The organism is Pseudomonas sp. SWRI68 (assembly GCF_014269165.1).
Lineage (GTDB): Bacteria > Pseudomonadota > Gammaproteobacteria > Pseudomonadales > Pseudomonadaceae > Aquipseudomonas > Aquipseudomonas capeferrum.
Genome location: NZ_JABWRU010000015.1, coordinates 1 through 57671 on the forward strand (window position 1 = coordinate 1; position 57671 = coordinate 57671).

51 protein-coding genes, 2 pseudogenes and 1 riboswitch (1 of these 54 running past the window's edge) are annotated in these 57671 nt (G+C 63.1%); of the genes and pseudogenes, 35 read left to right on the forward strand and 18 right to left on the reverse strand.

What is annotated here, in order from left to right:
* Nucleotides 1-259 precede the first annotated feature (259 nt).
* Nucleotides 260-721, forward strand: coding sequence for a hypothetical protein (locus tag HU770_RS19385; protein ID WP_047583050.1), 462 nt, complete (start codon nucleotides 260-262; stop codon nucleotides 719-721).
* A 16-nt stretch (nucleotides 722-737) separates the two neighbouring features.
* Here the strand turns inward: HU770_RS19385 and HU770_RS19390 are convergent, their stop codons facing one another.
* Nucleotides 738-923, reverse strand: coding sequence for a hypothetical protein (locus tag HU770_RS19390; RefSeq protein ID WP_047583049.1), 186 nt, complete (start codon nucleotides 921-923; stop codon nucleotides 738-740).
* 72 nt (nucleotides 924-995) lie between these two features.
* Between HU770_RS19390 and HU770_RS19395 the strand changes: the two genes are divergently transcribed.
* The 5 genes and pseudogenes from HU770_RS19395 to HU770_RS19415 all read left to right on the forward strand — a co-directional run bounded on the left by HU770_RS19395 (nucleotide 996) and on the right by HU770_RS19415 (nucleotide 6865).
* Complete coding sequence (locus tag HU770_RS19395; RefSeq protein ID WP_238347518.1) at nucleotides 996-1916, forward strand: DHHA1 domain-containing protein; 921 nt, start codon at nucleotides 996-998, stop codon at nucleotides 1914-1916.
* A 54-nt stretch (nucleotides 1917-1970) separates the two neighbouring features.
* Nucleotides 1971-2468, forward strand: a complete 498-nt coding sequence (locus tag HU770_RS19400) for a hypothetical protein (protein ID WP_186654802.1) — start codon at nucleotides 1971-1973, stop codon at nucleotides 2466-2468.
* Between the two features lie 211 nt (nucleotides 2469-2679).
* Nucleotides 2680-3872 (forward strand): annotated as a pseudogene (locus HU770_RS19405) (tyrosine-type recombinase/integrase).
* A 20-nt stretch (nucleotides 3873-3892) separates the two neighbouring features.
* A complete protein-coding gene (locus HU770_RS19410; RefSeq protein WP_047583047.1) occupies nucleotides 3893-5479 on the forward strand; it encodes an ABC-F family ATPase in 1587 nt (528 codons plus the stop codon).
* A gap of 192 nt (nucleotides 5480-5671) precedes the next feature.
* The gene (locus tag HU770_RS19415; protein ID WP_186655668.1) at nucleotides 5672-6865 is read left to right on the forward strand and encodes an MFS transporter; all 1194 of its coding nucleotides are present in this window, start codon (nucleotides 5672-5674) and stop codon (nucleotides 6863-6865) included.
* On the opposite strand, the gene HU770_RS19420 is transcribed toward HU770_RS19415, so the two are convergent.
* Nucleotides 6827-7873, reverse strand: a complete 1047-nt coding sequence (locus HU770_RS19420; RefSeq protein WP_186665037.1) for a dienelactone hydrolase — start codon at nucleotides 7871-7873, stop codon at nucleotides 6827-6829. The two genes, HU770_RS19415 and HU770_RS19420, sit on opposite strands and share 39 nt — an antisense overlap.
* A gap of 199 nt (nucleotides 7874-8072) precedes the next feature.
* Between HU770_RS19420 and yghU the strand changes: the two genes are divergently transcribed.
* From yghU to HU770_RS19460, 8 genes are all read left to right on the forward strand, one after another.
* Entirely contained in the window at nucleotides 8073-8912 is an 840-nt protein-coding gene (gene yghU, locus HU770_RS19425; RefSeq protein WP_186665039.1) for a glutathione-dependent disulfide-bond oxidoreductase, read from the forward strand.
* A 137-nt stretch (nucleotides 8913-9049) separates the two neighbouring features.
* On the forward strand, nucleotides 9050-10756 hold the full coding sequence (locus tag HU770_RS19430; protein ID WP_186665041.1) for an amidase: 1707 nt from the start codon (nucleotides 9050-9052) through the stop codon (nucleotides 10754-10756).
* A 72-nt stretch (nucleotides 10757-10828) separates the two neighbouring features.
* On the forward strand, nucleotides 10829-11530 hold the full coding sequence (locus HU770_RS19435; protein ID WP_186665043.1) for a PAS domain-containing protein: 702 nt from the start codon (nucleotides 10829-10831) through the stop codon (nucleotides 11528-11530).
* Nucleotides 11531-11545: 15 nt separating this feature from the next.
* Complete coding sequence (locus HU770_RS19440) at nucleotides 11546-12463, forward strand: pyridoxal-phosphate dependent enzyme (protein ID WP_186665045.1); 918 nt, start codon at nucleotides 11546-11548, stop codon at nucleotides 12461-12463.
* 211 nt (nucleotides 12464-12674) lie between these two features.
* A complete protein-coding gene (nspC, locus tag HU770_RS19445) occupies nucleotides 12675-13772 on the forward strand; it encodes a carboxynorspermidine decarboxylase (RefSeq protein WP_186665047.1) in 1098 nt (365 codons plus the stop codon).
* Between the two features lie 31 nt (nucleotides 13773-13803).
* Entirely contained in the window at nucleotides 13804-15048 is a 1245-nt protein-coding gene (locus HU770_RS19450; protein ID WP_033698250.1) for a saccharopine dehydrogenase family protein, read from the forward strand.
* Between the two features lie 129 nt (nucleotides 15049-15177).
* Nucleotides 15178-15558: a RidA family protein gene (locus HU770_RS19455; RefSeq protein ID WP_033698252.1), complete on the forward strand. Its 381-nt coding sequence runs from the start codon at nucleotides 15178-15180 to the stop codon at nucleotides 15556-15558.
* A gap of 146 nt (nucleotides 15559-15704) precedes the next feature.
* A complete protein-coding gene (locus HU770_RS19460; protein WP_156310045.1) occupies nucleotides 15705-17705 on the forward strand; it encodes a U32 family peptidase in 2001 nt (666 codons plus the stop codon).
* A gap of 83 nt (nucleotides 17706-17788) precedes the next feature.
* Here the strand turns inward: HU770_RS19460 and HU770_RS19465 are convergent, their stop codons facing one another.
* Nucleotides 17789-19111 (reverse strand): sigma-54 dependent transcriptional regulator, encoded by a 1323-nt coding sequence (locus tag HU770_RS19465; RefSeq protein ID WP_033698255.1) that lies wholly within the window; start codon nucleotides 19109-19111, stop codon nucleotides 17789-17791.
* Between the two features lie 342 nt (nucleotides 19112-19453).
* On the opposite strand from HU770_RS19465, the gene HU770_RS19470 reads away from it, so the two are divergent.
* Entirely contained in the window at nucleotides 19454-19720 is a 267-nt protein-coding gene (locus tag HU770_RS19470; protein ID WP_013972506.1) for a hypothetical protein, read from the forward strand.
* A 116-nt stretch (nucleotides 19721-19836) separates the two neighbouring features.
* Here HU770_RS19470 and HU770_RS19475 read toward each other — a convergent pair whose 3' ends face one another.
* From HU770_RS19475 to cobW, 4 genes are all read right to left on the reverse strand, one after another.
* Complete coding sequence (locus HU770_RS19475; RefSeq protein ID WP_186665120.1) at nucleotides 19837-20427, reverse strand: VWA domain-containing protein; 591 nt, start codon at nucleotides 20425-20427, stop codon at nucleotides 19837-19839.
* A gap of 77 nt (nucleotides 20428-20504) precedes the next feature.
* Entirely contained in the window at nucleotides 20505-21509 is a 1005-nt protein-coding gene (locus HU770_RS19480; RefSeq protein ID WP_033698257.1) for an AAA family ATPase, read from the reverse strand.
* A gap of 1 nt (nucleotide 21510) precedes the next feature.
* On the reverse strand, nucleotides 21511-25272 hold the full coding sequence (gene cobN / locus HU770_RS19485; RefSeq protein WP_186665049.1) for a cobaltochelatase subunit CobN: 3762 nt from the start codon (nucleotides 25270-25272) through the stop codon (nucleotides 21511-21513).
* 3 nt (nucleotides 25273-25275) lie between these two features.
* A complete protein-coding gene (cobW, locus tag HU770_RS19490) occupies nucleotides 25276-26343 on the reverse strand; it encodes a cobalamin biosynthesis protein CobW (protein ID WP_186655698.1) in 1068 nt (355 codons plus the stop codon).
* Between the two features lie 98 nt (nucleotides 26344-26441).
* Nucleotides 26442-26656, reverse strand: a riboswitch (cobalamin riboswitch).
* A 111-nt stretch (nucleotides 26657-26767) separates the two neighbouring features.
* Here cobW and HU770_RS19495 point away from each other — a divergent pair.
* The 6 genes from HU770_RS19495 (at nucleotide 26768) to HU770_RS19520 (ending at nucleotide 32612) form a co-directional block, all read left to right on the forward strand.
* Nucleotides 26768-27145, forward strand: coding sequence for a glyoxalase superfamily protein (locus tag HU770_RS19495; RefSeq protein ID WP_033698262.1), 378 nt, complete (start codon nucleotides 26768-26770; stop codon nucleotides 27143-27145).
* On the forward strand, nucleotides 27142-27501 hold the full coding sequence (locus tag HU770_RS19500; protein ID WP_186665051.1) for a hypothetical protein: 360 nt from the start codon (nucleotides 27142-27144) through the stop codon (nucleotides 27499-27501). Before HU770_RS19495 ends, HU770_RS19500 begins: the two co-directional genes overlap by 4 nt.
* A 169-nt stretch (nucleotides 27502-27670) precedes the next feature.
* On the forward strand, nucleotides 27671-29248 hold the full coding sequence (locus HU770_RS19505) for an ABC-F family ATP-binding cassette domain-containing protein (protein WP_186665053.1): 1578 nt from the start codon (nucleotides 27671-27673) through the stop codon (nucleotides 29246-29248).
* 136 nt (nucleotides 29249-29384) lie between these two features.
* Entirely contained in the window at nucleotides 29385-30404 is a 1020-nt protein-coding gene (locus HU770_RS19510) for a branched-chain amino acid aminotransferase (protein WP_047583041.1), read from the forward strand.
* A 158-nt stretch (nucleotides 30405-30562) separates the two neighbouring features.
* A complete protein-coding gene (locus tag HU770_RS19515; RefSeq protein ID WP_033698266.1) occupies nucleotides 30563-31243 on the forward strand; it encodes a response regulator transcription factor in 681 nt (226 codons plus the stop codon).
* Nucleotides 31221-32612 carry a HAMP domain-containing sensor histidine kinase gene (locus HU770_RS19520; protein ID WP_186655707.1) on the forward strand — a complete coding sequence of 464 codons (1392 nt, stop codon included), beginning with the start codon at nucleotides 31221-31223 and terminating at the stop codon, nucleotides 32610-32612. Before HU770_RS19515 ends, HU770_RS19520 begins: the two co-directional genes overlap by 23 nt.
* On the opposite strand, the pseudogene HU770_RS19525 reads toward HU770_RS19520, so the two are convergent.
* Nucleotides 32603-33370 (reverse strand): annotated as a pseudogene (locus HU770_RS19525) (helix-turn-helix transcriptional regulator); the annotation flags it as partial. The gene HU770_RS19520 and the pseudogene HU770_RS19525 overlap by 10 nt on opposite strands.
* 112 nt (nucleotides 33371-33482) lie before the next feature.
* Between HU770_RS19525 and HU770_RS19530 the strand changes: the two are divergent.
* Nucleotides 33483-34373, forward strand: a complete 891-nt coding sequence (locus tag HU770_RS19530; RefSeq protein ID WP_186655712.1) for an EamA family transporter — start codon at nucleotides 33483-33485, stop codon at nucleotides 34371-34373.
* A 71-nt stretch (nucleotides 34374-34444) separates the two neighbouring features.
* Here the strand turns inward: HU770_RS19530 and cysS are convergent, their stop codons facing one another.
* Nucleotides 34445-35827 carry a cysteine--tRNA ligase gene (gene cysS / locus HU770_RS19535; RefSeq protein WP_186655715.1) on the reverse strand — a complete coding sequence of 461 codons (1383 nt, stop codon included), beginning with the start codon at nucleotides 35825-35827 and terminating at the stop codon, nucleotides 34445-34447.
* Between the two features lie 9 nt (nucleotides 35828-35836).
* Complete coding sequence (locus HU770_RS19540; RefSeq protein ID WP_033698273.1) at nucleotides 35837-37540, reverse strand: glutamine--tRNA ligase/YqeY domain fusion protein; 1704 nt, start codon at nucleotides 37538-37540, stop codon at nucleotides 35837-35839.
* 247 nt (nucleotides 37541-37787) lie between these two features.
* On the opposite strand from HU770_RS19540, the gene HU770_RS19545 reads away from it, so the two are divergent.
* Complete coding sequence (locus HU770_RS19545) at nucleotides 37788-38288, forward strand: peptidylprolyl isomerase (protein ID WP_186655717.1); 501 nt, start codon at nucleotides 37788-37790, stop codon at nucleotides 38286-38288.
* Nucleotides 38289-39020 carry a UDP-2,3-diacylglucosamine diphosphatase gene (locus HU770_RS19550; RefSeq protein ID WP_186665055.1) on the forward strand — a complete coding sequence of 244 codons (732 nt, stop codon included), beginning with the start codon at nucleotides 38289-38291 and terminating at the stop codon, nucleotides 39018-39020.
* 61 nt (nucleotides 39021-39081) lie between these two features.
* On the opposite strand, the gene HU770_RS19555 is transcribed toward HU770_RS19550, so the two are convergent.
* Nucleotides 39082-41391 (reverse strand): penicillin acylase family protein, encoded by a 2310-nt coding sequence (locus HU770_RS19555; RefSeq protein WP_186655721.1) that lies wholly within the window; start codon nucleotides 41389-41391, stop codon nucleotides 39082-39084.
* Nucleotides 41392-41587: 196 nt separating this feature from the next.
* On the opposite strand from HU770_RS19555, the gene HU770_RS19560 reads away from it, so the two are divergent.
* On the forward strand, nucleotides 41588-41962 hold the full coding sequence (locus tag HU770_RS19560; protein ID WP_186655724.1) for a fe2+ zn2+ uptake regulation protein: 375 nt from the start codon (nucleotides 41588-41590) through the stop codon (nucleotides 41960-41962).
* 36 nt (nucleotides 41963-41998) lie between these two features.
* Here the strand turns inward: HU770_RS19560 and HU770_RS19565 are convergent, their stop codons facing one another.
* Nucleotides 41999-42187, reverse strand: coding sequence for a hypothetical protein (locus tag HU770_RS19565; protein WP_033698281.1), 189 nt, complete (start codon nucleotides 42185-42187; stop codon nucleotides 41999-42001).
* 149 nt (nucleotides 42188-42336) lie between these two features.
* Here HU770_RS19565 and HU770_RS19570 point away from each other — a divergent pair, with 149 nt between their 5' ends.
* From HU770_RS19570 to HU770_RS19585, 4 genes are all read left to right on the forward strand, one after another.
* Complete coding sequence (locus HU770_RS19570) at nucleotides 42337-42795, forward strand: hypothetical protein (protein WP_186655726.1); 459 nt, start codon at nucleotides 42337-42339, stop codon at nucleotides 42793-42795.
* A 252-nt stretch (nucleotides 42796-43047) separates the two neighbouring features.
* Entirely contained in the window at nucleotides 43048-43428 is a 381-nt protein-coding gene (locus HU770_RS19575) for a Mor transcription activator family protein (protein WP_033698285.1), read from the forward strand.
* 64 nt (nucleotides 43429-43492) lie between these two features.
* Entirely contained in the window at nucleotides 43493-44179 is a 687-nt protein-coding gene (locus HU770_RS19580; RefSeq protein ID WP_238347520.1) for a DUF2589 domain-containing protein, read from the forward strand.
* A 59-nt stretch (nucleotides 44180-44238) separates the two neighbouring features.
* A complete protein-coding gene (locus HU770_RS19585) occupies nucleotides 44239-44802 on the forward strand; it encodes a DUF2589 domain-containing protein (protein ID WP_186665057.1) in 564 nt (187 codons plus the stop codon).
* A gap of 9 nt (nucleotides 44803-44811) precedes the next feature.
* On the opposite strand, the gene HU770_RS19590 is transcribed toward HU770_RS19585, so the two are convergent.
* The 3 genes from HU770_RS19590 to HU770_RS19600 are packed head-to-tail and all read right to left on the reverse strand — an operon-like array spanning nucleotide 44812 to nucleotide 50927.
* Nucleotides 44812-48486 (reverse strand): translocation/assembly module TamB domain-containing protein, encoded by a 3675-nt coding sequence (locus HU770_RS19590; RefSeq protein WP_186665059.1) that lies wholly within the window; start codon nucleotides 48484-48486, stop codon nucleotides 44812-44814.
* Complete coding sequence (locus HU770_RS19595) at nucleotides 48483-50225, reverse strand: autotransporter assembly complex family protein (RefSeq protein WP_186665061.1); 1743 nt, start codon at nucleotides 50223-50225, stop codon at nucleotides 48483-48485. Before HU770_RS19595 ends, HU770_RS19590 begins: the two co-directional genes overlap by 4 nt.
* Nucleotides 50226-50276: 51 nt before the next feature.
* A complete protein-coding gene (locus tag HU770_RS19600) occupies nucleotides 50277-50927 on the reverse strand; it encodes a GNAT family N-acetyltransferase (protein WP_186665063.1) in 651 nt (216 codons plus the stop codon).
* A gap of 162 nt (nucleotides 50928-51089) precedes the next feature.
* Here HU770_RS19600 and xthA point away from each other — a divergent pair, with 162 nt between their 5' ends.
* On the forward strand, nucleotides 51090-51902 hold the full coding sequence (xthA, locus tag HU770_RS19605) for an exodeoxyribonuclease III (RefSeq protein ID WP_186655742.1): 813 nt from the start codon (nucleotides 51090-51092) through the stop codon (nucleotides 51900-51902).
* A 109-nt stretch (nucleotides 51903-52011) separates the two neighbouring features.
* On the opposite strand, the gene HU770_RS19610 is transcribed toward xthA, so the two are convergent.
* Nucleotides 52012-52764 carry an anti-sigma factor gene (locus tag HU770_RS19610; protein WP_186655745.1) on the reverse strand — a complete coding sequence of 251 codons (753 nt, stop codon included), beginning with the start codon at nucleotides 52762-52764 and terminating at the stop codon, nucleotides 52012-52014.
* Complete coding sequence (locus tag HU770_RS19615) at nucleotides 52761-53282, reverse strand: sigma-70 family RNA polymerase sigma factor (protein ID WP_033698297.1); 522 nt, start codon at nucleotides 53280-53282, stop codon at nucleotides 52761-52763. The genes HU770_RS19610 and HU770_RS19615 overlap by 4 nt, the downstream gene beginning before the upstream one ends.
* Before the next feature lie 131 nt (nucleotides 53283-53413).
* On the opposite strand from HU770_RS19615, the gene HU770_RS19620 reads away from it, so the two are divergent.
* From HU770_RS19620 to HU770_RS19640, 5 genes are all read left to right on the forward strand, one after another.
* A complete protein-coding gene (locus HU770_RS19620; RefSeq protein ID WP_186665065.1) occupies nucleotides 53414-54460 on the forward strand; it encodes a catalase family peroxidase in 1047 nt (348 codons plus the stop codon).
* The gene (locus HU770_RS19625) at nucleotides 54457-54990 is read left to right on the forward strand and encodes a cytochrome b (RefSeq protein WP_186665068.1); all 534 of its coding nucleotides are present in this window, start codon (nucleotides 54457-54459) and stop codon (nucleotides 54988-54990) included. The genes HU770_RS19620 and HU770_RS19625 overlap by 4 nt, the downstream gene beginning before the upstream one ends.
* A gap of 85 nt (nucleotides 54991-55075) precedes the next feature.
* Nucleotides 55076-56281, forward strand: a complete 1206-nt coding sequence (locus HU770_RS19630; protein WP_186665070.1) for an MFS transporter — start codon at nucleotides 55076-55078, stop codon at nucleotides 56279-56281.
* Nucleotides 56282-56360: 79 nt separating this feature from the next.
* The gene (locus HU770_RS19635) at nucleotides 56361-56906 is read left to right on the forward strand and encodes a cupin domain-containing protein (protein ID WP_027594799.1); all 546 of its coding nucleotides are present in this window, start codon (nucleotides 56361-56363) and stop codon (nucleotides 56904-56906) included.
* A 2-nt stretch (nucleotides 56907-56908) separates the two neighbouring features.
* Nucleotides 56909-57208: a hypothetical protein gene (locus tag HU770_RS19640; RefSeq protein WP_033698306.1), complete on the forward strand. Its 300-nt coding sequence runs from the start codon at nucleotides 56909-56911 to the stop codon at nucleotides 57206-57208.
* On the opposite strand, the gene HU770_RS19645 is transcribed toward HU770_RS19640, so the two are convergent.
* A protein-coding gene (locus tag HU770_RS19645) for a 2-hydroxychromene-2-carboxylate isomerase (protein WP_186655757.1) crosses the window boundary here: on the reverse strand, nucleotides 57181-57671 show its 3' portion. It continues 124 nt past the right edge of the window; only the last 491 of its 615 coding nucleotides appear in the window; the start codon falls outside the window, past its right edge; it ends in the stop codon at nucleotides 57181-57183. The two genes, HU770_RS19640 and HU770_RS19645, sit on opposite strands and share 28 nt — an antisense overlap.

The window sequence follows — 57671 nt, forward strand, 5'->3', positions numbered from 1 at the left end:
AGTGATAGCCCGTCCGGCGTGGTGCCGTTCCAGGCGGGTTTGGCTCGGCCAAAAGCCGGGCTGAGGTGATCCCTAACGCATTATATGCGTTGCCATCACCATCGAGCTGGGCACCGCAACATTTCAACCGCAATCAAGGCCCCGATCAGAGCGCGCGATCAGCTTCGGCAAGATCGAGACGCCCTGCTGGATGCCGGAGGACACCTTCTATGACCCTACCCCTGATGTACATGGCCTACCTGATCTATAGGGGGCCGCGATGAGCGACGCACCAATCGAACCGCAGGATTACATCTACGGCGTGAATGTCGTCCAGATTGAGGACCTGCGAGTTGCACGAGGGCTCACTCGTCGACCTGCCTGCGCCTGCCGACACAAGAAGCTGGTCTACGACGACAAGGAGCGGCGCGTCTGGTGCAGCGACTGCGAAGCAGAAGTCGAGCCATTCGACGCCTTCCTCGGCCTGGTGGAAGTGTTCAGCGCCGGAACAAACAGGATCAATCGGCGCGCGGCCGAACTGGCCGAGGCCGAGAAATTCCAGATCCGCAGCCGCGCCGCGAAGGTTATGGATGAAGCCTGGCGCAGCACGAAGATGGCTCCGCTTTGCCCTCACTGCAATAACGCGCTCCTGCCCGAGGACGTGGTGGGCGGCCTCGCCAGCATGTCGAAAGAGTTCGTCATGGCCGATCGCAAGCGTAAAGCCAGTCCCAAGCCGAAGTAACCCCTCCCCCTACTACTCAAGCCCGCCGACGGGTCGTCCAGAAGTGCGTCGCGGCTAGCAACACCCCAGGTATAGCCATGCCCAGGCCGCTGTAGATGAATGCAGGCTGATCTGACAGCAGCCCTCCCATAACGAACCCGATGCCCGTCGGTATGAGCGTGACCGCTACGTAGCCAAACGGCTTCCTGGCTTCCTTTGCCATTTCAATGCTCCTTGTTTTGGGGGCACTATTTAAACATGCGTGCCCGCCCCTGTGTGCGGGCGAGGAACCTCTATGTCTGAACGCAAAACGATGTGCATCTACCATGGCAACTGCGCTGACGGCTTCGGCGGCGCCTGGGTCGTCCGCAAGGCCTTGGGCGACCAGGTTGAGTTCGTTGCCGGCGTGCACGGCCAGGAACCGCCTGACGTTGAAGGCAAGGACGTCATCATCGTGGACTTCAGCTACAAGTACGAAGTCATGGCCAGACTGAGCTGGAAGGCTCACAGCATCATCATTCTGGATCATCACAAGTCGGCGGCCGAGGACCTGGGTAAGTTCCCGCCCTTCCACGCTGGCGTTCGGCACGATGGCCGGCACGCCGACGGCACGGTCGCGCTGGGCTGGGAAAGCGCGCACATCTTCATGAATTCGCAGAACTCCCCGGCTATCGCCTGCTGCTTCGACATGAACCGCAGCGGCGCCATGCTGGCCTGGGACCACTTCTTCCCCGGGCAGGAGCCGCCAATGCTACTGCGCCACATCGAGGACAGGGACCTGTGGCTGTTCCAGTTGGATGGAACCCGCGAGATTCAGGCCAACCTATTTAGCTATCCCTACGACTTCGAAGTCTGGGACACGCTCATGGCGACTGATGTGCAGACCCTCCGCGCGGACGGCGCCGCGATTGAGCGAAAGCACCAGAAGGACGTTGCCGAGCTGGTGGCTGTGACCAAGCGCCGCCTGGTCATCGCCGGTCACGATGTGCCTGTGGCCAGCCTGCCCTACACGCTCACCAGCGACGCCGGCCACCTGATGTCGCAAGGCGAGCCGTTCGCAGCCTGCTACTGGGATACACCGGAAGGCCGAGTCTTCAGCCTGCGCAGCAATGATGATGGCCTAGACGTCTCGGAAATCGCTAAGCAGTACGGCGGTGGTGGCCACCGCAATGCCTCAGGTTTCCGAGTGCAATTTGGCCACGAACTGACCAAGTAACTCCCCCTCCTTCAACAAAGCCCGGCGGCAACGGCTGCCGGGCGAGGATGACCTATGTCTGCAATAAACCGATTCCACGAAGTCGCCAACGATGCACTGGTAAAAATCAGCAATCACCTGACGGCCGAAGCCAAGCTGTCACTAGTGATCTACACCCCGGGCGAGCCAGAGCAAGACATCCTCCTCAAGGGACCCGGCGTCGATACAGACGAGGTCTTGAACACCATACGCCGGCGGGGCGGCCTTAGCCTTGATGGTGACAACGCCTACAAGCGCGGGATATGCGATGTAGCCGTAGGCGCCATGGCTGCCGGGAAACAGAGCATCAACCAGCCGCCCGAGGGGCATTGGGGTCAGCGGTTCTGGGATATCGGCCGGGCTGAGAGGGCACTGCAGGAAGAGCTGATTCAGGCGCTCCGACTGGTCCGCAAAGAACTGGACGCCTGCCAGCGGGTGATTCACTACGCCGGTGGCTTCGATCCGGCTTACGTCGATGACGCCCAGGTCGCTCTCAAGGCTACTGACGCAGTTTTGGCCAAAGCCCCTCTCTGACCACCGACCTGCTGCCAACGGCGGCGTGGAGACCATCCATGGAAACCGAAACTACCGGTGACGTCGACAAAGTCACCGAACAGCGAATGGCCGAACTGATCGGCTGCACTAAACGCTCACTGGAGCATCGGCGCTTGGATGGGAAGATCCCCGCAGGCGTCTGGATGAAGCACGGCGGCCGGATCATCTACAGCAAAAAGAGGTATAACGAATGGCTGGAAAGCCAATGGGTTTACCCCGTGGGGTCGAAATCTTCCGCAACTCCCTCCGCATTCGTTTCACATGGGACGGTATCCGTCGATGCGAAACGCTCCCCTATCCCCCGACACAAAAAGGGATCAAGGCTGCATCCAACCTTCGCGATCAGGTAACCAGTCTCAACAAACTCGGCCTCCTTGACCAGGACAAGTACGCAGAGCTGTTCCCGAGTTCACAGGCTGCGGTCGGCGGTAAGCCGACCTTCGGCGAGTATGCACAGCTCTGGCTCGACAGTCGGGAAATCACCCGGGGCACGCACAACAACTATAAAAGCGCCCTGAACCTCTACTGGGTACCACGACTGGCCATGGTCCGTGTCGACCTGATCACGACCAACCTCCTCCGCCGCGTCATCATTGAAACCGAGTGGACCTCGGCAAACGTGAAGCGCAATGCGATCACCCGATTGTCGACGATCCTTGCGGCAGCGACCCGGGAGGGCCTGCTAGTCAAGAACCCCGCCGAGCTAATCGAACTGCCGAAGCGGTCGAAGAAGGAGATTGACCCATTCAGCCTGGCGGAAGCCAATACCATCATCGACAAGTTTTACCAGCACAAGCACTGGCCCAGCCTCATCTACGCCGCCCTGTTTGAATTCATGTTTTTCACCGGGCTCCGCCTGTCTGAGGCCCTGGCCGTGCGCTGGGACGTGATCGACATGGAGAGAAGGACAGTACACGTCAAGAGAACCGTCGCTCTGGGCGAGGTTGAAGAAAGGACGAAAACTGGCAGGGACCGGTTCGTGCTGCTGAACGATCGGGCCTTGCGTGCGATTCAGTTTGCCCGGCAGTACGCGGATCGCCGGAGGGATGGCAAGGGAGCGGTGACCGAAACACCGTTCCTGTTCCCGCCGTCGAAGAACGCCGAGTACGTGAACAGACCTCCGACCTCCACAAACAGTGGGTGCCTGTACTGAATGAATTGGGGATCAGACGTCGCCCCCCATACAACTGCCGTCACACCTATGCGACAATATGCTTAATGTCCGGCCTCAACCCCGCATTTATCGCCCAACAGCTGGGTCACAGCGTTCAGATGCTGCTGTCGACGTATGCCCGTTGGCTTAACTCAAGCTCCGACTGGAGCGAGCTGGAAAAACTCAAGATTGGTATCAAATCGGTATCAGCTGAAAGCCCAGCGTCGTAAGTTACTGATAGGTAAGCCCTTTGATCTCCACCGCTAACATCACCATGCAGTTCGGCTCCAAGCCGCTGTTTGAAAACGTTTCCGTCAAATTCAACAACGGCAACCGCTACGGCCTGATCGGCGCCAACGGTTGCGGCAAGTCGACCTTCATGAAAATCCTCGGCGGCGACCTCGAGCCGTCCGGTGGCCAGGTCATGCTCGAGCCGAACACCCGCCTAGGCAAGCTGCGCCAGGACCAGTTCGCCTACGAGCAATTCACCGTGATCGACACCGTGATCATGGGCCACGGCCAGCTGTGGAAGGTCAAGGCCGAGCGCGATCGCATCTACTCGCTGCCGGAAATGACCGAGGAAGACGGCATGGCCGTCGCCGAGCTGGAAACCGAATTCGCCGAGATGGACGGCTACACCGCCGAATCCCGCGCCGGTGAACTGCTGCTGGGCCTGGGTATTCCACTGGAACAGCACTTCGGCCCGATGAGCGAAGTGGCGCCGGGCTGGAAGCTGCGTGTGCTGCTGGCCCAGGCACTGTTCTCGGACCCGGACGTGCTGCTGCTCGACGAACCGACCAACCACTTGGACATCAACACCATCCGCTGGCTGGAAACGATCCTCACGGCGCGTAACAGCACCATGATCATCATTTCCCACGACCGGCACTTCCTGAACAGCGTCTGCACCCACATGGCCGACCTGGACTACGGTGAACTGCGCCTGTTCCCAGGCAACTACGACGAGTACATGACCGCAGCGACCCAGTCGCGCGAGCAACTGCTGTCGGACAACGCCAAGAAGAAAGCGCAGATTGCCGAGCTGCAGACCTTCGTCAGCCGCTTCTCGGCCAACGCCTCCAAGGCCAAGCAGGCCACCTCGCGGGCCAAGCAGATCGACAAGATCCAGCTGGCCGAGGTCAAGCCGTCGAGCCGGGTCAGCCCGTTCATTCGCTTCGAGCAGACCAAGAAGCTGCACCGCCAGGCCGTCGTGGTCGAGAAGATGGCCAAGGCCTTCGACGACAAAGTGCTGTTCAAGAACTTCGACATCACCGTCGAAGCCGGCGAACGCGTTGCGATCATCGGCCCCAACGGTATCGGCAAAACCACCCTGCTGCGCACCCTGGTAGGCGAGATGACGCCGGACGCAGGCTCGGTGAAGTGGACCGACAGCGCCGAAGTGGGCTACTACGCCCAAGACCACGCCCACGACTTCGAGGACGACCTGAGCCTGTTCGACTGGATGGGCCAGTGGACCTCCGGTGAGCAGGTGATCCGCGGCACCCTCGGGCGCATGCTGTTCTCCAACGACGAGATCCTCAAGTCGGTGAAGGTGATTTCCGGTGGTGAGCAAGGCCGCATGCTGTTCGGCAAGCTGATCCTGCAAAAGCCCAACGTGCTGGTGATGGACGAACCGACCAACCACCTGGACATGGAGTCGATCGAGGCGCTGAACCTGGCGCTGGAAAACTACCCAGGCACGCTGCTGTTCGTCAGCCACGACCGTGAGTTCGTGTCGTCGCTGGCCACCCGCATCATCGAGCTGTCGCCGGACGGTGTCGTCGACTTCAGCGGCACCTATGACGACTACCTGCGTAGCCAGGGCGTCGTGGTCTGAGGTAGCTGAAATGGCCTGGCCCTTTTGAGCTGGCCAGGCCGGTCTCTTCGCGGGTGAACCCGCTGCCACGATGTGGAAGCGGGTTTCCCAGCGCTCGATACACTCAACGAATAATTCGTTAGCCTGCTTTCATTTCCTTCGCGCAGCGGCCATGATGAAACAACGCCCCACCGCCTGCCCGCGAACGAGCCCATGACCGCGCAACAACCCGCCCCCGCCAGCAACACCTTCAACATCACCCTGCAGATCCTGTCGATCGTCTTCTATACGTTCATTGCCTTCCTCTGCATCGGCCTGCCGATCGCGGTGCTGCCCAGCTATGTGCACGACCAGCTCGGCTTTGGCGCGGTGATCGCGGGGGTGACGATTGGCCTGCAATACCTGGCCACCCTGCTCAGCCGCCCGTTCGCCGGGCGGGTGGCGGATACCCTTGGCGGCAAGCAGGCGATCCGTTTCGGCTTGCTGGGCATCGCCAGTTGCGGGGTGCTGACCCTGCTATCGGCATGGACGCTGACGATGCCGCTGCTGAGCCTGGCGCTGTTGCTGGGCGGTCGCTTGCTGTTGGGCATCGCCCAGGGGCTGATCGGTGTGGCCACCTTGAGCTGGGGCATCAGCCAGGTCGGCCCGGAACACACGGCCCGAGTGATCTCGTGGAACGGTATCGCGTCATATGGCGCCATTGCCATTGGCGCGCCGGTGGGTGTGCTGGCCGTGGATGGCCTGGACTTCAGCGTGCTGGGGCCGACCTTGCTGGTGCTGGCGCTATTTGCCCTGCTGGTGCTGCGCAAACGGCCAGACGTGGTGGTGGTGCGTGGCGAGCGGCTGGCGTTCTGGTCGGCATTCAGCCGGGTTGCGCCCTGCGGCCTGGGCCTCACCCTGGCGTCGATCGGCTACGGCACACTGACCACGTTCGTCACCCTTTATTACCTGGAGCGCGGTTGGGCCGGTGCGGCTTGGTGCCTGAGTGCCTTTGGGGTGTGCTTCATCATTTCGCGGCTGATGTTCGTCAACGCGGTCAACCGGTTTGGCGGCTACAACGTGGCGGTGGTGTGCATGGCCACCGAGGTGGTCGGCTTGGGCCTGCTGTGGCTGGCGCCCTCGCCGCCTTGGGCACTGGCAGGCGCCGGGCTCACGGGCTTCGGCCTGTCGCTGGTGTACCCCGCGCTGGGCGTCGAGGCCATCAAGCAGGTGCCCAGCAGCAGCCGCGGCGCAGGGCTGGGTGCCTATGCGGTGTTTTTCGACATGGCCTTGGCCATCGCTGGCCCGGTGATGGGCGCGGTGGCCGTGCACCTGGGCTATGCCTCGATCTTCTGCGTCGCAGCCCTGCTTGCGCTGGTAGGCGTCGGCTTAACGCTGCTGTTGGCGCGGCGCAGCCGACGCGGCTGAGCGCTGGTTCGGCGCTGGCGCGCCCAAGGTCTGGCTGAAGAAGGCAGCGGTGTCGCGTTGCAGCGAGTGGTGAATATGCCGGCGGTCGACGCCGTCCGCGTCCTTGCACAGTGCCGGCATGCGCGCACGCTGTTCATCGTCACAGCGCGCCATGAACACAAAATGACCGGCGCCGGCCAGCAGGCGGTAATCCGGTGTGATGGGCAGCTTGCGGGCCAAGGCTTCGGCGTTGCGGTCCACAGCCACCAACTGGTCACTGTCACCGCTGTAGATCAATGCCGGAATATGCACCCCGGCCAGCGCATGACGGCCGAACAGCAGGCTCAGGGGCGCCATCAGCATCACCGCCCCCACCCGTGAGTCGGCCTCGGGCGCCAGCTCGCTGCGGTCGGCAATCAGCACGCCATGGGTCTTGCAGGCGTCGGCATCGCCGGGGCGCTCCAGGCAGTACTGGCGCAAACGGTCCAGGTCGGGTTGCGCCCCCGACACGATCAGCGCCGTTTCGCCCCCCGCCGAATAACCGATCACACCGACCTTGCCATCGTTCAGGTAGGGCCCCAGCAGCGCATCGTCACGGGCCGCCGTGATCGCGGCGCTGACCTGCAGCGGCCGGCCATACAGGTTGCTGAGGGTACCCAGCCGGCTGTGATCGCGCGCGTTGTCACCCGGGTGCACGACCGCCACCACCACGAACCCCTGGCGCGCCAGGGCGGTGGCCAGGTAATGCAAGGCCAGCGGGCTGCCGGTATTGCCGTGGGAGAGCACCAGCAAAGGGAACTGCCCCAGCGCTACCGGGGCTTCTTCGGCGACATCGACCGGGTAGCCGTCGATACGGCTGCTGCGGGTGGCGCCAATGGCAGGGTAAAACGCCAGCGCCTGCATGGGCCGGTCATCGACGGGGTCGGTCAGGGTCATGTGGTGCAGGCCGGCGACCCACGGCGCGGCTTCGGCCTGGGCCAACAGGCCGCCGAGCAGGACCAGCGCCAGCAAGCAGCGAGGGATGTTCATCGGCCGGCTGTTCCGTGCAGGGCGAAGGGATAGCGCCAGCATAAGGCTGCTGCCGGCAATGACAGATGAAAACTGGATGAAAAACGCGCCATGCTGCCAGCACCAGCGCCCTATGCAATTGCGCTTTTCCACGAACCCGTGGCATAGATGCAGGTCAACGTCTTTAGCTGACCCTTTCGCGGCATTCAAGGAGCACCCCATGAGCAAGCCCCCTTACGCCCCACCCAAGGTCTGGCGCAATGACGCGGCCTCCGGTGGCCAATTCGCCAGCATCAACCGCCCGGTTGCAGGGCCAACCCACGACAAGGCGCTGCCAGTGGGCAAGCACCCTCTGCAGCTGTACTCCCTGGCCACGCCCAATGGCGTGAAGGTCAACATAGCCCTTGAAGAGCTGCTCGCCCTGGGCCACAGCGGCGCCGAATATGACGCTTGGCTGATCCGCATCGGCGAGGGCGACCAGTTCTCCAGCGGCTTCGTCGAGGTAAACCCCAACTCGAAGATCCCCGCCCTGCTCGACCGCAGCGTCGAGCCACCGGTGCGGGTGTTCGAGTCGGGGGCGATCCTGCTGTACCTGGCAGAAAAGTTCGGCGAACTGTTGCCCAAGGCCGCAGCTGCACGTACCGAAAGCCTGAACTGGCTGTTCTGGCAGATGGGCGCTGCGCCGTACCTGGGTGGCGGCTTTGGCCACTTCTATGTCTACGCACCGGAAAAGTTCGAGTACGCCATCAACCGCTTCACCATGGAAGCGAAGCGCCAACTGGACGTACTCGACCGCCGCCTGGCCGAAAGCCGCTACCTGGGCGGTGATGAGTACAGCATCGCTGATATCGCCGTGTGGCCGTGGTACGGCGAACTGGTGCGCGGCAAACTTTACGGCGCGGCGGAGTTTCTAGCGGTGCACGAGTACCCCCATGTGCAACGCTGGGCCGAAGCGATCGCCCAACGCCCCGCAGTGCAACGCGGGACACGGGTCAATCGCACCTGGGGTGACGAGGCCAGCCAGGTGCCTGAGCGGCACTCGGCGGCAGACCTGAATTGACTGCCCGGGGCCGCCGTGCGGCCCCGACAATGCCCGCCTGCATAAAACCATTTGCCCCTGCGCAAACCTGCGTACACCAATGCCTTCTTGTACACTCCTCGCACTAGCCCCCACCTGCAAAAATTTTTGGTGAAAGCATGATCGAGGTAACCGAGGTTTCCATTGCCGAGCTGCGCGACGCGCTCGAGTCGGGCCGCACCACAGCGGTCGAGCTGGTCAAGGCCTACCAGGCGCGTATCGACGCCTACGATGGCGCCAATACGCCGACCGCGCTCAACGCTGTGGTGGTACGCAACCCAGACGCACTCAAGGAGGCCGAAGCCTCCGATGCCCGCCGCGCCAATGGCCAGCCGCTGAGCCCGCTGGACGGCATCCCCTACACCGCCAAGGACAGCTACCTGGTCAAAGGCCTCACCGCCGCCTCCGGCAGCCCCGCCTTCAAGGACCTGGTAGCCCAGCGCGACGCCTTCACCATCGAGCGCCTGCGGGCCGCCGGTGCCGTGTGCCTGGGCAAGACCAACATGCCGCCCATGGCCAACGGGGGCATGCAGCGGGGGGTGTATGGTCGGGCCGAGAGCCCGTACAATGCCAACTACCTGACCGCCCCCTTCGCCTCGGGCTCGTCCAACGGTGCCGGTACTGCCACCGCCGCCAGCTTCAGCGCCTTCGGCCTGGCCGAAGAGACCTGGTCGAGCGGCCGCGGCCCTGCGTCCAACAACGGCCTGTGCGCCTATACCCCTTCGCGCGGGGTGATTTCGGTACGTGGCAACTGGCCACTGACGCCGACCATGGACGTGGTGGTGCCGTATGCCCGTACCATGGCCGACCTGCTGGAAATCCTCGAGGTCGTGGTGGCCGATGACGCCGACAAGCGCGGCGACCTGTGGCGCCTGCAGCCGTGGGTTGCGATCCCGGCCGCTTCTTCCGTGCGCCCGGCCTCGTACCTGGACCTGGCAGTGGATGCCAGCGCCCTCAAGGGCAAGCGCTTCGGCGTGCCGCGCATGTACATCAATGCCGACCCCGAAGCCGGCACCTCCGAGAAGCCAGGTATCGGCGGCCCGACCGGCCAGCGCATCAACACCCGCGACAGCGTCATCGAGCTGTGGCAACAGGCCCGCCAATCCTTGGAAGCGGCAGGCGCCGAAGTGCTCGAAGTGGACTTCCCGCTGGTCTCCAACTGCGAAGGCGATCGCCCTGGCGCCCCAACCGTGTACAACCGCGGCATCGTCAGCAAAGCGTTCCTGCATGACGAATTATGGGAACTGTCGGGCTGGGCCTTAGATGACTTCCTGCGCGCCAACGACGACCCCAAGCTCAACCGCCTGGCCGATGTCGAAGGGCTGAAGATCTTCCCCCACGACCCAGGCACCCTGCCCAACCGTGAGGACGACCTGGCCGCCGGCATGGACGAATACGTCAACATGGCCAAGCGCGGCCTGAAGACCTGGGACCAGATCGAGACCTTGCCCGATGGCCTGCGCGGGCTGGAGAAAACCCGCAAGCTGGACCTGGAAGACTGGATGGACGAGCTGGGCCTGGACGCGGTGCTGTTCCCGACCGTGGCCGACGTGGGGCCGGCAGATGCCGACGTCAACCCGGCTTCGGCGGACATTGCCTGGAGCAACGGCATCTGGGTGGCCAACGGCAACCTTGCTATCCGCCATCTGGGTGTACCGACAGTGACCGTGCCGATGGGCGTGATGGCCGATATCGGCATGCCAGTGGGGCTGACCTTCGCTGGCCGTGCCTATAGCGACAACAACCTGCTGAGCTTTGGCGCGGCGTTCGAGGCAACCGGCTCGCGCCGTATGATCCCGCCGCGTACGCCAGCACTGGGCGCGTAAATTCGCACCTGCATCGCCAATTTCAACTTTGTGTGTAAAAATGCACAAACCGTTGAAATTGGTGATGCTTTCATGCCGCTTTCCCCGCCCGAAGAACGCCAGCTAACCCTCACCATCCTCAAGGCCGCCATCCAGGCCCTGGGCAGTGTTGCCGCCCGCAACATGGAAATCCTCCTGCACGACCTCGACCACCCGGAGCACTCCGTCGTGGCGATCGTCAACGGCCACCTTTCCGGCCGCGTCGTCGGCAGCCCAATTCTCGCCGCACCCGAACAGGATCAAGGCTTCAAGGCACTGATGCAAGCCAGCGCCGAACGGCACGGCTGCGACCCTGTGGTGCTGCCCGACTATCCCACCACGCTCAAGGGCCGCACCCTGCGCAGCGCCACGGCCATCTTCCGCGACAGCAGCGGCCACCCCTTTGCCAGCCTGTGCATCAACACCGATGTCACTGGCCTCGACACCGCCTTGAGCTTCTTGCAGCAGTTGCAGCCAGTGGGCGCTTCGCCTGCATCGACCACCCCCCAGGAACCTGCAGACATGGAACTGTTGATGAGCGAGATCATCCAGAACTCGCTGTTGCGCAGTGGCCAGGGCCGGATGAACAAGCAAGCCAAGGTCGAGGCCGTGCGGGTGATGCAGGAGCGCGGCCTGTTCATCGTCAAGGGCGGCGTGGAAAAGGCCGCCAACGCCCTCGGCGTGACCCGTTACACCGTTTACAACTACCTGGAGCAACTGCGCGGCGAGAGCCCTTCGGTTGCCCGTGAAGACTGACCTGTGGAGCACGCCATGACCTTGCATATCCAGACCCCCCTGATCGAATCCCGCCCCCTGTCGCTGGCCGCTGGCCGTACGGTCTGGCTCAAGCTGGACGCCCTGCAGCCTTGCGGCTCGTTCAAGCTGCGCGGCGTGGGCCATGCCTGCGAAGTTCACCATGCCCGGGGCGCACGCCATTTCGTCTCGTCGTCCGGCGGTAACGCCGGGCTGGCGGTGGCCTATGCCGGCCGCAAACTGGGGGTGCCGGTGACGGTGGTGGTGCCCGAGACCACCACCGAGCGCGCCAAGGAACTGATGCGCCTGGAAGACGCCAATGTGGTGGTGCACGGCAGCTCCTGGCAGGAGGCCAACGAGCTGGCGCAGACCTTGCTCGGCACCGGCGATGCCTTTATTCACCCCTTCGACGACCCCCTGCTGTGGGCCGGGCATGCCAGCCTGATCGACGAAGTGGCCGCCAGCAGGGTCAAGCCCGATGCGGTGGTGTTATCGGTCGGTGGCGGCGGCTTGCTCAGTGGCGTGGTCGAGGGCCTCAAGCGCAACGGCTGGGATGATGTGCCGGTGCTAGCGGTGGAAACCACGGGCGCTGCCTCGCTGCATGCAGCTGTACAGGCAGGCCATCCGGTTGAACTCGAGCGCCTCGCATCGGTGGCGACGTCCCTGGGCGCCAAGCGCGTAGCCGACCAGGCATTGGAATGCGTGCGTAGCCACCCGGTGCACAGCCACCTGGTGAGCGACCGTGCGGCACTTGAAGCCTGTGAACGCTTCTTGCTCGACCACCGGGTACTGGTAGAGCCCGCTTGTGGCGCTGCGCTGGCACTGGCTTATGAGGCCGATACCCTGGCCCGCTACAGCAACGTACTGGTGGTGGTCTGTGGCGGTGCGACCGCAACGCTGGAGCAGATCCACACCTGGTTGCAACAGGCCGATTAAGCCCTGCCTGTCCCCCCTGGCCGTGACCGTTTTGTACGGGCAATGATTACGACGGTCACATGAGCCTGATCTACTGAGCCTGCCGCAACCGGAAAAAACCCCGCGCAACGTCTGCAACAGTGACGAAATGCATGTCTCACCCTTTCGGTCTGCGGCAAGTGAAGGCACAATGCGTGTCCTTTTTTTGGCCGGCCTTGCCGGGGGCCTTTAAATGATCAAGACGCCGTACTACCTCATCGATAAAACCAAGCTGCTGAGCAACATGGAGAAGATCGCCTACGTGCGTGAACACTCCGGTGCCAAGGCGCTGCTCGCCCTCAAATGTTTTGCCACCTGGTCGGTGTTCGACCTGATGCAGCAATACATGGACGGCACCACCTCTTCGTCGCTTTTCGAACTCAAGCTCGGCCGCCAGAAGTTTGCCGGCGAGACCCACGCCTACAGCGTGGCCTGGGCCGACGACGAGGTCGAGGAAATGCTCGAAAACTGCGACAAGATCATCTTCAACTCGATCGGCCAGCTGCAGCGCTTTGCCGAACAGTCCGAAGGCAAGGTCCGTGGCCTGCGCGTCAACCCGCAAGTCAGCAGCTCCGACTACCTGCTGGCCGACCCGGCCCGCCCGTTCAGCCGCCTCGGTGAGTGGGACCCGGAGAAGATCGAGAAGGTCATCGAGCAAATCTCCGGCTTCATGTTCCACAACAACTGTGAGAACGGTGACTTCGGCCTGTTCGACAAGATGCTCAGCCACATCGAAGAGCGCTTCGGCAACCTGTTGCACAAGGTGCAGTGGGTCAGCCTCGGTGGCGGCATCCACTTCACCGGTGAAGACTATGCGGTCGATGCGTTCTGCGCGCGCCTCAAAGCCTTCTCGGAAAAATACGGCGTGCAGGTTTACCTGGAGCCGGGCGAAGCCGCCATCACCAACAGCGCCTCGCTGGAAGTGACCGTGCTCGACACCCTGTACAACGGCAAGCACCTGGCCGTGGTCGACAGCTCGATCGAAGCGCACCTGCTCGACCTGCTGATCTACCGCCTCAACGCCAAGATGGCCCCCAACGATGGCGAGCACACCTACATGGTCTGCGGTAAATCGTGCCTGGCCGGTGACATCTTCGGCGAGTACCAATTCGATCGTCCATTGGCCATCGGCGATCGCCTGTCGTTCATCGACACGGCGGGTTACACCATGGTCAAGAAAAACTGGTTCAACGGTCTGAAAATGCCCTCCATCGCGGTCAAGCAGCTCGACGGTAGCGTCGAAGTGGTGCGCGAGTTCGGTTTTGAAGACTACGTTTCCAGCCTGTCGTAAGACCGGCATTCAGTAAGGAGCAAGGGATAAATTGAAGAAGAACGTTCTTATCATTGGTGCAGGAGGTGTCGCCAAGGTGGTGGCCCACAAGTGCGCGCAGCATAACGACGAACTCGGTCGTATTGCTATTGCGTCACGGAACATCTCCAAATGCCAGGCCATCATCGACAGCGTCAAGGCCAAGGGTAGCCTCAAGGTACCCGCCGACATCCAGGCCTTCTCGCTCAACGCCCTCGATGTCGAGGCGACCAAGGCACTGATCCGCGAGACCGAATCGCAGATCGTGATCAACGTGGGCTCTGCCTTCCTCAACATGTCGGTGCTGCGTGCCTGCATCGATACCGGTGTCGCCTACCTGGACACCGCGATTCACGAAGAACCAGGCAAGATCTGCGAAACACCGCCCTGGTACGGCAACTACGAGTGGAAACACCTCGAAGAGTGCCAAGAAAAGAACATTACCGCCATTCTCGGCGTCGGTTTCGACCCGGGTGTGGTGAACAGCTACGCAAAACTTGCGCAGCAGCAATACTTCGACCGCATTGATTCGATCGACATCCTCGACGTCAATGCTGGTTCGCATGGCAAATACTTCGCCACCAACTTCGACCCGGAAATCAACTTCCGCGAGTTCACCGGGCAAGTGTGGAGCTGGCAGAACAGCCAGTGGACCAGCAACACCATGTTCGAGGTCAAGCGTACCGACGACCTGCCGGTCGTAGGTTCGCAAAACCTGTACCTGACCGGCCACGATGAAGTGCATTCGATTTCGAAGAACCTCAACGTGCCGAACGTGCGCTTCTGGATGAGCTTCGGCGAGCACTACATCAATGTGTTCACCGTGCTGAAAAACCTGGGCCTGCTCTCCGAGCAACCGGTCAAGACTGCCGAAGGCCTGGAAGTGGTCCCGCTGAAAGTGGTCAAGGCCGTACTGCCTGACCCGGCCTCCCTGGCCCCGGGCTACACCGGCAAGACCTGCATCGGTGACCTGGTCAAGGGCACCAAGGACGGCCAGCCACGCGAAGTGTTCATCTACAACGTGGCGGATCACGAAGAAGCCTACGCCGAGACCGACAGCCAGGGTATTTCCTACACCGCCGGTGTACCGCCAGTGGCTGCCGCCCTGCTGGTCGCCCGTGGCGAATGGGATGCCAAGCGCATGGTCAACGTCGAAGAACTGCCAGCCGAGCCGTTCCTCAAGGCGCTGGACGTGATGGGCCTGCCGACCCGCGTCAAAGATGAGAAAGGCGATCGTCCGTGGGACGCTGAAGCCTAAGCAACACCAGGAAGGGCGCCAACAGGCGCCCTTCTTTTTATCCTGCATTCGCCACTGCCCATGGCTCGACCCCTGCCGCTTGCTCGCGTAGGCTTGCCGTTTTCCTTCCGTCGCAAGGCAAACGTTCCCATGGCAAATACAGACATCACCTACACCCCCGACCCGGATGCCGATTCCATTTCGTCCGACGTCGCCGAGTACAACGGCGTATTGGTCACCACCCAGATCCCAACCCACGCCGATGGCAGTCTTGAGCTGGGCGATATCGTTGCGCAAAGCGAATGCACCCTGCAGGCGCTGAAAGTGGCCCTGGAGAAAGCAGGCAGCGGCATGGACCGCGTGCTACACCTGACCATCTACCTCACCGACATGGCCGACCGCGCTGCGTTCAACGAGGTGTACCAGCGCTTCTTCAGCAACCCGTGGCCGGTACGCGCCGCCGTTGGCGTGGCGTCGCTGGCGTTCGACGGCATGCGCGTGGAAGTGACCGCGATGGCGGCCAAGCGCTGATCCCTTTGTGAACGGCCTTGCCGAGGCGCCGGCCAGGCCGCTCACACACCGGTTGCGCAAGCAGGGTATGCAGCGCAGGGATGCCACCAACCCGTTTCACCGCTACAATGCCCGCCTAAACCGTGACCGCCCGAAAATATAACGACATGTCCCTTCCAAAGAATCACCTGGAACTGCTCAGCCCTGCCCGTGACGTGGCCATCGCTCGCGAAGCGATCCTGCACGGCGCTGACGCCATCTATATCGGCGGCCCGAGCTTCGGCGCGCGCCATAACGCCTGCAACGAAGTCAGCGAAATTGCCGAACTGGTCGAGTTTGCCCGTCGCTACCATGCACGCGTGTTCACCACCATCAACACCATCCTCCACGACAACGAGCTGGAGCCCGCGCGCAAGCTGATCCATCAGCTTTACGACGCCGGCGTCGATGCCCTGATCGTGCAGGACCTGGGGGTGATGGAGCTGGATATCCCGCCGATCGAGCTGCACGCCAGCACCCAGACCGACATCCGCACCCTGGAACGGGCCAAGTTCCTCGACCAGGCGGGTTTCTCGCAGTTGGTACTGGCCCGCGAGCTGAACCTGCAGCAGATTCGCGCCATTGCCGCCGAAACCGATGCGGCCATCGAATTCTTCATCCATGGCGCGCTGTGCGTGGCCTTCTCCGGCCAGTGCAACATCTCCCACGCCCAGACCGGCCGCAGCGCCAACCGTGGCGACTGTTCGCAAGCCTGCCGCCTGCCCTACACCCTCAAGGATGACCAGGGCCGCGTGGTTGCCTTCGAAAAACACCTGCTATCGATGAAGGACAACAACCAGACCGCCAACCTGCGCGACCTGGTCGACGCCGGCGTGCGCTCGTTCAAGATCGAAGGCCGCTACAAGGACATGGGCTATGTGAAGAACATCACTGCCCACTACCGCAAAGAGCTCGACGCCATCCTCGAAGACCGCCCGGCCCTGGCCCGTGCCTCGAGCGGCCGCACCGAACACTTCTTCGTCCCAGACCCGGACAAGACCTTCCACCGCGGCAGCACCGACTACTTCGTCAGCGACCGCAAGATCGACATCGGCGCCTTCGACTCGCCGACCTTCACCGGCTTGCCGGTGGGTGTGGTGGAAAAGGTCAACAAGCGCGACATGCTGGTCATCACCGATGTGCCGCTGACCAACGGCGACGGCCTCAACGTGCTGGTCAAGCGTGAGGTGGTGGGTTTTCGCGCCAACATCGCCGAACCCCGCGGCGAATTCGAGGAAGACGGCCAGAAGCGCTACCGTTACCGCGTCGAACCCAACGAGATGCCCGACGGCCTGTACAAGCTGCGGCCGAACCACCCGCTGTCGCGCAACCTCGACCACAACTGGCAGCAAGCCTTGCAGCGCACCTCGGCCGAGCGCCGGGTGGGCGTCGAGTGGCACGCAGTACTGCGTGAGCAGCGCCTGATGCTGACCGTCAGCAGTGAAGAAGGCGTCAGCGTGCAAGTCGCCCTGGACGGCCCGTTCGGCGCGGCCAACAAGCCGCAACAGGCACTGGAGCAGTTGCACGACCTGCTGGGCCAATTGGGCACAACCCAGTACCACGCCAACGCCATCGAGCTGGATGCACCGCAGGCGTACTTCATCCCCAACTCGCAGCTCAAGGCCCTGCGCCGTGAAGCCATCGAGGCGCTGACCGCTGCGCGGGTCAAGGCGCACCCGCGTGGCGGGCGCAAGGCCGAGACCACGCCACCACCGGTGTACCCGGAGTCGCACCTGTCGTTCCTGGCCAACGTGTACAACCAGAAGGCCCGCGACTTCTACCACCGTCACGGCGTGCAACTGATCGACGCGGCCTACGAGGCCCATGAAGAGCACGGCGAAGTGCCGGTGATGATCACCAAGCACTGCCTGCGCTTCTCGTTCAACCTGTGCCCCAAGCAAGCCAAGGGCGTGACCGGCGTGCGCACCAAGGTCGCGCCGATGCAACTGATTCAGGGTGACGAAGTACTGACCCTGAAGTTCGACTGCAAGCCGTGCGAGATGCACGTGGTCGGCAAGATGAAGAGCCACATCATCGACCTGCCGACCCCCGGCAGCGCGGTGGCCCAGGTAGTGGGGCATATCAGCCCGGAAGACCTGCTCAAGACCATCCACCGCGCCCCGCACTGATCGATCGGGGTATCAGGAAACTGTGGGGGCGGGTTTACCCCCCCCCACAAGGTCGGCAGCTACGCACAGCCTAAGGCCTGTTGTCAGCGGATCTGGTGCTTGTGCAACAGCCGATAGAACGTCGGGCGTGAGACCCCCAGCACCTTCGCCGCGATGCTCAAATTGTCGCTGTGCCGGTTAAGCACATCACACAAAGCCTGGCGCTCCGCTCGGTGCTTGTACTCCTCCAGCGTCCCCAGCGGCTGCTGTTCCTGCTCGATCTGCAAGCCCAGGTCCGGCGCTTCAATCTGCCGCCCTTCAGCCAACACCAACCCGCGTCGCACCCGGTTGGCCAGTTCGCGCACATTGCCGGGCCAATCATGCCGGCCCATGGCTGCCAAGGCATGGTCACTGAACGAGCGCGGCCTGCGCCCAGTTTCAAGGCTGTAGAAATGCGCAAAATGGCTGGCCAGCATCGACAGGTCGCCATGCCTGTCACGTAGCGGCGCGGTCACCACCTGCAACACATTGAGCCGGTAATACAGGTCCTCGCGAAAGCGCCCCTGTTCGATGGCCTTTTCCAGGTCCACGTGAGTGGCCGCAAGCACCCGTACATCTACGGGGATCGGCTGGCTGCCTCCGACCCGCTCGATGTGCTTCTCCTGCAGAAACCGCAGCAGGTTGGCCTGCAGCTCCAAGGGCAAGTCACCGACCTCGTCCAGAAACAGGGTGCCGCCATGGGCCGCTTCGATTCGCCCGGCCTTGCGCTGATGGGCGCCGGTAAACGCGCCCTTTTCGTGCCCGAACAACTCGGACTGGATCAGGTGTTCGGGTATCGCCCCGCAGTTGATGGCAATAAACGGCTGATCGCGCCGCTGTGACTGGCGATGCAGGGTGCGCGCCACCAGTTCCTTGCCTGTGCCGCTCTCACCGCGGATCAGTACCGGCGATTCGGTGGGCGCCAGCTTGCCCAGCAATTTGCGCAGTTCGCGAATAGGGCGGCTTTCACCCAACAGCTCATGCGTCGCCTCGTCCACCCGCGCCGTGCCCTTGCCGCGCAGGCGTGCCATGCCAAAGGCACGCCCGAGGGTGACCTGCACGCGGGAAACATCGAACGGCAAGGTATGGAAGTCGAAAAACCATTCGCAGACAAAATCACCCACGTTCTGCATGCGCAACTGCTCGGCGCTGAGCACGGCAATCCACTCGGTATTGCTGCGCTTGATCATGTCCTTCACGGCGTCGGGATGGCGCAGGTGCGATGCCTGCAGGCGCAGCAGGCCAACATCGCAGGTGTGCTCCAGCGCGGCGCCGAGGATACAACTGTCCACATCCCAGCCGGCACTGCGCAGGCCCGGCAGCAATTGGTGGCAGTCGTCGCAGGGGTCGACGATGAGCAAACGGCGTTGGGAAGCGGGTTGCTGCATGACCGTTCCTTGGCGCCAGAGTTTGGTTTTGTGAAGTAAAACAGCAAGTTGTGGCGCCCAATTAACAGTAGCAACGAACTTGACGGTGCCCAGTACCGTCTGTCTGCCGAATCATTTTTTTACAATCCATGACGGGAATTTTCGCACTTTATCGACATCACATGGCGGCGTAAGCGTGAACAGATTTGACCCTGAAAAAAAATTTTACATCCAATGTGTGACTTACCCCCGGACAACGAGCATCAGTACACATAACCCCGCGCTGCACTTCGCGATTATTGAGGCGACTTTGAAGCAACGCGGACTTTACTTCGATGTTTGGGACCATAGAGAGACCGAACCATGAATGCCCCGCTCCGTGTCAACGAAGCACTGCTGATTGCCGACCACGCCTTCGAACCTTTCCAGTGCGTAGCCTGGGATGCACCCAACGGTACTGGTGAGCTGAGCCTGGCAGTGATCGACCGGACCAGCACCCGCATCGGCAGCAAGCAAGTGTCCTCGCGCATTTATTCCGACCCTGCGCAATGGGCCAGCCTGATCGAGGAAGTGCGCGCCGAGCTGTGCGAAAAAGGTTACGACCTGCAACCTTGGTCGATGCCAAAGTAATACCGATTAGCCCGCCAAGTGCGTGCCCTGTCACGCACTTGCGCAACTTTCCAGTTGCGGCTCTCGCAACTTTTGTTATTGCGACATAGTGTCGCAACCTCCCCCGCCGCCGTAACTCAATCCACAACCTTGAACTGTTCCAGGTGCTGATAATCCGCCTGCAGTTGTTCGGCCAACTGTTGAGCGCGCCCCAGGCGAACGGGCGCCAGTTCCATGTCGACCAATAGCGTGGCACACGGCATGGGCTGCACGGCATCCCAGCGCTGCAGCCGTCCGTCGGTGAACACCAAGCAGCGCACAGCCTCATTGGGGTGGGTTTGCTGCCGCGCCTGCAGCCACTGCCGTGCCTGCTCCAGCGCAGCGATCAACGGCGTACCACCGCCCGCCCCCAGCGCTTGCAACCAGGGCTGCAGGGCTGCCGAGGCCTTCAGGCCGTGACGCTGCCACTGCGGTGTCCGCCCACTGGCGGTCAGCAAGGCCAGCCGGGCGCGCTGCCGGTATGCCTGGTCGAACAACGCCGCCAGCAAGCCTTTGGTCTGCGTCAGTGCCTGATGGCGGCGGGTTGACGCAGATGCGTCGACGATTACCAGCCACAGTTCGTTAGCCTGGCCCTGGCGCTGTTGCCAGCACAGGTCGTCACGCAGCCGGGGCCGCCCCTTGAGCAAGGTCGGCAACCACGCCACCCGGCCCGCCGCGGCACTGCGCACACGGCCACGGCTGGCGCCTGCCAGCTTGCCCACGCGTGGTCTGGCATCCGCCCCTTGAGCCTGCCGTGGGCGGATGCTCAGGGCTTTTTTGCCCAGTTCGGCACCTCGCGACGCGCGCCACTCACTACCGGTTGAGGTGGCAGCGCACCCCAATCACCCTGCCCGCCTTGATTGTCTGCACCCTGCTGGCCTGCCTCGGGCGGCGTCGAAGGCGGCTGTTGTTGCTGCGGCGTCACCCGGCGGCGATGGCGCAGGGCGAACTCGGCCACCGCGTCCACATCGGCTTCTTCTATGGCCGCGCCCCCGCGCCAGGCGCAATGCGCCCGTGCAGCGCGCAGCCAGACCAGGTCAGCACGCAGGCCATCGACCCCGGCGGCATAACAGCGCTCGGTGATCCAGGCCAGGGCCTGATCGTCCAAGGCAATCAAGGCAAGGGCGTGGCGCGCTTGCTGGCAACGCTCACGCAGTTGCGCCTGGGCGGCCGCCCATTGCGCGCAAAAGGCCTGCGGGTCGCTGTCGAACGCCAGGCGGCGACGGATGATCTGCTGGCGCGCGTGCGGCTCGGGCAAACCTTCTAGTGCCACATTCAAGCCAAAACGGTCGAGCAACTGCGGGCGCAACTCGCCTTCTTCCGGGTTCATGGTGCCAATCAGCACAAAGCGGGCGCTATGCCGGTGCGAGATGCCGTCGCGCTCGATGCGGTTGGTGCCGCTGGCTGCCACGTCGAGCAACAGGTCGACCAAGGTATCGGGCAGCAGGTTGACCTCGTCCACGTACAGCACACCGCCATCGGCCTGGGCCAACACGCCCGGCGAAAACTGTGCCTTGCCCTGCCCCAGTGCAGCGTCCAGGTCGAGGGTGCCGACCAAGCGCTCTTCGCTGGCGCCCAATGGCAGCGTGACGAACGGGCCTTCGCCGAGCAGGTCGGCAAGGCCGCGGGCCAAGGTGCTTTTGGCCATGCCGCGCGGGCCTTCGATCAGCACGCCTCCGATTTTCGGGTCGATGGCGGTCAGGCACAGGGCCAGTTTCAGCTCATCGGCACCGACCACTGCAGCCAGCGGAAATTGTACGGGTTCACTCATTTCAAGCCTGTTCCTCGCCGTCGAGCAACTGCTCCTCAAGGGCTTCGCGGTAGTCGCCAGGCGCCTCCCAGAGGCCGCGTTGCTGGGCCTCCAACAAACGCTCGGTAAGGTCGCGCAGGGCCTCGGGGTTGTGCTCGCGCATAAAGTCGCGGGTCGCCGGGTCGAGCACGTAGGCATCGGCCAGGGACTGATAATGATGGTCGTCGATTAGGTGCGTGGTAGCGTCGAAGGCGAACAGGTTGTCGACTGTCGCCGCCATCTCGAAGGCGCCTTTGTAACCATGGCGCTTCACCCCGTCGATCCACTTCGGGTTGAGCGCACGGGCCCGGATGACCCGGTTCAGCTCTTCCTTGAGGGTGCGGATACGCGGCCGGTCGACCTGGCTGTGGTCGCCGTGATAACTGGCTACCGACGCGCCAGACAAGGTTTCAGAGGCGGCCAGCATGCCACCTTGGAACTGGTAGTAATCGTTGGAATCGAGCACGTCGTGCTCGTGGTTGTCCTGGTTCTGCAACACCGCCTGGACCTGGCCCAGGCGGTGCGCAAACTGGGCGCGGGCCGGGGTGCCCTCGTCGCTTGCGCCGTAAGCGTAGCCGCCGTGGTTGAGGTAGACCTCGGCCAGGTCGTCGCGGCTGTGCCACAAACGGCCATCGATGGCGTTCTGCACGCCAGCGCCATAAGCACCGGGCTTGGCCCCGAACACTCGCCAGCCAGCCTGGCGGGCCGCCTGCTCGGCGTCGACGCCCTGTGCCTGCAGCGTTTCGCGCTCGTTGCGCACCCGTGCTGCCAGCGGGTTGAGGTCATCGGGCTCATCCAGCGCCGCCACGGCCTGAACGGCGGCATCGAACAAGCGAATCAGGTTGCCGAAGGCATCGCGGAAAAACCCCGAGACGCGCAAGGTCACATCCACCCGCGGGCGATCAAGCACGCCCAGCGGCAGGATTTCGAAATCGTCGACCCGCTGGCTGCCGGTGGCCCAGACCGGGCGCACACCCATCAGGGCCATGGCCTGGGCGATGTCGTCACCGCCGGTGCGCATGGTCGCTGTGCCCCATACCGACAGGCCCAGTTGGCGCAGGTGGTCGCCGTGGTCCTGCAAGTGGCGTTCGAGAATCAGGTTCGCCGACGCGAAACCCAGGCGCCAGGCCGTGGTGGTGGGCAGGTTACGCACATCCACGGTATAGAAGTTGCGACCGGTGGGCAGCACGTCCAGGCGCCCGCGGCTTGGTGCGCCACTGGGGCCCGCCGGGACGAAGCGGCCAGCCAGGGCCGCCAGCAGGCCGTCGATTTCTGCCGCACCACAGGCATCCAGGCTCGGCGCCACCGTTGCACACAGCGCTTGCACCACTTCGTGCACCGGTTGCCATTCGCTCACCGCAGGCAGTGCCGAAGCTCCGTCCAGTGCCTGTTCGATCACCTGCAGGGCCAGCAGTTCAAGGCGCTCACGGGTATCACCGCAGGTGCGCCATGGCGCGTCGCTCACTGCCTGCAAAAACGCTGGGCACACGCCCTGCCAAGGCTGCCCGAGGTCACAATCGAGTGGGTCGAAGCCGGGCACCAGGGCCTTGGCCAGTGTGCGCAACAGGCTGGCATTGCCACCCCGGCCGTCGCCGCGCTCCACGCGCAGCAACGCCAGCAAGGTGTCCAGGCGCAGCCTACCTTCGGGAGACTGGCCAAACACATGCAAGCCATCGCGGATCTGCGATTCCTTGAGGTCGCACAGGTAGGTGTCCAGGCGCGGCAGCCATACGGCGGCATCGTCCAGCTGGCCTTCCAGTTGCAGTTCGCGATCGATGTGGTTGGCCTTGACCAGTTCCAGGATGTCGCGTTGCAGCTCACGGGCCCGCCGCGGGTCGAGCAGCTGCGCCTCATAGAATTCGTCGGCCAGTTGCTCCAGGTGACGCAGCGGGCCGTAGGTTTCGGCGCGGGTCAACGGCGGCATCAGGTGATCGATGATGACCGCCTGGGTGCGGCGCTTGGCCTGCGCGCCCTCCCCCGGGTCGTTGACGATGAACGGGTAGATGTTCGGCAACGGGCCGAGCAGCGCGTCTGGCCAGCATTGCGCCGACAGGCCGACCCCCTTGCCGGGCAGCCACTCCAGATTGCCGTGCTTGCCAACGTGAATCACCGCATCGGCAGCAAAGGCATGGCGCAGCCAGAAATGAAACGCCAGGTACCCGTGTGGCGGCACCAGGTCGGGGTCGTGGTACACCGCACTTTGATCAACCTGGTAGCCGCGTGCCGGCTGGATACCGACGAAGGTCTGGCCGAAGCGCAGGCCTGCCACCATCAGCCGCCCACTGCGGTACATGGGGTCGTGTTCCGGCGCCCCCCAACGCTCCAGCACCGCTTGGCGATTGGCCTCCGGCAGGCGGGAAAACGCTGCCTGATAGTCATCCAGGCTCAGGCTCTGCGCGCAGGGGCGCTGGTCCAGATGGTCGAGGTCGTTGGTCACGCCGCCCAGCAACTGGTGGATCAATTGGGTGCCCGTGCCCGGCAGGTCGGCCAGCGGATACCCTTCGCCCTGCAGCGCCTTGAGGATGTTCAACGCAGCCGCCGGCGTGTCCAGCCCCACACCGTTGCCAATTCGGCCGTCGCGGGTCGGGTAATTGGCCAGCACCAGGGCCACGCGCTTCTGGTCATTGGGCAAGCGGGCCAGCGCTACCCAGCGCCGGGCCAGCTCAGCGACGAAGTCCATGCGCTCGGGATGGGCGCGGTAGCAGACCACGTCGGACTGGCTGCGCTCGCTGCGCCAGGCCATGTCCTTGAAGCTGACCGGGCGCGTGATGATGCGCCCGTCCAGCTCCGGCAAGGCAATGTGCATGGCCAGGTCGCGCGCGCCCAGGCCTTGCTCGCTGGTTTCCCAGGCGGGTTGGTTGTCTTGCGCGCAAATAGCCTGCAGTACCGGGATATCGCGGCGGAACGGGCGCAGGTTGGGGCGCTCGGGGCTGGACAAGGCAAAACCCGTGGTATTGATCAACACCTCGGCACCGACCTCGTCCAACCAGGCCTCGACCTGTTCCAGGCAGGCGCTTTCCTTGAGGCTGGCGACGGCGATCGGCAAAGGGTTGACCCCGGCCGCCAGCAAGCGATTGCAGAATACGTCGATAAAAGCAGTATTGGCCGCCTGCAGGTGAGAGCGATAGAACAGCAGCGGTGCCACCGGGTGATCGGGGCGCCACTGCGCATACCAGTCTTCAAGCGCTGCACTGCCCTTGGCCGGGTGGTACACCGAGGTGCGCGGCAAGGGCTGCGGCTCGTCCCAGCGATAATCGCGGCCCAACAACTGGTTGGCCAGGCAGTTGAAGAGGTTGATGGCATTGGCCTTGCCGCCCTGGCGCAGGTAGTGCCAGAGGCGCTCGGCCTGCTCGCCGGTCACCGTGCCCAGGCCCGTCAGCTCCGGGTCCGGGCGGTCGTCGCCCGGCACCAGGATCAGCTGCACGCCTTGGGCCGCCAGCGCGACCAGTTGCTCGACGCCATAGCGCCAGTAGCCAACGCCACCGTGCAGCGACACCAGAATGACCTTGGCATGGCGCAGTACCTGGTCGACATACAAGTCGACCGAGGCATGGTTCTGCACCTGCATCGGGTTGGCCAGGCGCAAACTGGGGAAGTCGTCAGGCAATTGCTCGGCCGTGTCGGCGAGCAATGCCAGGTGTGAATCACCACTGCAGAGGATCACCAGGTCGGCGGGGCTCTGGCCGAGGTCGGCGATGCTGTCATCCGGCACGAAGCCGCCGGGCTGGGTCCGCAGCAGGTGCATGGGTCAGGCGCCCAGTGCTTGGCGCAGACGCGCTTCGAGTTGCGCAGCGTCAAGCGCTTGGCCGATCAGTACCAACCGCGTGATACGCGGTTCGTCGGCGCGCCAGGCGCGGTCGAAGTGCTTGTCGAAGCGGGTACCCACGCCCTGCACCAGCAGGCGCATTGGCTTGCCCGGGATGGCGGCGAAGCCTTTGGCGCGGAGGATGCCGAACTCGACCACCAGTTGGGTCAGGGCATCGAGCAACAGGCTTTCGTCAGCCTCGGGCAGGTCGATGGAGATCGAATCGAAGGCGTCGTGGTCATGATCGTCGTGGTCATCGCCATCGTGGTGCGAATCATGGTGGGTACGGCGGCCGTCGATGTGCGCCTCGGACTCGGCGCCCACCCCCAGCAGCACTTCCAGCGGCAGGCGACCGCTGCTGGCCTCGACCACCTTGACGGCGGGCGGCAGCTCTTCGGCGACTTCGGCGCGAACCTTGGCCAGGCCTTCGGCGTCGATCAGGTCGGCCTTGTTCAGCACCACCAGGTCGGCGCTGGCCAACTGGTCGGCGAACAGTTCGTGCAGCGGCGACTCGTGGTCCAGGTTAGGGTCGAGTTTGCGCTGTGCATCCACCTGGTCCGGGTAGGCGGCAAAGGTACCGGCAGCCACGGCCGGGCTGTCGACCACGGTGATCACCGCGTCGACGGTGCAGGCGTTGCGAATTTCCGGCCACTGGAAGGCCTGTACCAACGGCTTGGGCAAGGCCAGCCCACTGGTTTCGATGAGGATGTGGTCGAGGTCGCCACGGCGCGCGACCAGTTCGCGCATTACCGGGAAGAATTCTTCCTGTACGGTGCAGCACAGGCAGCCATTGGCCAGTTCGTAAACGCGGCCGCTGGCTTCTTCTTCGGTGCAGCCGATGCTGCACTGCTTGAGGATTTCGCCATCGATGCCCAGTTCGCCGAATTCGTTGACGATCACCGCGATACGGCGGCCCTGGGCGTTGTCGAGCATGTGCCGCAGCAAGGTGGTCTTGCCTGAGCCGAGGAAGCCGGTAACGATGGTGACGGGGAGTTTGGCCAGTGTTTTCATGTCGCGGTGCCCTTGGCAGATGGCGCGGGCATGCAGGACGACAGCCACGGGCCAGGTCGGCCGGGCTTGTTCGCCACCGGATCACCCCGCCCGGTTGAAAGTCGAAAGCGCTTCGAGGCAGGTCTCCTGGCTCGCACCATGCCCGCCGCTCGGTAAAGAGCAAGGCTGGCCGGATGACGCCTTCCCGCGCGGTTTGCGCAGTGGCTGTGTCGATCCTTTGTCGGTGCTTACAGTTGCGGGGGCAGCCGCGGCATGTACCGCGTTCCCGTCTTAGCTTCGGCCTGGCCGAAGAACCTCGAACTGGCAAGGCTACGCAGTGGCCGGCAGGTGGTCAACCATTGCCGTCGGCCCGGCAGCCAGAGACGCGCAGGCGACCGCCTAACTGCGCTACAGTGGCACCTTTGCCAACGGTCAAGGACGCCTTATGCCGCTCGCCCCCGCCATTCCGGTACTGCGTATTTTCTCGGTCGACAAGGCCAAAGAGTTCTACCTCGATTTTCTCGGTTTCAGCCTCGACTGGGAGCACCGCTTCAGCCCGGACCTGCCCCTGTACGCGCAAATTCATCGCGACGGGCTGATCCTGCACCTGACCGAGCACCATGGAGACGCTACCCCTGGTTCAACCGTATTTGCCCGCATCGACGACCTGCGCGCCCTCGAAGGCGAACTGCAGGCCAAACGCTACGGCTACGCCCGCCCTGAGGCCGAACGCCTGGACTGGGGCCTGCAGATGCAGGTGTACGACCCGTTCGGCAACCGCTTGCGTTTTTGCCAGCAAATTGATGATGAGGCTGCCCAATGAAGGCTATGGGTAAGCGCGAGGTGGCACGTGTGGAGCGTGAACTGGTAGTTTGCCTGACGGAGGCCTGCGATACGGCCAAGGCAGAAATCGTCGGGTTCACCTGGCTCACCCACCGCCTCGACCCCGACAACTTTCCCGCAAGCTTGCGCATCACCTGGGTTTTCCAGCGCGAGGCAGACAAAGCTGCAGCGCTGGCTGGGGTGGCCAAGGCGCGCATGCTGGCGCTGACCTGTCAGGCGCTCGATGAAGTAGGGATACGCTTGGATCATCCAGCCTGGCATGTGCGTTTTGACAGTGAAGAGGCCTGTAGCCGCAGCCACAACGGTGACTGGAACAAGCGCCTGCAAGTGCACTGAGGCCTATCGGCGGAAGGCGCTTTACCTGCCTTCACCGGTTCGATACGATCCGTATTCCACTCCTGCGAGGTGTTCGTCCAATGCGCCATTGATGCCGCCGTCTTTTCGACGGCCAGCCTTCAGCCTCCGGCTTGCTCCGGAGATGTCGCGGCATTGAGTGGAGTTGTGCATGACGAATACGTCGATCCTGACGCTGGATAGCGTCTCCTTGGCTTTGCCTGATGGCAGGCTGCTGTTTTCCAATCTCAACGAATCGTTCGATCAGCGCCGTACGGGGCTGGTCGGGCGCAATGGCGTGGGTAAAAGCCTGCTTGGACAGTTACTGGCTGGTCAGCGCGAACCCACAAGCGGGCGCTGCCTTCGCCAGGGTCGCATTCACCACCTGCATCAACAGGTCATCCAGCAAAGCACCACGGTAGCTGACCTTGCCCAGGCGGGCACGGTGATCGCGGCGTTGAAGCGTATTGAACAAGGCAGCGTCGACCCCGTCGATTACGACACAGTGGGTGAGCGCTGGGATATTCGCGAGCAACTCCAGGTGCACCTTGACCGACAGGGCCTCGGCCAACTCGACTGGCGCCAACCTGCCCGCAGCCTCAGCGGTGGCCAGGCCATGCGCGTGGCCTTGATCGGTGCCTGGCTCAGCGACGCCGACTATTTGATCCTCGACGAACCGAGCAATCATCTGGACGCCGAAGCCCGCGCACAGTTGCTCAGCATGATCCAGGCCTGGGACCGCGGCTTGCTGGTTATCAGCCACGACCGCAGCCTGCTTCAGCACATGGCGCGTATCGTCGAGCTGTCCAGCCTCGGCTTGCAGGCATTTGGAGGCAATTTCAACCTTTATGTCACGCAAAAAACCAAGCAGACGGAAGTGGCCCAGCAGCAACTTGCGCGGCTCAAACTGGAGCGTCAACGTCACGCCCACCAGTTACAGCGCCAGCGCGAAGACCTTGAGCGCCACCAGGCGCGTGCCGGGCGGCAGGCCAAGCATGCAAACCAGGCGAAAATTCTGCTGGATCGCCAGCATGAGCGCAGCCAGGCCACGGCTGGCAAACAACGACGCGACCATCGCGATGCCTTGCAGGCCCTACAGGGCCAAGTCCGTGATGCAGCCCGCGAGGTTGAACAGAGCAGCACCATCATCCTGCACACACCGACGCCTCAACGCCACCCAGGGAGGGAAGTACTGGCCGTGCATCAGCTACGCCTGCCGCACGGCAACCGCAAGCCCTTGTGCCTGCGGCTGTGTCTGGGCCAGCGTGTAGGCCTGGTCGGCGCCAACGGCACTGGCAAGTCCACCCTGCTGCAAGTGCTCAACGGAACGCTAGCCGTGCCATCCGACACCGTCCGCGTGACCGGCGAAGTGGCTTTACTCGACCAGCGCTGCAGCGTGCTACCGGGGCAAACCACCGTGCTCGACCACTTGCGACAGGCCAACCCAACGCTGGCACTGAGTGATTTGCGTTGTCGGCTGGCGCAACTGGGCCTCGATGCGGGGCGCATCGAGCTGCCCAGCGCCCTGCTCAGTGGCGGTGAACGGCTGAAGGCCTCACTGGCCGCTGTGCTGTACCGCGAGCGACCGCTAGACATGCTGTTGCTGGATGAGCCCAGCAACCACCTGGACCTTCCATCACTGGAGGCGTTGGAATGCATGCTTCGGGGATTTCGGGGGGCGCTGGTGGTGGTTTCCCATGATGCGGTACTGCTCGAACGGCTCGCGCTGGATGATTACTGGCAGCTTTAAAGCCAGCAACCCCGCATCAGCGGCCAGCAATTCGTGACTGGCCGTTCCCGATCCGCGACGGATGTATTATCGTGGCGTGGTGCGCATATAACAGCAGCCTGAGCAATCGGGCATCTGCAAGACAATCGAGGGTGTCATGAGTAACGAGAGCATTAATTGGGACAAGCTGGGCTTCGACTACATCAAGACCGACAAGCGCTACCTGTCCGTATGGCGCAATGGCGAGTGGGACAAGGGCACCCTGACCGAAGACAACGTACTGCACATCAGTGAAGGCTCCACTGCCCTGCACTACGGCCAGCAGTGCTTCGAAGGCCTCAAGGCCTACCGCTGCAAGGACGGCTCGATCAACCTGTTCCGCCCAGACCAGAACGCCGCGCGCATGCAGCGCAGCTGCGCCCGCCTGCTGATGCCGCACGTGCCAACCGATGTGTTCATCGAGGCCTGCAAGCAAGTGGTCAAGGCCAACGAGCGCTTCGTGCCGCCACATGGCAAAGGCGCCCTGTACCTGCGCCCGTTCGTCATCGGCACCGGTGACAACATCGGCGTGCGTACCGCACCCGAGTTCATCTTCTCGGTCTTCGCCATCCCGGTGGGTTCGTACTTCAAGGGCGGCATGAAGCCGCACAACTTCCAGATTTCCAGCTTCGACCGCGCCGCCCCGCAAGGCACCGGCGCAGCCAAGGTCGGTGGCAACTATGCCGCCAGCCTGCAGCCAGGCGCTGAAGCCAAGAAGGCCAACTTCGCCGATGCCATCTACCTCGATCCGCTGACTCACACCAAGATCGAGGAAGTCGGTTCGGCCAACTTCTTCGGCATCACCGCCAACAACGAGTTCATCACGCCGAAATCGGCCTCCGTGCTGCCAGGCATCACCCGCCTGTCGCTGATGGAACTGGCGTCCTCGCGCCTGGGCCTGAAAGTGATCGAAGGCGATGTCGAGATCAACAACCTCGACCGCTTCATCGAAGCCGGCGCTTGCGGTACCGCCGCGGTGATCACCCCGATCGGTGGCATCGAGTACAACGGCAAGCTGCACGTGTTCCACGACCTGGAAAAAGTCGGCCCGGTCACCCAGAAGCTCTACAACGAGCTGACCGGCATCCAGAGCGGTGATGTCGAAGCACCGGCAGGCTGGATCGTCAAGGTCGCCTGAGGCGCTGCGACAGCCTGAAAACGGGGCATGCCAAGCAATGGCATGCCCTTTTTTTTGGCCGCTTGGTCAACCGTGCATTCCCAGATGAATTTTTCTTAAATCGCCGTTTGTCTATTCTTTGGCACAATCAAGCCTCTATTCGCCGCCCAGGAACCAGCATGCCACGCGTACTGACCATCGAAGACGACGCCGTCACCGGCCAGGAAATCGTCGCCGAACTCTCCAGCCACGGCCTGGACGTGGATTGGGCCGACAATGGCCGGGAAGGCCTGGCCAAGGCGATTGCCGGTGGCTACGACCTGATTACCCTGGACCGCATGCTGCCCGAAGTCGATGGCCTGACCATCGTCACCACCCTGCGCAGCCTGAAGATCGCCACGCCGATCCTGATGATCAGCGCCCTGTCTGACGTCGACGAACGGGTGCGCGGCCTGCGTGCCGGGGGTGACGACTACCTGACCAAGCCCTTTGCCTCGGACGAGATGGCCGCCCGGGTCGAGGTACTACTGCGTCGCAACAGCGTGCCCATGACCCAGACCCGCCTGCAGGTCGCCGACTTGCAACTGGACCTGATCAGCCACGAAGCGCGGCGCGGCGAGCACACGCTCAACCTGCTGCCCACCGAATATAAGCTGCTGGAATACCTGATGCGCCACAGTGGCCAGGTCATCACCCGGATGATGATTTTCGAGGAGGTCTGGGGTTATCACTTCGACCCCGGCACCAACCTGATCGATGTCCACATTGGCCGCCTGCGCAAGAAGATCGACTCTCCCGGCCAATCGCCGCTGATCCGTACCGTACGGGGCTCGGGCTATGCCATTGCTGAACCCGTCTAAGGGCTGGAGCTCCTCGACCAGCCGCCTGCTGGCGCTGTACAGCTTTCTGTTCGTGGCCTGGAGCAGCATCCTTATGGGGGTGCTGTACTTCGAGGTGTCCAGCTACCTGAACAAACTCACCCGCCATTCCATGCTGCAGCGCCAGCACCTGTTCGCACACATGAGCGGCAAGCAACTGGACGACGCGCTGATTGCCAGCCAGGCCTTCGAAGAGCGCAGCTTTGACGCCTACGGCCTGTTCGATGCCCAACTCAACCCGCTTGGCGGGCGTATTCGCACCCTGCCCTCCGAGCTTGGCCTGGACGGCAAGGTCCATGAGCTCAAACGCTGCCTGGACGCCGACGACCCGCACATGCCACGCGACAGCTGCGATGCCGTGGCGATCAAGGTGCAGGATGGCCGCTGGCTGGTGCTGGTGCGGGACAACGGCTCGTTGTTCGTGGTCACCCGGATCATCCTGCATGCCCTGCTTTGGGGCATCTCCCTGACCCTGATCCCAGGCTTTGCCGGCTGGTACCTGCTGCGGCGCAGACCGCTCAAGCGCATCCGCGCCATTCAGGCCCAGGCCGAACTGATCGTGGCGGGCGACCTCACCCACCGCCTGCCGCTGTCGGCCCGGCGCGACGAGCTGGACATGCTGGCCGCCATCGTCAATGCCATGCTCGACCGCATCGAGCGGTTGATGCATGAGGTCAAGGGTGTGTGCGACAACATCGCCCATGACCTGCGCACGCCACTGACCCGCCTGCGCGCCCAGCTGTACCGTATTCGCCAGCAGAGTGACAGCGATTCGGCGCAGGCCGAGGCACTCGACCAGGCGATAGGTGAAACCGACACACTGATGGCACGCTTTCGCGGCTTGTTGCGTATCAGCGAACTGGAAGACCGTCAGCGCCGTGCCGGCTTCGTTCAGCTCGACCCACATGGGCTGCTGGTGGAACTCCACGACTTCTACCTGCCATTGGCCGAAGATGGCGCTATTCGGCTTGAATTGGACCAGCCCGAACAGTTACCGACGCTGCACGGTGACCGCGAACTGTTGTTCGAGGCGCTGGCCAACCTGGTGGGCAACGGCATCAAGTTCACGCCAGCGGGCGGCTGCGTGCGGGTTTCGGCGACGCAGGATGAACGGGGCCTGCATATCGCCATCGAGGACACTGGGCCGGGCATTCCTGAAGAAGAGCGCACCGCTGTGCTGAAGCGCTTCTATCGCAGCGAGGAAGGCCACCGTCACCCGGGCTTCGGGCTGGGTTTGTCGATCGTGGCGGCGATCGTAGACCTGCATGGGTTCGGATTGGAAATCGGCTCCAGCGAACTGGGCGGGGCCAAGCTGGTGCTGCATTGCCCATTGGCGGGATCGGCGAAGTAGCGGCTGGGAGCAGCACCGAGCAAACGCTTGAACACCGTCGCGAAAGCGCTTGGACTGCTGTACCCAAGCGCTGTCGCAACACGCGTAACCGGCTCACCACTGCCCAGCCGTACCACGGCTGCCAGCAAGCATGCCTGCTGTCGCCATTCGTTAAAACTGATCCCGGTGTGCAGGCGAAACTGGCGGGTGAATGTGCGCCGGCTCATGCTGGCGCGCTCCGCCATCCCGTCGATGCCTGTTTGCAACGAGGGCTCCGCCAGAAACGCCCTGCACGCCCGTGCAAGGCGTGGCTCCTCGGGCATAGGGGCATTGAGTGACACACCCGGCATGCCGGCGATCTCATGAAGCAGCAGCCCCATCAAACACGCATCACGCCCCTGCGCGGGATACTGGGCGGGCACTTCAATAGCCTTCTCAAGCAGCTCGCGCACCAGGGGCGAAACTGCAAAAACCTGACAGTGCTCAGGAAGGCCGACCCGCTGGGCTGACTGCGGGCGAATATAGGCGTTGAGCATGGTGACGGGGCCGCGCATGTGCATAGCGTGCGCAAGCTCGGCAGGCACCCAGATGGCCCGCAATGGCGGCACTGCCCAGGTGCCCGAACCAGTTGCAACCGTGATCACGCCACAGGCGGCGTAGGCAAACTGGCCCCGCCTGTGGCTGTGCATCGGGAACAGTTCGCCATCGGCAAAAGCCCTCCTCGTCACCACCACATCGCAAGCGGTGTCTTCGTATAGCGTGTCATCTGCATGCGTCATGGCCTGATTTTAATGGTATTTGACCTTGAATTGAAAGCGGGCCAAACCAGACCGCGGCATATTGGCTAAGGCGTCAAGGCCCCCTGCCGCGACTTCACAAGGCTGTCAAACAATGCAAAAAAAGCACTTGATCCTCGCCGTGCTGGTCACAGCGCTCTGGGGGATCAACTTCCCGATCACCAAACTGGGCTTGGCCCACGTCGACCCGCTCCTGCTCTCAGGCATCCGCTTTGCGCTCTGCGCCTTACCGTGGGTGTTTTTCGTGAAGCGGCCGAATGTCGCGATCGGCTGGCAGGCTGCTTATGGCTTGATCTTTGGCGTCGCCATGTGGGCGTTGATCAACCTGGGGATTGCCATGGGTGTGCCGCCAGGCAGCGCCTCGTTGCTGATTCAGTTCAGTGCATTCTTTACGCTGGCCTGGGGCTGTTTGCTGTTTCGCGAACCCCTGGCCTGGCCCCAACTGATCAGCATCGTGCTGGCGGCAATCGGCTTGCTTGGCATACTCGCCGCGAGCCCCGGCAAGACAACAACCATCGGTTTGACCCTGGTGATGATCAGCGCACTGGCCTGGAGCATCGGCAACGTCATCATCAAGCTGTCAAAGGTGCGGGAGATATTCGCCTTCGTCGTGTGGGCCAGCCTCTTTGCGCCGGCCCCCTTGCTGTTGTTGACCTGGTGGCTGCACGGCACAAGCCCGTTTGTGGCGCTGGTTACACAAGCGAATACCGTCGTCGCTTGTTCACTGGCGTTTCAGGTGTATGCCGCGACGCACTTCTGCTATTGGGGGTGGAACTGCCTGCTGCGCGAGTACCCGGTGTCGACGGTGGCGCCATTGTCGTTGCTGATTCCGGTGTTCGGCATCGTCAGCTCGGCCGTGATCGTGCATCAGGTTCCGAGCGGATGGGACTGGCTATCGATCGCGTTGATCTTGTTGGCGCTGGCGGTCGGCATGAAGAAAGGGCGTGCGGTGTTGGGAAGAAAAGCGGTTTCTGCTGTTTCGTAGTGTGCCGCAAGGCTTGAAGCCTGGGCCAGGTGTCGTGAAAGGGCTGCCTGGCAGCCCCTTCACAGCGCCGATCAGTCAGCCAGGCGCCAGGTGGTTGCGCCTTTGCTGTCTTCCAGCACCACCCCCATGGCGGTCAACTGGTCGCGGATACGGTCGGACTCGGCCCAGTTCTTGTCAGCCCGTGCCTGCAGCCGCGCCTGGATCAAGCTGTCAACCTCAGCAGCATCCACCTTGCCTTCAGCGCCGGCCCGCAGGAAGTCATCAGCCTCCAACTGCAGCACACCCAGCACATCACCCAGCTCACGCAGGCGACCCGCCAGGCCAGCAGCAGCCTCAAGATCGCTGTCACGCAGGCGGTTGATCTCGCGCACCAGGTCGAACAGCACAGCGCAGGCTTCCGGGGTGCCGAAGTCGTCGTTCATCGCCATGCTGAAGCGCTCGACAAACGCTTCGCCACCTTTGGCCGCCACGCGCGGCAGGCCGCGCAGTGCGTGGTAGAAGCGCTCCAGAGCGCCCTTGGCATCGCGCAGGCTGTCCTCGGAGTAGTTGATGGCACTGCGATAGTGGCTGGCCACCAGCAGGTAACGCACCACCTCCGGGTGGTACTTCTCAAGCACGTCACGGATGGTGAAGAAGTTGTTCAACGACTTGGACATCTTCTCGCCATTGATACGGATCATGCCGCAGTGCATCCAGGCATTGGCGTACTGCTTGCCGGTCGCGGCCTCGCTCTGGGCAATCTCGTTCTCGTGGTGCGGGAACTCCAGGTCGCTGCCACCGCCGTGGATGTCGAAGCTTTCGCCCAGGCAGCAGGTGGACATCACCGAGCACTCGATGTGCCAGCCCGGACGGCCCGGGCCCCACGGCGATTCCCAGCTTGGCTCGCCCGGCTTGACGCCCTTCCACAGCACGAAGTCCAGCGGGTCCTGCTTGGCCTCGTCGACTTCGATGCGCGCACCGATGCGCAGGTCTTCGATCTTCTTGCGCGACAGCTTGCCGTAACCGACGAATTTGCCTACCCGGTAGTACACGTCGCCGTTACCTGGCGCGTAGGCGTAACCTTTGTCGATCAGCGTCTGGATCATCGCGTGCATGCCAGCGATGTGGTCGGTGGCACGCGGCTCCTGATCCGGCGGCAAAATGTTGAGGCGGCGCTCGTCTTCGTGCATCGCGTCGATCATGCGGGCGGTCAGCGCATCGAACGTCTCGCCGTTCTCGTTGGCCCGGTTGATGATCTTGTCGTCAATGTCGGTGATGTTGCGCACATAGGTCAGCTCATAGCCGCTCTTGCGCAGCCAGCGGGTGACCAGGTCGAAGGCCACCATGCTGCGACCATGGCCAAGGTGGCAGTAGTCGTACACGGTCATGCCGCAGACGTACATGCGCACCTTGTTGCCATCGAGCGGCTTGAAGGCTTCCTTGGTTTTGCTCAGCGTGTTGTAGATGTTAAGCACGACGGTTCCTTAGCTGCCCCAGGAGTCACGCAGGGTGACGGTGCGGTTGAACACCGGGCGGCCCGGCTGGCTGTCCTTGAGGTCGGCGCAGAAGTAGCCTTCACGCTCGAACTGGAAGCGGTCTTCAGGCTGCGCCTGACCCAGCGACGGTTCGGCACGGCAGCCAGTCAGCACTTGCAGCGAGTCCGGGTTGATGTTGTCGAGGAAGCTGCCGCCGTCCTCGGTCTTTTCCGGGTTAGGCGAGCGGAACAGGCGGTCGTACAGGCGCACTTCGCATTCGACGCTGCCTGCGGCCGGCACCCAGTGGATCACGCCCTTGACCTTGCGGCCCTCGGGGTTCTTGCCCAAGGTGTCCGGGTCGTACGAGCAGCGCAGCTCGACGATGTTGCCGTCGGCATCCTTGATCGCCTCATCGGCCCGGATCACGTAGCTGCCACGCAGGCGCACTTCACCGGCTGGTTCCAGGCGCTTGTAACCCTTCGGCGGCTCTTCCATGAAGTCGTCGCGGTCGATGTACAGTTCGCGTGCGAACGGCAGTACCCGCACACCCATGTCTTCCTTCGGATGGCGCGGCAGTTCGAGTTGCTCGACCTGGCCTTCTGGGTAGTTGGTAATGACCACTTTCAGCGGGCGCAGCACGCACATGGCGCGTGGCGCGGTTCGGTCGAGGTCGTCACGGATGCTGAATTCGAGCATCGACATGTCGACCACACCGTCGGAACGGTTGGTGCCGATCATTTCGCAGAAGTTGCGAATCGACGCCGGCGTGTAGCCGCGGCGACGGAAGCCGGACAAGGTCGACATGCGCGGGTCGTCCCAGGCATCGACGTGTTTCTCGTCGACCAACTGCTTGAGCTTGCGCTTGGAAGTGATGGTGTAGTTCAGGTTCAGGCGGCTGAACTCGTACTGACGCGGGTGCGCCGGGACCGGCAGGTTGTCCAGGAACCAGTCGTACAGCGGACGATGCCCTTCGAATTCCAGGGTGCAGATCGAGTGGGTGATACCCTCGATGGCGTCCGACTGGCCGTGGGTAAAGTCGTAGTTGGGGTAGATGCACCACTTGTCACCGGTCTGGTGGTGGTGGGCATGACGGATGCGGTAGAGGATCGGGTCGCGCAGGTTCATGTTCGGCGACGCCATGTCGATTTTGGCCCGCAGCACGCGCTCGCCGTCCTTGAACTCGCCGGCCTTCATGCGGGCGAACAGGTCGAGGTTGTCTTCGACGCTGCGCTCGCGGAACGGGCTGTTCTTGCCTGGCTCCTTGAGGTTGCCGCGGTACTCCTTGGCCTGATCAGGGGTCAGGTCGCAGACATAAGCCTTGCCACGCTTGATCAGCTCGACGGCCCAGTCGTGCAACTGGTCGAAGTAATTGGAGGCGTAGCGCACATCGCCGGCCCAGTCGAAGCCCAGCCACTTGACGTCGCTTTGGATGGCGTCGATGTACTCCTGGTCTTCCTTGGCCGGGTTGGTGTCATCGAAACGCAGGTGGCAGACACCACCGAATTCCTTGGCCAGGCCAAAGTTGACGCAGATCGACTTGGCGTGACCGATGTGCAGGTAGCCGTTGGGCTCCGGCGGGAAACGGGTGACGATGCTGCTGTGCTTGCCCGAGTCCAGGTCGGCCTGGATGATCGGCCGCAGGAAGTTCGCAGGGACAGCGGGGGCGCCTTTGGCAGCGGCGTTGGGCGCGTTGTCGGCAGTGGGCTTGCTCATAGGATCCTTGAATGCACGTGTCCGGCCTGGGTAGGCCGATTGAATCAAAGGGCCTATCATAGCCGAAGCAGTCAAGCTGCTGACAGCCGGCCGCTGACAAAGTGGCGCGATTTATCGCAGCAAATTGTCGCGATCCGGCAAAATGGGCCCCGCGTACGTGTGCCGCGGCAGCCCGATCCAGCGTCAGGTGACTGAGCGTGAACCTGCGCAACCTATTTCCGAATGCCCTGTAAGAGCGAATTTCAGCATGTCCAAAGTCAAACTGAGCACCAACCACGGCGACATCGTCCTGCAACTGGACGCCGAAAGCGCCCCTGTGACCGTTGCCAACTTCCTGGCCTACGTTGAAGCCGGCCACTACTCGAACACCGTGTTCCACCGCGTGATCAAGGGCTTCATGATCCAGGGCGGCGGCTTCGAGCCAGGCATGAACGAGAAGAAAGACAAGCGTGCCAGCATCCAGAACGAAGCCGACAACGGCCTTAAGAACGACAAGTACACCATCGCCATGGCCCGTACCATGGAGCCGCACTCCGCCTCGGCGCAGTTCTTCATCAACGCCTCCAACAACGACTTCCTCAACCACACCGCCAAGAACACACAGGGCTGGGGTTACGCCGTGTTCGGCAAAGTGACCGAAGGCCAAGACGTCGTCGACAAGATCGAAGCCGTTTCCACCGGTTCCAAATCCGGCCACCAGGACGTGCCTAAAGAAGACGTGATCATCGAGAAAGCCGAGATCGTCTGAGTGATACTGCTGATCTCTGATCTGCACCTGCAAGAAGAACGCCCGGATATCACCCGGGCGTTTCTTGATCTGCTCGACGGCCGTGCGCGTCACGCCAAGGCCCTGTACATCCTTGGCGATTTCTTCGAAGCCTGGATCGGCGACGATGCCATGACGCCCTTCCAACAATCGATTTGCCAAGCCATGCGCCAGTTGAGCGACAGCGGTACGGCGATCTACCTGATGCACGGCAACCGTGATTTCCTGATTGGTCAGGATTTCTGCGATGCCGCCGGCTGCACCTTGCTGGCTGACCCGAGCGTGATCGAACTGGGCGGTGAGCAGGTATTGCTGATGCACGGCGACACACTGTGCACCCGGGACCTGGCCTACATGAAGCTGCGTCGTTACTTGCGCAACCCGTTGAGCCTGTGGATTTTGCGGCACCTGCCGCTGTCTTCGAGGCACAAGCTGGCGCGCAAGCTGCGCAGCGAAAGCCGCTCGCAGACCCGCATGAAGGCCACCGAGATCGTCGACGTCACGCCAGAGGAAGTGCCTAAGGTGATGGCGGCGCACGGTGTCAGGACGTTGGTGCATGGCCATACCCACCGGCCGGCGATTCACAAGCTGGTGGTGAACGGCCAGCCCGCACGGCGCATCGTGCTGGGGGACTGGGACCGCCGAGGTTGGACCCTGCAGGTTGACGAGCAGGGTTTTCAACTGGCGCCGTTCGAGTTTTCTGCAAACGGATGACAACCGGCTTGTAGGAGCGCCCGGCGAGGCCGCTCCTACGACAACCGCCTCGGACAGAGGCTCAATGCTGAGCCACTGCCCCTTTATCCCCCTCACTGATCACATATTCACGATACTCGGGGTCCGCCTTGATCTGCGCCTCGGTAAACGGAATCACTGCCAGCTGCTTGGCCGAGAAAGCCTTGGTCTGGTCATGGGCATGCGCCGAACCCGCCTCGCTCGACTGGGAGAACGCCAGCAGCCCCCGAGCCTGTGGGCCCTGATCGGTGAAGCTGACCAGTTGCAGGTAGCTGGTACCACTGACCACCAGGCGCTTGCCCGGCCCATGCGGCACGCTGTGGATCGCGTTATAGACCCCAAGCCCCTGCGGGCCACCCGGTACAGGCGTACCGTCAAGAGCCTGCTGCACCTGCCCCCACTGGCTGTCGCGCCCTACTCCGCTTTTACCCACCTGTTGCAAGGACGCCAAGGCCGCCTCGCGCAACAGCTTGCGCACCGCCGCCTGTTCGACCGCCAGGCCGCGCGGCGTGTGCTGCGGGTCCGCCGGGTCGAAGGCCACCCGCCAGCTTTCAGGGTGGGCCGCCAGGGCATTGAACATGTTCTCGAAATGCACCAGGCCAATGCCGCTGTCCAGGTCTGCCTTGCCGTTCCAGGCCAACAGGCTGTCACACACTGGCTGCAGGTCCGCTTCGGCTCCTTTGCACCACGCCAGCAGGTCCGGCAGCAGCAAGCTTGCGAGGTAGACTTCATCGTCCGTGACCATGCGCTGCAGGTCGTCGACGCCAAGCTTGGCGCTACCTTGCAGGCGGTTCAGGGCAAAACGCCCGCGCATGCCCAGCGGCTGGTCGTTGCGGCTGACCAGCGGTGAAAAACCGGTCAAGGGCTGCGCGGGGTTGGCCATCCAGGCGGGGTCGTTGGAATTCTGCACAAAGTCCTTGCGCTCAAGGCTGGGCAGCAATCGCGCCGGGAAGATCCCGGGCTGCGCGGCCTGCGCATCGACCTTCCACGCACAGCCACTGCGCGAGCCATCCAGCACCACCAGGCGCCCTGAGGCCTTCGGGTAGCTGCAGGTGCTCAGCAGTTGCTGGTCGACATAGGGCACCACCGACTGGTTCAGGTACAGCGCTTGGCCGCCTTCATCCACGGCAAGCGTGTTGACCCAAGGGATGCCCTGCAACTGCTCCACCGAGCCCTTCAGCGCGTCCAGGCTGTCGGCCCGGTTGATGCGGTACCACTGCTGCAGCACCCGGGTATTGTCCAGGTTGGCGTCGCGCAGGCTGTAAGCGGCTTGCGCGTCCCAGTCCAGGCGCCCTGGCCACTGCACCACGGGCCCGAACTTCGAGCTATAGACTTGACGTTCGACCTGGTTCAAGGTGCCATCCTCGGCCTTGACCGTGACGCTCACAGCTTGGCGCATCAACGGCAGCGACTTGCCGTCGAGCAGGTAGCGGGTCGGGTCCTTCGGATCGAGCTGAAGACGGTAGAGCGTGAAATGGTTCGACGTGTCGACCGTGTGCGTCCAGGCCAGGTGGTGGTTGAAACCGATGTTCACCACCGGCAAGCCTGGCAATGCAGCCCCCATCACGTCCAGCTGGCCCGGTATGGTCAGTTGCATTTGATAAAAGCGCATACCGCCCATCCACGGGAAATGCGGGTTGGCCAGCAACAGGCCACGGCCGTTGGCCGAGCGCTGCGACCCGACGGCCACCGCGTTGCTGCCTCGTTCCGAAGCGAAACGCGCCTGCCGAGCCAGCGCCGTGGCAAAACCGGCCGCCGCACGTTGGCTGGTCAGCGAAGGTGGCTGCGCCCCTGCCAACGCCTCGACGAACTGGCCGACACCCCCTTCAGCCAACAGCCGGCGGGTCAACTTGACCAGGTCCTGGCTGGTGATCGACCGCACCCACTCCCCAGTTCCGCACTCTGGCGGCAACCCTTGGCTGCGGCGCTCGGCCAGGGCGCGGTTGAAGCCACCTGCATAGCCGTCCAGCAGGTCACGCACCGGCGCTGGCTGAGCGTTTAGAAACGCACCCACGGCAGTCGGCGTGTTGAGCCAGGTGAAAAACAGGTCACTGGCCAGGTTGTCGCGTTGCTCGAAGGTCTTGGCCTTGGCACCAAAATAGCGCGACCGCTCGCCGCTCACCGTCAGCACCTCGTTGGCCAGCAGGCACAGGTTGTCCTGGGCATACGCATAACCAATGCCATACCCCAGGCCGCGCTCATCCTTGGCCACGATGTGCGGTACCCCGAAGCTGGTACGGCGGATCTGCGCGCTGGCATCGGCGCTGGCGGGCTGCGCTTGCGCGGCAATGCTGAAGGCGACCAGGGCTGCGGCCAAGCTGGCACGGGTCATGGGACGCGAAATTGAGAACACGGGCACACCTCGGATTCAGGGGTCATCCCGATCAGACGAATGGCTGAATGAAAATTTTACGTATTACAACGATGTAGAACGTCTTGAACAACAACAGGCAATTTTTTTTCGAGCGGGCTGCAGATTTTCCGTTCTCATTCGTCCTAGTAAGTGAGGCAACCACATTTCGGGTTAGTCCACGAAAAGGAGCATTCACATGTACAACCCGCAACCCTCAATGCAGGCCGGGCACACCCCGGGGAAGGCGCCCAAAGGACAGGACGCTTTCGTCGAGGAACGTGTTGGTAATGAACAGATTCGCGAGCTGCTGCGCACCTTTGGCCTGCGCACCAGCCTCATTCGGCTCAAAGTGATCGATGCCCTGCACGTGGCAGACCGCAATGGCCGCAGCATCGGCGTGCGTGGTGTGCACGCGCAACTGGAACAACTGGATATCCCGCTGTCGTTCCTCAGTGTGCGTGAAGTACTCAAGCGGCTGTGCGCCGAAGGCGTCATCAACCTGGGCAGCGACAAATGCTACAGCCTCAACCCCCAGGCCCGCGCCGTGCTGGATCAAACCGCCCCGCGCTGAGCGTATGGCCGGCCACAACTGGCCGGCCCGCACAGCTCAGCGCTTGACTTTGCGCCGCAGAATGCCGTTTATCACGACCACGACCACGGCAATGGCGATCGCCAGCATCTGGAAGGTCTGCTCACTGATCGTGCCTTGCTTTTGCAGGTGGGACAGGCCCAGCATTAGGCCCAGTACCACCAGGATGATCAGAAGTGAATATTTGAGGCGCTGCACGTGTGTCATTCAAAGTTCCTTGCAACATCAGGGGCAAATGGCTCGCAACGAGCCGCGGCAATGATACAACGCTCACCCGCACCAGCGCTGCATTTCCTGCTTAGCGTGGTGCCGTTCGCCTGAAAGCATGGGTCCTTATCGCCCGTGCCGGAGGCACCATGTACAGATCCATGCTGTTCGCATCCCTTGCCCTGACTTACCTCCCTGTCTACGCGCTGGACACTCGCCAGGCGCCCGCCGAGCAGTTGTTCAAGCTAGGCAGCGAACTGGCCGCCAACGCCGGCTCCAGCCAATGGCAGCAACTCTGGCAGCGCGCTCGCGAAGCCGGCTACCTGCAAGCCCACACCGGTCAGGTTCATTTCACCGTGCCTGCATCGCTGCTGCCAGAGCTGGCCCGCCAGACTTTGGCGCAGGCCGATCAGGTTTACCCCGTGCAGCAGACCCGAGCACTTTATCGCCGTGACTTTCCTGATCGCACTGTAGGAAAGCGCGACGAGCATGCGTTCAGTGCTCTGTGCCTGCTGGTCGACTGGCGCGCCCTGCCACAGGGCATGAGCACAACCCCCAAGGCCTACTTGAAAAGTGCCAGCCTGTTGAGCAGCTATCCGTGCGACTGAGGGTCCCCGCCCCCAACTTGCAAGCTATGAAGTGCGACAACGGAAAATCAACAGCTGCGGCGAGTAGTTGAAGCAGTGTCCTACAACAAGCGAAATCGCTGCCTGCAAACCGTGCTCACCGAGGCTACAAACCCCAGCCTAAATACCGCCTAGCGACGCGCCCTGGCTCTACCTGAGAATCCAGTCACACCTTCGACATATCGCCGCGGGTGATTGCTTACCGCATCGCAACCCTGAACGAAGGAGCGTCGCATGGAGTTACCAGACCTCACCTGCATAGACATCAGCCATTTGCCGCATTCATTGCAAGCGCTGATCGACTGCATCGGTATCGAAAACGCTTTCCAGCTGACCTGCGCCTATGGCGGCAGACCCAAATACATCCCCAAGCACCGCGAGCGGACCAAGCTTGCCGATGTACTCCCGGCCGAGGCGCTCGATGCGCTGATCAAACGCTTCGCCGGCGTAGCCCTGGAAATCCCCAAGGCCGATCACTTCATGCGCCAGCTGCGCAACCTGCAGATCCAGAAAGAAAGCGCCGATGGTTTGTCACGCAGCTTGCTGGCCGACAAATACGGCTTGAGCCTGCGCCAGATCGGCAATATCCGCCGCCAGGAACCTTGCGTTCGCTAGCCAATGAGCAACGAGGTCGTTACTGACGACCCTTCATGCACCCCACTAAAAAGAGAATCCAGCTATGTCGATAGACTCTAGCCTCATCGGATCCGTCATCAATGCCTTGCCGATGGACCGTATGATTGCAGGCCCCCTGCAAGCGATGGTCCAAGCGCAGGTCACCGCCAGCAAGTCCTATGCAGACTTCCTGATGCAAGTCTGCGTTCAGGAAGGCAAGGCCGTCGCGATCCAGTTCGACTATGACGAAACCATCGTCGATGAACAGGGCGAGTACCAAGGCGTCGTCAGCAAAACGATGAAAGTGCCGCTGGTGGCAGCGATCACCCACCCGAACATCTCCATCGAAGAAGGCAATGTCGAGTTCGAACTGACCATCAATCAGATGTCGGAAGATGTAACCGACAAGAACATGGCCGCAGAAGCCACCGGGTCGCTTGGCTGGGGGCCATTCAGCCTCAACGTCAAGGGCAGCATCAGCCACAAGTCCACGCAAACCCGCAAGACCGATACCCGCGCCCGCTACGCGTTCAACACTACCTTGAAGCGGCAGGACCCGCCCGAAGCAATGATGAGGGTCATCGACTTCCTGACCGAAGCCGCAACCAAACCCACCATCGTCAAGAGCGCGACGCTTGATAGCCCAGACGCTATCTCGCAGGCCGACAGGTTGAAAGGCCCCACGGCAGGCACCCATCCGCAGGCCCCTGGCAAACAACCAGCTGACGGTGAAACCCCGCCAACAAATTGAAGCTGGCAAGAATCGCCCCCTCGCAGCAGGGGGCACCACCCCACCCAGGAGCCGAATGATTGGACAAGTCCCTAGCCCCCATGACTTCCATCGACCTGCGCGAGATCACGCGGGGCCTGCAAGAAGCCGCCAGTGCCACCAACAGCCTGATTGCACAACAGTACATCAACCTGTTCGATCAGTTCTTCGACTGTGACACCGAAGCACTGGGCGCCCCGATGAAGGCCAAGATGGTCGAAGTGGCCATGGATGAACAGCACATCATGCGCGTGCCCTTGTTTGCGCTGGTATCACCCAAGGGCCTGGCCCTGGAACGCATGCAGGTCGACTTGTCGGTTCGGGTCAAGGGCACCGAGGCGCAAGAAGCATTGCTGACCGCCAGCGAGCACACTGCGGCCAGCTTCAAGGTCACCATTGGCGGCCAAGGCCGTCAGGGCGAAAGTCGCGACCCCGACGAGGTACAGATCCGCATGCAGTTTCAGGCCAGCGAGCCGCCTGAAGCGCTGAACCGGCTGATCGAGGAATACACCAGCCTGATCACACCGGTACGCATACCCAGGTCCAGTCCCCCACCCCTCTCCGGCTCCAATGAATTCATCGAAGCGGCCACGGTCCGTTGCTGACCGCGGCGATCAGAAGTCCCGCTTGTAGAAGATATCCAGCGAGCTGGCCAACCCGCTTGCCGCCTCGAGGTAGACCCTCCGGCTCAACTTGTAGCGCAACGCGATGGTGTTGGCAGGCTCGAACACCCCTACCCCGTAACGCAGGCTCAGTTTCTCGGTCAGGTTGCCGCTGGCGACCACGCTAGTGGTGTTGCCCGAACCTTCGGTATCCAGCTGGAAATCATCGATGCCCAGGCTCGACGCCAGGCTCCCGGTGATACCGGCACTGCCGGCAAGCCCCAGGCCCAACGCTGCTTCGGCAAGCATGTTGTTGTCTTCACCCGATGTGCCCAACGGGCGCCCCAGCACCAGGTACGACAGCGCCTGCTCCTGGCTCATGGCGGGTTCGGAAAACACCTGCGTGGTCGGTTGCTCGGCACTGCCACTCAAACGGATACCGGCAATCACATCATCGACCTTGCGAATGGCCTCGATGTCCAGATACGGCTGATCAATCGGGCCAGCGAACAGCAGCCGCGCCCGGCGAATGGTCAGGCGCTGCCCATAGGCACGGTAACGGCCATCGGCCAAACTCAACTCACCCCGGGTATCGAGGTTGTCGCCGATGTGCACATGGCCGAGCAGGTTGGCAGTGAGGCCAAAACCACTGAACGACAGCTTGTCTCGCCCAACCTCGACATCGATGTCCATCGCCATTGCCAGGGGCTGTTTACCCTCTTCGGTCTGATGGCCGATGATCACCGTGTCATCGGACACTTTCACGGTCGATGGCGGAAGTTCGCGTACCGTGATCTTGCCTTTTGGCACTTGGACCTTGCCCGTCACTGCCAGCTTGTCGTCGATCAGGCGCAGGTTCAGGTCGGGGGCGACTTCCAGGGTCGCGTAGGGCTCCACCGTCACCGGCAATTGCTGCCCCTGCAAACGCAGGTCCATGCCCAGCGCCTGGCCCCAGGTCAGGTTACCGGTCAGTTGGCCGCGCCCTGCTTCGCCACTGCGCCAGTTGCCATTGAGCTGAACCTGCTCGCCCGCAATGGTTGCCTGCAATGACAAGTCTTGCAGGCTTAGCGGCAACTCGGCGCCGCTGACCTCGCCACCGCTCAACACCAGGTTGCCGTTGACCTGTGGCGCAAGCAAGGTGCCCGACAAACGACCGCTGCCATTGAGTTGCCCGGTCAGGCGCTCGACCATGGGCACAAATGGGCGGGCCACCGACAGGTCCAGGCCCGTCAGGCTGAAATCACCCGACAGCGTTTTATTCTTGCCCAGTGGGTCAATGCGGGTATTCAAGCTCAGTTCACCCAGGCGCTCGCCGCGAAATGCCAAGCGGGCATCGATACGTCGTGGCGCCAGGGTGCTGTCCAGACGCAAGGCCTGATAAGGGAAGTCGACCCAGCGGTCCTTGTCACGCACCCGCAGGGTGCCGCCACTGGCGTCGACTACGATGCTGCCCTTTGGGCCACTGGCCGGCACATCGAGGTTGACGTCGGCGTTCAGCAGGCCTTGCCAGGCAAAATCTTTTGGCAGCCACTGGGCCAGGCTGTCCAGGGGGAACTGCTTGAGGTGATAACGCAGGCGTGGCTCCGGTGCCAGGCGCTGGTCTTCACCGCACAGGCTGGCTTGACCGGAACGCCAGCAATGGGCGCCGAAATCCAGCTGGCCGCTGGCCAAGCGCTGCAAGCGTGCCGGAGCCTGCAACTGCCAGTCCTGGCCACCGGCCTGGATCCGCCCACTGGCCAACCGACCACGCCAATCGCCCTTGTTCAACTGGCCGTCCAGGCCAAGGGCAAGTTTGAGCTGCGGGCCGTCGAGCGCCAGCGTCAGGGCCTGCTGGCGAATGTCACCTTTGCCATTGGCCTGCAAAGTGCCCAGTGCCGTGTCACCCAGGTGTATGCCGCCCGCCTTGAGCTCGATCACACCACGCTGGGCGTTATCCAGCCGGGCGTCGAGGTCCAGTCGCTGAATACGGTTCTCGGCCTGCGCCAGTTGCTGGCCCTGCAGGGTGAGCGTGCCCTGGGGCGCTTGCAAGGTGCCAGCAATGTCCAGCCGGCCTTTGACTTGCCCCTGCAGCCTCGGCCATAGCTGGCCCAGGCGCGGCAGGTCGAGATCCACCCGCCCCGCCAACCGCTGTTGCAAGCTGCCACTGCCATTGATGCGGTTGTCACCCAACTGAATCGCCAGGGCGCCGAGGGTCCAGCTCTGCCCTGCCCCTTGCGCTTCGACCTTGAGCACCGCCGGCTGACCGCGCAGGCGGCCTTTGAGGTCGAGCTGGGCATTGAGCTTAAGCTCGTCACCCTTCATTTCACCTTTGCTGCGCAAAGGCCCGGCCAGGGTACCCGGCAGTTCAGCAAGCCAGTACGCAGGGTCCAGCGCCGAAAGCTGCATATCGACATCCCACGCCAGGGCATCGGCGAAGCGCACCGCGACACTGCCGGCGGCCTTGCCCTGCCCTGCGGTGAGCGCCAGCTGCGGCAGCTTCACCTGGGCCAGGTCACCCTCGAACGGGCTGGCCAGCGTGAAGGCACCCGCCGGGCCGTCAAGGTCGCCATTGAAGGTGCCCTGGTAGTTGCCATCGCGGTAGCGAACCTGGGCGTTGAAGCGCTTGAGCGTGACGTCGGGCGGCGTTTCCAGTGGGTACAGGCGCAGCCATGGGAAATCCAGCCATTCGAGCTGGGCATCGGCGCTCAGGCCCTGTTGCCAGTCGGCACTGGCCTGTAGCTTGAGCCGCTGGCTATCGCTGGCGCTGAGGTCAAGGGCATCGAGCTTGGCACCCTTGCTGTCGACCCGCCCGGACAAGGCCAAGGCGATCGGCGACTGTTCAGCGGGCAAACTGGCCGAACCCGACAGTGAATAACCCTTGAGCAGATCGCCCTTGGCGTTGAGTTCGAGCTGCTTGAACTGCAGGGTATCTGGCAACGAAGCAGTCGGTTTGAACGCCTCGGAGCGGATCTGCAGCGTTGCTGGCAGGTGTTCCGCCAACGCCTGCAACTCACCGCTCAAGCGTGCATCGAGGTAACCCGAGCTGGTGCCTTCGAGCGTGAGGGTTTTCTGCAGCTCGCCTTTGGCTGCCAGTGCCAGCTGCCAGCTATTGCCCTCCACCGAGGGCAGTTGAACCTGCCCCTGCAATTGCACAGGCCAGTCGCCTTCAGGCTGCAAGTCACCTTGCAGGTCCAGGCGCAGGTCGTCCCGTTGCAGTTGCAGGCTATCGATGCGCATTCCGGTCCGGGTCCAGTGCGCCACCAGTTGCAGATCACCGAGCAGGTCGCTGCCGTCCAGGCGCAACTGGCCGACCTTGACCTCACCCAGTTCGATGTCAACCGGCAAACGCAAGGCCGGGAGCTGCAAAGGGCCACTGTCGACTGGCGTTTCACTCGGCGCAAACGCCATGTCGATGCGCTGGGCATGCAACTGCTCGATACACAAGGTGCCACGCAACAGGCACGCGGGCGACCAAGCCAACAGAGGCGCCTGTACTTCGACTCGGTTACCGCCGTCGACCCAGCTCAGCCGACTGGCTTGCCACGTGCCGGCCAGTCGCCCCGTGAAATCAGCAACCTCAAGCCCCGGCACCTTTGCCAACGCCCAGCGGCTGCCGCTTTCGGTACCTACCAGCATGCCAAGCGCCAGGCCCACGGCCAATACCAGGCCGAGTAGACCCAGCAGAATGAATTTGAACACACGTGTCACAGCTCAGGCCCCATGGAGAAGTGCAAGCGGATACCACCCTCGTCATCGAGTGCCTTGGCCAGGTCCAGGCGCAGCGGCCCGACCGGTGAAACCCAACGCACGCCAATACCTACCCCAGTCTTGAGGCTGGGCAGCTCGAGCGTGTTGAACGAGTTGCCTTGATCGACGAAGGTCGCCACCCGCCACTTCTCAGTCACCGAATATTGATACTCGACGCTGCCTGCCACCAGGTAGCGCCCACCAATGCGGTCGCCATCACTGTTTTTCGGCGACAGGGTCTGGTAGTCATAGCCGCGCACGCTCTGGTCACCACCGGCGAAGAAGCGCAGCGAAGGCGGGATGTTGTTCTTGTAACCGTTGGTGGCGCTGCCGCCGAACTGCACCCGGCCGAGGAAGCGATGGTTGTGGCCAAGCGTGGTCAGGCCTTTGAGCAATACGTTGCCGTGCAGCAGGTTGGTGTCGGAAACCAGCCCTTCCTTGGCCACCTGTGTATCGAACTGCAAGCGGTAGCCGTTGTGTGGGTCGATACGGTTGTCGCTGCGCAGGTACGAAAAGCTCACACCCGGCATCAGCAGGTTGCTCAGCCCCGAGTCATCGCCCAGGCGGTATTCCTCACGCTGGTATTTGAGCGAGATGACCCGCTGCCAGCCACTGGGCAACTTGCTGTGCCATTCCGGGCCAACCGTCAGCAGCTTGCTGAGGGTGTCGGTACCGGCGATTTCCTCGTTCTGGTAACCACCAGCAAAGCGCAACTTGTCGGTCAGCGGCGGGTCCAGCGGGATGTCGTACCACAGGCCGACGTTCTGCCGGGGGGCCGACAGCTCGGTTTCCCAGCCATAGCTGTGGCCTTGGGGGTTGACCCAGTGCCGCGTCCAGTTGGCCTTGCCGCGTGGCCCGACGTCGGTCGAGAAGCCCAGGCCCAGGCCCATGGTGCGGGGTTTGCGGGTTTCCAGGCGGACATCCACGGGGATGTCCTCACCTACGGCAGCGGTCGGCGCGGCATCTACCCGCACGCCTTCGAAGTAGCCACTTGATTGCAGGTCGTTGTTGAGCTCGGCGATCAGCTCGGAATCGTAGGGTGTGCCGGGTTTGAACGAGACCATGCGCTGCAGCAGGTCATCATCGAGGGGGGTGTCACCCCCGAACTTGACTGCGCCCAGGCGATAGCGAGGGCCGCTTTGGTAGACCAGTTCGATGTCGGCCACACCGGCCTGGGGGTCGACCGCCAGGCGCTGGCGGCTGAAGCGGCCGGCGAAGAACCCATAGCGCGAGGCCTGATTCTGGATCAGCCGCTTGGCATCCTCATACAGGCCGTGGTTGAGCTGCTCGCCAGCGCGCAACGCCTTGCTGTCGGGCACCCGGAACACCTTCATTTCACTGGCAGGGCCTTCGATACGCACGGTCACGTCGCGCAGCCTTACCGGCTCTCCCGGCGCGATCTGGATGATCAGTTGCGCGGGTTGCTCGGCCTTGGTCGGAGGCTTGACCTCGGTTTCGATCTGGGCCTGATAGTAGCCAAGTGCCTGCGCTGCTTTGCGCGCCTGCTCCTCGGCCCCGCGGCTGAAGCGCAATAGCGCTTCTTCGTCGCGGTCGCCAAGGTTGCCAATATAGCCTTCGACATTGGCCTTGAGCGCTTTGTTGGCGGGCTTTACCTTCACCAACAACTCGCTCTGGCCCCATGCTGCAAAACTGGCGACCCAGAAAACCAGGCCCCAGGTCAATCTTCCTGAATACGTCATGCGGCGCATGCTACCAGAGCCGGGAGCTCAAGGGAGCCGTCTGGCGGCCTGTCAGGCAAAAGCAGGATTCGAAGAGACCGGGTTGGGGTGAAAAAATACCCGCTCGCGGATAGGCCCTACAGCAACCTCGCCAATTTCCTCATAGCCCTGACGCTGATAGAACGCGAGGTAGTGCTCATTGCCGGTGTCCAGCACCACGCCCTGGGTGCTCGGGTCTTCTGCGCACCAGTCATGCACAGCCTGTAACAATTGCTCGCCGTACTGGCGCCCCTGAAACTGTGGATGCACCCCCAGCAACGGCAACATGTGCACCTGGTCTGTGGGCAGGCAACTGGCCAATGCCGCCTGGTAATCCATATAGCGCCGTGTGCATCGCAGGCCAGTACCCAGCATCATGCGCAAACGCCAGGCCCAGCTGTCGACCACCCCCAGCCTGCGCAGCGGCGGCACGATCAGGGCCACGGCAATCAGGCGGTCATCCACCAACAGGCCGATTGCAGGCAATTGCAGATAGAAATGCTGGCGTACCCATTCACGCACCATCACGCGCAAACGCCGCTCATAGCCTGGGCGCTGCGCTTCAAAAATGTAGGCGAACGTAGGCTCGTGGCGGTAGGCGTTGTACAGCAGCGAACGTGCCTCGCGACTGTAACCATCGTCGAGCTGGCAGATACGGGCCGGGGTGGCAGTGGTGTCGGGCATTGCGGGCAGTCCTCCTGGAATGGGCTTACAGTGCCTTGGAGGGGCGCCACCGCGCATCGTTCACCCCCTACAGCACGTTAGCAGCAGCACCCGCAACCCGCCATGCTGGTGATGACGCGCGATGTCGGCTAGCATCGCGGCTTTTGCCAGGATTGTCTTTCCATGAAGATCGTCTGTTTCAACATCAACGGCCTGCGTGCCCGCCCGCATCAGCTGGCGGCCTTGATCGACAAGCACCAGCCGGACGTGATCGGCCTGCAGGAAACCAAGGTCAGTGACGATCAGTTCCCGCTGGCCGATGTCCAGGCGCTGGGTTACCACGTGCACTACCACGGCCAGAAGGGTCACTACGGCGTTGCCTTGCTGTCGCGCCAGGCCCCCCTGAGCCTGCACAAGGGCTTTGCCACCGATGAAGAAGACGCCCAGCGCCGTTTCATCTGGGGCACCTTCGCCGATACCGATGGCAACCCGGTCACCATCATGAACGGCTACTTCCCCCAGGGTGAAAGCCGCGACCACCCCACCAAGTTCCCGGCCAAGCAGCGCTTCTACAGTGACCTGCAGGCGTTGCTCGAAGGTCAGTTCCGCAATGACCAGCCGGTGCTGGTGATGGGCGACATGAACATCTCGCCCCAGGACTGCGACATCGGCATCGGCCCGGACAATGCCAAACGCTGGCTCAAGACTGGCAAATGCAGCTTCCTGCCCGAAGAGCGCGAGTGGATGGAGCGCCTCAAGGGCTGGGGATTGGTCGACAGCTTCCGCCACCTGTACCCTGAAGTGGCCGACCGCTTCAGTTGGTTCGATTACCGTAGCCGTGGTTTCGAGGACGATCCAAAACGTGGCCTGCGCATCGACCTGATCATGGCCTCGCAGCACCTGGTGCCGCGGATCAAGGCAGCGGGCGTGGACTATGAACTGCGTGGGATGGAAAAGCCGTCAGACCATGCGCCGATCTGGCTGGAGTTGAGCTGATCGAGGCTGGGTGTAGGCGGTAGATGTGCAGCGCCTGGGAGATCGAGCGCCGCGCCGGTGGCGCTCGATCTCATAAACGCTGAAAATCCACCGCCCTGCACCTGCCGCCCTACAACCCCAACCGCAACGCCGCCCCCACCCCCGCCCCACGCGTATCGTCCGCCGCGCTGACCAGCGCAAAGTTGTAAGCCCCATGTGACCAATACCGCGCCTCCAGCTGCCCATCAACCCGCTGCCCATCAGGCATGCGTTGGTAATGCTCGCTGGGCGAGCGCATGAACAGGCTGATCCGTTCACCCTTGCCATCCTGAAACACCAACAATGCTGCCGGCCCCTGCTCGTTGCTGAGCAATCGCGCGCCCACCGGCCGGAATCCGTAACCCGCCAGATCCGGCAACTGCCCTACGCGGTTGAAGTGACGTCCCAGCCATTCACGCAATTGGGTCGGGTCGCTGGCCTGGATATCCAGCGCCTCACTGCCGGCAAACAACCGATGAGCCTGGACCGCATCGGCCATCGGCAGATCGACCCTTGCCAGCGTGGCATCCCGCACCTGCCAGCCGCCCATCCCCCCCACGCCGAGCGCCAGCAGCAACACCGCCGCCGACGCCCAGCGCCGTTGACGACGCTGGCGCAGCCGCAGGCGCAGCTGGCCCAGGTCGAGTTGCGCAGCCCCTGGTTGTTCACCCAGGCCGGCCAATGCCGCACGCAGGCGGCGGGCATCACTGCGCCACGCCTCGACCCTGGCCGCTTGCTGCGGGTTGGCCGTAAGCCAGGCCTGCACTTCGGCCCGACGACCCGGCGCCAGGCGCTCATCGACATAAGCATGCAATTCGTCTTCGCTGGGGATCAGGCGCGTCATTTCAGTCTCCGCAAGGCCGGGGGTTGAGGGTTGCCCTCGGTCAGTTCGCGCAAGGCATTGCGGGCGCGCGACAGGCGCGACATCACAGTACCGATAGGGATGCCCAAAGCCTGGGCGGCCTCCTTGTAACTCAAGCCTTCGATGCTCACCAGCAACAGCAAGGCACGCTGCTCGGCAGACAACCGGGCAAATGCCTGCAGGTCGGCCTGGGCCAGGACGATGGCCTCGATATTGCCGCCGACCGGCTCGCTTTCCACCTCGGCACGGCCAAACCAGGACAGCCAACGGGCATGCAGGCGGTCGCGACGCTTGCCGTCGAGAAACAGCCGGTAAAGGATGGTGAACAGCCAGGCGCGCAGCGCCTCTGCCTCGCGTTGCTGGCCATGGCGGCTCAAGGCGCGCTCGACGGTGGCTTGCACCAGGTCGTCGGCGCTGCCGGGTTCGCGCGTCAACCACAAGGCAAAGCGGCGCAGACGTGCAAGCAGCTCGCGCCATTGGTGTTCGTCCAGATCGTGCATGGCAAATGTCCCGGCCTCTGGGGTTGTCAGTGTATGGGGCAGACGCCCGGCAACAAAATCTATTCCCTCCCAGGGAATAAGTTTTGCCCTGCCCCGTCGTACCGGCATCTTCACTGAACCGGACGACAACCATGAACTCACCCTTGCACGGCCCCGCCAAGGTCCTGCGCCTGGCCGCCATCGGCGCTGTGATGCTGGCAGCGGGCGTTGGCTTTGCCTATGCCGCAGGCTGGATCGGCGCAGCCAAGCTGACGCCGCAGCGCATCATCGACACCTTCGAAGCCCAGGCCGGGCACTACCCGGGCTACCGCAAGAACCACGCCAAAGGCCTGTGCGTCAGCGGCTACTTCCAGGCCAGCGGGCAGGCTGCCAGCCTGTCCACGGCGCGGGTGTTCAGTCAGGCACGGGTGCCGGTGATCGGCCGCTTCGCCATCGGTGGCGCCAACCCTTATGCGCCAGACACCGCCATCCCGGTGCGCAGCCTGGCGCTTCAGTTGAGCAGCGACGACGGGCAGGTTTGGCGTACCGGCATGAACAACCCGCCCGTGCTGGCGGTGAGCACACCGCAAGCCTTCTATGAACAGGTGCTAGCGAGCACGCCAGACCCTGCCACCGGCAAACCGGACCCAGCCAGGCAGCAGGCGTTCTTCGCTGCTCACCCTGAAAGCGCGGCGTTCCGCCAGTGGGCCGCGAGCTACAAGCCAAGCAACAGCTTTGCCAGCACCCAGTACCACAGCATCAATGCCTTTCGCCTGATCGACGCCGCCGGGGCAGCCCAGCCAGTGCGCTGGCAACTGGAGCCGCAGACGGCGTTTACGGCGCTGCCAGGGCAGGTGGACGACAAACTGTTCCTGCAGCATGACCTGCAACAGCGCCTGGCCCAAGGGCCGCTGCGCTGGACCCTGCGCCTGGTCCTGGCCGAGCCCGGTGACGCCGTGGACGACCCCGCCAGCCCCTGGCCTGCACAGCGGCGCAGCGTGGACGCCGGCACGCTCGTGCTCGAACAGGTGGACGCTGCTGAACAAGGCGCTTGCCGAGACCTGAACTTCGACCCGCTGATCCTGCCGCATGGCATCGAAGCGTCCGCCGACCCGATCCTCGCCGCCCGTTCGGCCGCGTATTCGGAATCGTTCAACCGCCGCAGCCGCGAATCGCTCGGCACCGGAGCCCGCCCATGAAACCCGAAGCCTTCCATCCCCTCGCTCGCCTGCTGCACTGGCTGATGGCCGTGCTGATCGTGGCCATGCTGTTCATCGGCGTGAGCATGGTCAGCGACCTGTCACTGCGCCATCCATTGCTGATCGAGCTGCACAAGGCAACGGGCCTGGCCTTGCTGGTACTGGTGCTGCTGCGTATTGCCCTGCGCTTGACGCTGCCTCACCCACCGCTGCCACGCAACCTGCCAACGCTGCAACGGCTCGCCGCCGGGGCCTCGCACCTGGTGCTCTATGCCTTGATGCTGGCCATGCCCCTGCTGGGTTGGGCGATGCTTTCGGCCGGCGGTTATCCGCGGCCCCTGCAGTTGCCTGCGATCGCCCCGCATGACCTTCAGCTGTATGCCGTGCTGCGCCAAGCCCACGGCTGGGCCGGCTACCTGCTGTTCGCGACGGTTGTACTGCACCTGGGCGCAGCCCTGATGCATGCCTTGGTGCGTCGCGACGGCGTCTTGCGTAGCATGTGGCCTGGCCCCCTGCGTCGCAGCGACTGAGCCGAAGCGGTCCGGGGCGTTCGACATTCGATAATAATTCTTATTAAGATCGGCGTAATTTTCGCTAAAAACTCTGGACTGCCCTATGAACGTCGCAAAGGATCCTGCCACTCTCGTTCCTGCCAGCACCCTGGACTTACGGCCACTGCTGCTGGCCAACATGGCCTGTACCATGTCGATGATGGCCTTCGTCGCCCTGATCGGCCCGATCGCACGCCAACTCGGCATGGCCACCTGGCAAGCCGGTGCTGCCGTGACCGTGGCCGGTGTGGTCTGGGTACTGCTGGCCCGCCCCTGGGGCCGCGCGGCCGACCGGCTCGGGCGCCGGCGCGTGCTGCTGCTTGGCAGCGCAGGCTTCACCCTCGCCTACTGGCTGTTGTGCCTGTTCGTCGAAGGCGCGCTGCGCTGGCTGCCGGGCGCAACCCTGGCCTTTATCGGCCTCATGCTAGCCCGCGGGTGCATCGGGGCGTTCTATGCCGCCATCCCGGTGGCCTGCAATGCAATGATCGCCGACCATGTCGAACCGCAGCAGCGGGCGCGGGCCATGGCCTCGCTGGGGGCGGCCAACGCCGTCGGCCTGGTGCTGGGCCCGGCCTTGGCCGCACTGCTGGCGCGGCACAGCCTGAGCCTGCCGTTCCACCTCATGTCGCTGCTGCCGGCCTGCGCGTTCTTCGTGCTGCTGTTCACCCTCAAGCCACAGGCACTGGCCAAAAGCCACGCGCCCAGCCCTGTGCACTTGAGCGATCCGCGCCTGCGCCGGCCTTTGCTGGTGGCCTTCAGCGCCATGCTCAGTGTCACAGTGTCGCAAATCACCGTCGGCTTCTTCGCCCTCGACCGCCTGCACCTGGGCCCGGCCGAGGCCGCCCAGGCTGCCGGCATCGCCTTGACCACGGTGGGTGTGGCACTGATCCTGACGCAGGTGGTGCTGCGCCAACTGGAGTGGCCACCGTTGAAAATGATTCGGGTGGGTGCCAGTGTCTCGGCGGTCGGTTTTGCCTGCGGCGCACTGGCGGCCACGGCGCCCTGGCTGTGGGCCTGCTACTTCGTCGCCGCCGCCGGCATGGGCTTTGTGTTCCCGGCATTCTCGGCACTCGCCGCCAATGCCATGCAAGCCTCTGAACAAGGTGCCACCGCCGGCTCGATCGGCGCTGCCCAGGGCATGGGCGCGGTGATCGGGCCACTGGCCGGCACGCTGGTGTATGCCCTCGACCCGCGCTTGCCGTTCCTGGCGGTGGCTGCGCTTTTGCTGCTGGTCGGGCTATGGCCGATGCCACGCGAGAAGCGGGCCTGATAAGCACAGCGCGCAAGCGTGCAGAGTGTGCTTTAATGCGTCGCTCATTATTTTTGACACCTCTGATTACAAGGCGGCTATGGACACGGGGACGCGACTCAAACTGGTGCGTGAACGCAACAACCTCTCCCAACGGGAACTGGCCCGCCGCAGCGGGCTGACCAACTCGACGATCTCGCAGATCGAACAGAACCGCGTCAGCCCTTCGGTCAGCTCCCTGAAAAAACTGCTCGAAGGCATCCCGATGAGCCTGGCGGAGTTCTTCAGCTTCGACGAGCCAGTACGGGAAGAGCGCTTCGTGTTCCGCGCCAGCGAGCAACCAGACCTGGGCCGCAACGGCCTGCGCATGCTGCTGGTCGGCGCCAGTGTCGAGGCGCGGCAGATGCGCATGTTGCGCGAGCTGTACGCACCGGGCGCCGATTCGGGCGAGCCGATCGTGCATGCAGAGGGCGAAGAGTGCGGCCTGGTCACCCGTGGCACGGTCGAATTGTGGGTCGATGGCCAGGTTAGCGTGCTCAACTCGGGCGATGGCTACTACATCCCCACCACCCTGCCCCACAGCTTCAAGAACATCGGCCAGGATGAGGCCGAGATCATCAGTGCCAATACCCCGGCGAATTTCTGACAGTGAGCCGCAGCGGTACCGTGAGCACGCGGGAAGCGTATCAGCGCTTGCGCGACGCAGCCCTGGGTGTTCACGCCCTGCAAATAAGCGCCCACCGCCACGATGGCCTGGTCGATGTGACGATCGAAGGCTGGCAGATGACCCTGGCCGTGGACGCTGAAGGCCTTGCCCATTGCGTCCACTGCCAGGCACCCAACGGCGATCAGGCCGGGCTTGAAGACTGGTACCGCTACGGCACCAACCCGGCCGACCTGCTCAGCCTGTGGGAGCGCACTCAGCTGGAAACACGCCTGGCACGCTGACGCAGCGCGTCCTCGACAAAGTCCAGGCGGTCTTGCCCAAAGAACATCTCATCACCAACAAAGCAGGTCGGTGCGCCAAACACGCCGCGCGCCACCGCATCCTCCGTCGCCTGCTTGAGCGCAGCCTTCACTTGCACATCGCCGGCCAGCGCACTGAATGCGGCAATGTCGAAGCCCGCCTGTTCCAGGGTCTGTTGCAACACTGCCGCGTCACCCAGATTGCGCCGCTCGCCCCACATCCCAGTGAACAATGCCCTCAACAGCGCCTCGAAGCGCTGCGGGTCTTGCAACTGCGTGCCGATCACCCCGCGCATCAGCATCAAGGTATTGAGCGGAAACCCCGGCGGCAGCCCGAACGGTACACTGTAGCGGGCAGCGAAGCGCCCCAGGTCGGTGAACATGTAGCGACCCTTGGCCGGGATCATTGCCGGGGACGCATTGCCGGTGGCCTGGAACACCCCGC

Coding starts and splice junctions, on each gene's coding strand:
- HU770_RS19385 (WP_047583050.1), top strand. CDS start 260: ATGAGCGACGCACCAATCGAACCGCAGGATTACATCTACGGCGTGAAT.
- HU770_RS19390 (WP_047583049.1), bottom strand. CDS start 923: ATGGCAAAGGAAGCCAGGAAGCCGTTTGGCTACGTAGCGGTCACGCTC.
- HU770_RS19395 (WP_238347518.1), top strand. CDS start 996: ATGTCTGAACGCAAAACGATGTGCATCTACCATGGCAACTGCGCTGAC.
- HU770_RS19400 (WP_186654802.1), top strand. CDS start 1,971: ATGTCTGCAATAAACCGATTCCACGAAGTCGCCAACGATGCACTGGTA.
- HU770_RS19415 (WP_186655668.1), top strand. CDS start 5,672: ATGACCGCGCAACAACCCGCCCCCGCCAGCAACACCTTCAACATCACC.
- HU770_RS19420 (WP_186665037.1), bottom strand. CDS start 7,873: ATGAACATCCCTCGCTGCTTGCTGGCGCTGGTCCTGCTCGGCGGCCTG.
- yghU (WP_186665039.1), top strand. CDS start 8,073: ATGAGCAAGCCCCCTTACGCCCCACCCAAGGTCTGGCGCAATGACGCG.
- HU770_RS19430 (WP_186665041.1), top strand. CDS start 9,050: ATGATCGAGGTAACCGAGGTTTCCATTGCCGAGCTGCGCGACGCGCTC.
- HU770_RS19435 (WP_186665043.1), top strand. CDS start 10,829: ATGCCGCTTTCCCCGCCCGAAGAACGCCAGCTAACCCTCACCATCCTC.
- HU770_RS19440 (WP_186665045.1), top strand. CDS start 11,546: ATGACCTTGCATATCCAGACCCCCCTGATCGAATCCCGCCCCCTGTCG.
- nspC (WP_186665047.1), top strand. CDS start 12,675: ATGATCAAGACGCCGTACTACCTCATCGATAAAACCAAGCTGCTGAGC.
- HU770_RS19455 (WP_033698252.1), top strand. CDS start 15,178: ATGGCAAATACAGACATCACCTACACCCCCGACCCGGATGCCGATTCC.
- HU770_RS19460 (WP_156310045.1), top strand. CDS start 15,705: ATGTCCCTTCCAAAGAATCACCTGGAACTGCTCAGCCCTGCCCGTGAC.
- HU770_RS19465 (WP_033698255.1), bottom strand. CDS start 19,111: ATGCAGCAACCCGCTTCCCAACGCCGTTTGCTCATCGTCGACCCCTGC.
- HU770_RS19470 (WP_013972506.1), top strand. CDS start 19,454: ATGAATGCCCCGCTCCGTGTCAACGAAGCACTGCTGATTGCCGACCAC.
- HU770_RS19480 (WP_033698257.1), bottom strand. CDS start 21,509: ATGAGTGAACCCGTACAATTTCCGCTGGCTGCAGTGGTCGGTGCCGAT.
- cobN (WP_186665049.1), bottom strand. CDS start 25,272: ATGCACCTGCTGCGGACCCAGCCCGGCGGCTTCGTGCCGGATGACAGC.
- cobW (WP_186655698.1), bottom strand. CDS start 26,343: ATGAAAACACTGGCCAAACTCCCCGTCACCATCGTTACCGGCTTCCTC.
- HU770_RS19495 (WP_033698262.1), top strand. CDS start 26,768: ATGCCGCTCGCCCCCGCCATTCCGGTACTGCGTATTTTCTCGGTCGAC.
- HU770_RS19500 (WP_186665051.1), top strand. CDS start 27,142: ATGAAGGCTATGGGTAAGCGCGAGGTGGCACGTGTGGAGCGTGAACTG.
- HU770_RS19505 (WP_186665053.1), top strand. CDS start 27,671: ATGACGAATACGTCGATCCTGACGCTGGATAGCGTCTCCTTGGCTTTG.
- HU770_RS19510 (WP_047583041.1), top strand. CDS start 29,385: ATGAGTAACGAGAGCATTAATTGGGACAAGCTGGGCTTCGACTACATC.
- HU770_RS19515 (WP_033698266.1), top strand. CDS start 30,563: ATGCCACGCGTACTGACCATCGAAGACGACGCCGTCACCGGCCAGGAA.
- HU770_RS19520 (WP_186655707.1), top strand. CDS start 31,221: ATGCCATTGCTGAACCCGTCTAAGGGCTGGAGCTCCTCGACCAGCCGC.
- HU770_RS19530 (WP_186655712.1), top strand. CDS start 33,483: ATGCAAAAAAAGCACTTGATCCTCGCCGTGCTGGTCACAGCGCTCTGG.
- HU770_RS19540 (WP_033698273.1), bottom strand. CDS start 37,540: ATGAGCAAGCCCACTGCCGACAACGCGCCCAACGCCGCTGCCAAAGGC.
- HU770_RS19545 (WP_186655717.1), top strand. CDS start 37,788: ATGTCCAAAGTCAAACTGAGCACCAACCACGGCGACATCGTCCTGCAA.
- HU770_RS19560 (WP_186655724.1), top strand. CDS start 41,588: ATGTACAACCCGCAACCCTCAATGCAGGCCGGGCACACCCCGGGGAAG.
- HU770_RS19565 (WP_033698281.1), bottom strand. CDS start 42,187: ATGACACACGTGCAGCGCCTCAAATATTCACTTCTGATCATCCTGGTG.
- HU770_RS19570 (WP_186655726.1), top strand. CDS start 42,337: ATGTACAGATCCATGCTGTTCGCATCCCTTGCCCTGACTTACCTCCCT.
- HU770_RS19575 (WP_033698285.1), top strand. CDS start 43,048: ATGGAGTTACCAGACCTCACCTGCATAGACATCAGCCATTTGCCGCAT.
- HU770_RS19580 (WP_238347520.1), top strand. CDS start 43,493: ATGTCGATAGACTCTAGCCTCATCGGATCCGTCATCAATGCCTTGCCG.
- HU770_RS19595 (WP_186665061.1), bottom strand. CDS start 50,225: ATGACGTATTCAGGAAGATTGACCTGGGGCCTGGTTTTCTGGGTCGCC.
- HU770_RS19600 (WP_186665063.1), bottom strand. CDS start 50,927: ATGCCCGACACCACTGCCACCCCGGCCCGTATCTGCCAGCTCGACGAT.
- xthA (WP_186655742.1), top strand. CDS start 51,090: ATGAAGATCGTCTGTTTCAACATCAACGGCCTGCGTGCCCGCCCGCAT.
- HU770_RS19610 (WP_186655745.1), bottom strand. CDS start 52,764: ATGACGCGCCTGATCCCCAGCGAAGACGAATTGCATGCTTATGTCGAT.
- HU770_RS19615 (WP_033698297.1), bottom strand. CDS start 53,282: ATGCACGATCTGGACGAACACCAATGGCGCGAGCTGCTTGCACGTCTG.
- HU770_RS19620 (WP_186665065.1), top strand. CDS start 53,414: ATGAACTCACCCTTGCACGGCCCCGCCAAGGTCCTGCGCCTGGCCGCC.
- HU770_RS19625 (WP_186665068.1), top strand. CDS start 54,457: ATGAAACCCGAAGCCTTCCATCCCCTCGCTCGCCTGCTGCACTGGCTG.
- HU770_RS19630 (WP_186665070.1), top strand. CDS start 55,076: ATGAACGTCGCAAAGGATCCTGCCACTCTCGTTCCTGCCAGCACCCTG.
- HU770_RS19635 (WP_027594799.1), top strand. CDS start 56,361: ATGGACACGGGGACGCGACTCAAACTGGTGCGTGAACGCAACAACCTC.